Source organism: Mycobacterium sp. 852014-50255_SCH5639931 (assembly GCF_001665605.1).
In the GTDB taxonomy this organism is placed as follows: domain Bacteria; phylum Actinomycetota; class Actinomycetes; order Mycobacteriales; family Mycobacteriaceae; genus Mycobacterium; species Mycobacterium paraffinicum.
The window spans coordinates 1-57,061 of sequence record NZ_LZSV01000046.1; the positions used below are offsets into that span (position 1 = coordinate 1).

A 57,061-nucleotide genomic window follows, 5' to 3' on the forward strand; every position below is an offset into this window, starting at 1 on the left:
TGTCCCAGCCGGCGGCGGCCCTGGTGATGTCGAAGTTCGCGTCGTAGAGCTGATATGGCGTGGTGCTTTGGCCCAGCGGTAACACGGCCCCGGGCCGCAACGTCTGGGTTCCCCGCGGCTCGATCTCGAGCACCTTCTTACCCAGGATGTTGTCGGTCTTGATGGCGAGCCGGCTCTCGGTGCCGATCCTTTTGCCGCCGATGGAAAACTTGATCAGGACGTGGTCGCCGTCGATGTTGAGCGCCTGCACCGTGCCGACATTCACGCCGGAGATGCGCACCTTGTCGTTCTTTTTCAGTTGACCGGTGTCGGTGAACTGCCCGTAGTAGCTCGGGCTGGCGAAGATCATCGGGACGCTGGTGAAGCTTTGGCCGACGGCGACCACGAGCGCCACCACGGTGATGCCCATCAGCCCGACCCGGCCGCGGTTGAATTCCGTCAGTGTTCTCATTGCGGCGTGCACCTACCGGTGGGCTGCTGCCAGATCCGAACCGTGCGTACCGGACCGCCGGGTTGCAGTCCGTTCCACTTGATGGTGAGGTCGCAGACGTAGTAGTTGCCCCAGTCCCCGTACAAGCCGATGCTGCGTCCGATCAGGTTGAGCGCGCTCGGCATCTTGTGGATCAGATCGCCGAGCTGATCGCGTTGGTCCACGAGCGGCTGCTGAAGTGCCTGCAGGTAGTTGATCTCCTTGTGCAGCAAAGCGCGGTTGTCCGCGAGTAGGTCGGCCACTGTCCCGGCGGCGTTGCTGATGTTCGCGGTGGCGGCGGCCAGTGGGTCGGCGTGGTTCTTCAGGCCGGTGATCAATCTCTCGAAGTTGTCGACGGCCTGGTCGAATTCCTTGCGATGCCGAACGGTGGTGTCCAGCACGGTGTTCAGGTTGTTGACCACCTCGCCGATGGCCTGGTCGCGTTCGGCGATGTGCGCGGTCAGCTGCGCGGTCTGGTCGAGGATGTCGTTGATGGTGCCGCCCTGACCCTGAAACACGGTGATGATGGCTGACGCGATGGTGTTGGCCTTCTCCGGATCGAGCGCCCGAAACAGCGGCTTGAAACCACCGATCAGGGCGTCGAGATCCAGCGCCGGTGAGGTTCGCGATAGCGGGATGAAGCCGCCCGCCGGCAGGATGCGGTCAGTGCCCTCACCGTCGCCGTGCTTGAGCTCCAGGTAGCGATTACCGATGAGGTCGAGATAGCGGATCTGCGCGGTCGTCGACTGGTAGAGCGGTATCGAGCGGTCCACATCGAAGTCCACCTGCACCCGCATGCTGTCGTCGAGCAGCCGCACTTTTTTGACCTTGCCGATCTCCACTCCCGCGGCACGAACGAACTGGCCGTCGCGCAGGCCGCTGGCGTTGTTGAACTCCGCGGTGTAACTGTTGGTGCTGTTGAAGCGCATCTGACCGAACACCACCACGATCGCCACGGTGATCAGCAGCAGCGCCAACGAGACGATGCCGAGCTTGATAGCGGTGCCGGTGATTTTCATGGGTTGATCGTGTTGTCCCCGACTTGGCGGCCCCACACGTACTCGATTGCGTACGGTGAGCCGGTGTCTAAGTGGTTGTAGGGCGCGAGGCTGGCACCGGTGTCCACCACTAGTTCCGGCGCGGGCCACAGATCGTGTGTGATGGGCTGCCAGCAACCCGGCGCACCCCCGGGGCCGCCGCGGGCGTTCACCCGCGGCAAATTATCCGGATACACATAGGGATTCGGCGCCCCGCCGACCAGTCCGGCCAGCCCGAGGAGCCCCATGGTGGCCGCGGTGCCGGTCAACCCTGGGGGAGTCAGTAGGCCTCCCAAGCCTGACGTCAGCTCGGTCATGGTTTTCATCGCGTAGCCGTTGCCGCCGCCCGTCGCCGCGTAGGCCCTGGGTTCCTCGTCGTAGTAGTTGCGGATGGTGCAGAAGATCTCGGGGCTGTAGGTGTCGAGCAGCTGGGCGGTGGGCACCAGGTCGGCCATCCCTCGCTGCAGGTACGGCCCGCCCCGCCGGAAAATGTCGGCACCGGCGTTGCCCAAGCCGGTGGCGGCCAACAGCGCGGCATCCAGGTCGGCTTCCTGGCGGTGCAGCGTGCGCGCTGTGATGACCGCGTTGTTGAGGGAGTCGAGCAGATCCGGTGCGGCGTTGGCGAAGGTGCCGCCCAGGTCAGCCAGCCCTTGAATGTCATGCCGGGTCTGCGGCATTTGCGGATTGATGTCGTCGAGGATGGCGTTGGCGTTGACGATCGACTGCCCGAGCTTGTCGCCCAAGCCAGTCAACGCCTGCGCGGCTGCGGCCAGCGTCAGGTTCACCTTGACCGGATCCACCTTCTCCGCGATCGCGGTGAGCGTCTCGAACAACGTGTTGAGCTCCGTTGTAACGGACCCGGCATAAATCACTTGCTGTGGGCTGATGGTTTGCGGCACAGGGTTTTTCGGTGAGGTCAACGACACATACTTGTTTCCGAAGACGGTGGTCGCGTCGATATTGGCGTCCACGTTGGCCGGGATCAGCTCGATGTACTTCGGATTCACGTCCAAGACGAACTTGGCCGCCGGTAGGCCGTTACGCTGGATTTCCGAAATGCTGGCCACCCGGCCGATTTCCACCCCGTTGTAGGTGACCTTCGACCCCGAGTCCATCACCAAACCGGCCCGGGGAGCCAACATCGTCAAGCGTGTCGTCGGCGTGAACTGGCCCCGAAACTGCAACCATACGAACGCAAGCACCATCGCAGCGACAGCCGCGAACACCAGAGCCGTTGTCTTGTACGGCGGGATACGTGGCGGGTTCTCCTGCACCGGGCTCGTCATGGCGGCTACACGGTGAGGTTGAAGTTCGGGTTTTTGCCGTAGACCGCCATCGCGGTGAGCACGACGACGACAACGATTGTCACCAACGACAGCCGCATCGATCGGCCGACCGCTTCACCGACGCCGACCGGCCCGCCGGTGGCGGTATAGCCGTAGTAGCAGTGGGTGGTCATCACGATCACCGCAGCCGGGAGCACCTGTGCGAACGACCAGCCCACGTCGTTGAGGCGCAGGAATGTATGGAAGTAGTGGTTGTAGGTGCCGGGGGACTGCCCGTAGAACAACACGGTGGTGACCTGTGCGGAGAGGAAGGCCAGGGTCATCGCCAGCCCGTAGAGCGGGATGATGACGACGAGACCCGCCACCACCCGGGTGGAGGCCAGATAGGCAACCGACCGGATGCTCATCACCTCCAGGGCGTCGATCTCCTCGCTGATGCGCATGGCGCCCAGTTCGGCGGTGGCGCCGGCGCCGACCGTGGCGGCCAGCGCCTGACCGGCGGCGACCGGCGCCACAAACCGCACATTGACCATTGCGGCCAAAAAGCCGGTGAATGCGTCGGCACCGACGTTGCCCAGCGTCGCGTAGCCCTGGATGGCGACCAGTGAGCCCGCGGCTAGAGTGATGAAGCCGATGATGGCGGCGGTGCCGCCGACCACGGCCATCGCGCCAGTGCCCAACCCCATCTGGGCAATCATGCGCAGCAGCTCTCTGCGGTAGCGGTGTAGCGCGAAGGGGATCTGCCCGACTGCACTCAGCGCGAACCAGACCATCTGCCCGACCTCGACCAGTAGCCGGGGCGCGGCGTCACCGTAATCACGGAGGGCAGCGGCTGCCCGCGGGAAGCGGGTACGCGGCGCGACAACCGCGGTAGCCGCTGCCATGTCAGCGGCCCGGTCCGAACCGGACACCGATCGTGGTCAGTGCCGCGTTGATCGCGAAAAGCGCGATGAAGCACAGCACCACCGTCTCGTTGACGGCAGTGCCCAGACCTCTGGATCCGCCGCGTACGATCAGCCCTCGATAACAGCCGACCAGGCCGGCGACCAGCCCGAACGTCGCGGCCTTGATAATCGCGATCACCACCTCGGGCAGGCCGGTAAGTGCCGTCAGCGTGGACACGTAGCCACCGCTCGAGACGTTCTGCAGGTACACGCTGAACAGGTAGCCGCCCGCCAGTCCGACGCCGACCACCAGGCCGTTGAGCAACACCGCGACGATTGTGGAGGCGACGACGCGGGGCACCACCAGCCGATGGATCGGGTCGATACCGAGCACCTCGAGCGCATCGATCTCCTCGCGGATGGTGCGCGCGCCGAGGTCGGCGCAGATAGCAGTGCCCCCGGCGCCGCCGACCACCATCACCGTCACGATCGGGCCGAGCTGGGTGACCGCGGCGATCCCAGCACCAGCACCAGAGGTGTCCGCGGCGCCGAACTCGCCTAGTAGGACGTTGAACGTGAATATGAGCAGCACGGTTTCCGGGATGGACAGCGCGATAGCGGGCAGGAACGATACCCGCATGAGGAACCAGCCAGCCACGATGAACTCACGCCACTGGAACGGCCGTGTCAGGGCTTTGCCGGTCAGTGCGCACATTCGGAAGAACCCGCCGGTCACTTCCGCCCCTGCCCAGAGGTGGTTTCCAAATTTGGCGGCGACCGCATTCAAGGCAGTCATCGGTGCGGCTCCCGACGTGGCGCATGCGCTTGCGCCGTCGATCGCTTGAGGGCACGGATCCGGGTCGGCGTGTGGTGACCGACCGGACTGCCGAATCGCGTCGTCTGCATAAGCGGGTCATGCATTGTCGTGAGCGCGAGATAGCGTTGGCGGTCGCGATCCCGATTCGCAAGCATGTCGGCAGAGTGACGGTGCACCGAAAAGCTATTCGCTAGCGGGCATTTCGAGTCTTCGGCGAACGACGAAGGTCTCCGACGGCATCGCCTCAACTTCCGGCACAACGGTGCTTGGTCTGACTCGCCGCGTAACGCATCACCGGGCTCCAGACACCGGTCGATCACTTGCGCCCCTTGACCGACGTCCTCCGGCCCGCTCCGAATCCCCTCGGTTGTGCCACGCAGCAACTATGGCACTCGACGCTTAGATAGAAGCGTCGACACGCGCGTACGGTCAGTCAATAATTGAATACCCGAGATATGAATGGCGGATCACTGCGCCGGAATCTTTTGGGCTGCTCCATGATCGCGACGCTTCGGCGACTTGGGCCTATACACTGCCCTTGGCGTGCCATCGGATGCACGTCCACCGGCCTTCGTCAGCGAACAAATCGACGGTACGTACAGCGACTAGTTGCACTACGACAATGGCAATACAAGCTCGTTCAGTGCTACAAGTGAGAATGGACTACGGGCCAACTACCCGCTCCCGCAAAGCATTCTGTCGCCGCGCTGTTCAATCTGTTGCACCCGGTACCGCGGCAAGGGGTCGTGCGCGACAGACGACTTCCGTGGAGGGTTCGCTCGCTTGCACAGCGCCACGCGGTCGAACTGCAGCCCGCTGAGGAAGACATCGACGAAGACGCCCCGCTGGCTTGCTACCGTCGCGTTGCGGGCGAGCACCTGTAGCCGTGCGGACGCGTACATGATTGCGGCTATGCGTTAGTACGCCGCGGACTTTGGTTCCGAAGTGATGAACGATGGTGCCCTTGGACATGCCAAGATCGTCGGTGATATCGCCGAGATTCGTTCTCTCGTAGCCACGTTCGGCGACATAGCGCACAAACGCTTCCAGAATCTCATTACGTCTACCGGGCAATCTGGGCATCGTCAACCTTCGGCATGAAACTAACCGTCGACCGGTCTATTAGACCCGCCACGCGCGCATCCCCTACCGGTTATGTTGCCGAGCCGGTCACCTGGTCGGCGCGGGCAGCGGCGGCGCTGCCCGCCTCTGACGGTGAGGGCCCGGATGCTGAAGAATGCTCGCTCGCGGTGTTCAACCAGCCGTTCGGCGACGGCATTAGGTGCCGTAGCTCCAATACGAACGCTAAGCAGTTGCCGTGGCGGTCGGCGATCACGAGCTTGTGCACGCCTGACTCTCTTAATAGTTCAGCATCCCGTACGCGCTGCCGGGGGACGCCGTTGGTGTGGACCGTTGGGCTGTCTAACATTTGTGAACTCCCTTGGCGGGGTTCTCTCCTCCGATCCGAACGCTCAAATACTCCAGACCAAATCCAATGTCTCTCCGAATGCCGCCGCCGAACAGGGCATTTCGACCCATCCCCAAGGGCTCGTAAGTCGCCTGACAATGGGACCGAAATTCGGAGGCCTGAAGGATTCACCAACGGTTCGCATCCACGTGCACCTTTGGCAACTGCTGTCTGGTCGACTCACGGCCGCGGTGGCAGCAAATGGCCTCACGGGCGCGTTGGCATGGAGGCCGGTACGAGTTAACCAGGCTTGGCCTCGCCGCAACCACCCCGCTCTGCAACCTCCCAACCCCTTGGTTGACAATCGATCCAAGACCCACTTCGTCTGAAGTCAACACGTCACGTCAAAGGAGACACAACCATGGCTGAAGCCGTCATCGTCGAGGCCGTCCGCTCACCGCTCGGGAAACGCAACGGAGGCCTGTCGGGGGTGCACCCGGCCGACCTGTCCGCGCAGGTCCTCAACGGGCTGGTCGACAAGGCCGGTATCGACCCGGGAATCGTCGACGACGTCATCTGGGGCTGCGTCATGCAGGCCGGTGAGCAGGCCCTCGACATCGGCCGCACCGCGCTGCTGGCCGCCGGTTGGCCCGAGACCGTGCCGGGCGTGACCGTCGACCGCCAATGCGGGTCGAGCCAGCAGTCCATCCACTTCGCCGCGGCGGGCGTGGTCGCCGGACACTACGACGTCGTCGTCGCCGGGGGTGTCGAGTCGATGTCGCGCACCCCCATGGGTTCGTCGCTGGCCGGTGGCGGCAACCCCTACCCGCAGGCCTTCAAGGACCGCTACCACAAGACGCCCAACCAGGGCCTCGGTGCCGAAATGATCGCCGAGCAGTGGGGCTTCGACCGCACCGCGCTCGACGAATTCTCGCTGGGATCACACGAAAAGGCCGCTGCAGCACAGGATTCCGGCGCGTTCGACGACCAGATCGTCGGCATCAAGGATCAGGATGGCAACGTCGTACTCAAGGACGAGGGTATCCGCCGCGGCACCCCGATGGAGAAGATGGCGTCGCTGAAGCCGGCGTTCAAGGAAGACGGGGTGATCCATGCCGGCAACTCCTCGCAAATCACCGACGGTTCGGCCGCACTCCTGTTCATGTCGGCAGAGAAGGCCAAGGAACTGGGCCTCACACCGATCGCCAAGGTGCACACCGCGGTACTGGCCGGCGCCGACCCGGTGATCATGCTGACCGCGCCCATCCCGGCGACGCAGAAGGCGCTCAAGAAGTCCGGCCTCTCGATCGGCGACATCGGGGCCTACGAGGTCAACGAGGCGTTCGCGCCCGTCCCGCTGGCGTGGCTGAAAGACATTGGGGCCGATGAGAAGAAGCTTAACCCCAACGGCGGCGCCATCGCGCTGGGCCACCCGCTCGGCGGCTCGGGTGCGCGGTTGATGACCACGCTGCTCTACCACATGCGCGACAAGGGAATTCGCTACGGCCTGCAGACGATGTGCGAAGGTGGTGGCCAGGCCAACGCCACCATCGTGGAGCTGTTGTGACGGACGCTGCCAGCGACCAGCCGGCGGTGCTGGCCGAACGACGCGGCAACGTCATGGTGATCACCATCAACCGGCCCGAGGCCCGCAACGCGGTCAACGGTGCCGTCAGCATCGGCGTGGGGGACGCGCTCGACGCGGCGCAGCACGACCCTGAGGTGCGGGCCGTGGTGATCACCGGCGCCGGCGACAAGTCGTTCTGCGCCGGTGCCGATCTCAAGGCGATCTCGCGCCGGGAGAACCTGTATCACCCCGAGCACGGCGAGTGGGGGTTCGCAGGTTACGTGCACCACTTCATCGACAAGCCCACCATCGCGGCGGTCAACGGCACCGCCCTGGGTGGGGGCACCGAGCTGGCCCTGGCCAGTGACCTGGTGGTGGCAGACGAGCGGGCAAAGTTCGGCCTGCCGGAGGTGAAACGCGGGCTGATTGCGGCCGCGGGCGGCGTGTTCAGGATCGTGCAGCAGCTGCCGCGCAAGGTGGGAATGGAGCTGCTGCTGACCGGCGAGCCGATCACCGCCTCCGACGCCTTCGAATGGGGGCTGATCAACCAGGTGGTCGAGGAGGGCACGGTGCTGGAAGCCGCGTTGGCCCTGGCCGCCAGGGTGACCGTCAACGCGCCGCTGTCCGTGCAGGCCAGCAAGCGCATCGCCTACGGCGTCGACGACGGGGTCGTCACCGACGAGGAAGCGGGATGGCAGCGCACCATGAAAGAAATGGGCGTCCTGCTGCGGTCCGAAGACGCCAAGGAGGGGCCGCTCGCTTTCGCCGAGAAGCGCGAGCCGGTCTGGAAGGCGCGCTAGCTCAGGTCGCGAGGACGTTCACTCCGCGCCGGAACGTGCCGGGCAGCAGCGTGCACGCCGGCACGATGGCACGGCGCGTGAGCGGTGGGGTGCTGGCCAACACCAGGCCGCGGGTAAGTAACCGGTAGCTTCGGGTAATCCGTTGCCACGCAAGCTCATACGATGACGGTTTCTCGTCGACGATGGCGGCGACCGCCGCGGCCGCTTGCTTGACCGCCAGGCTGATACCCTCGCCGGTCAGCGCGTCCTCGTACCCCGCCGCGTCACCGACCAGGAGCACCCGTCCCGCGACGCGGCGGGAGACCACCTGCCGCAACGGCCCGCACCCACGCGCCTCGCCGCGGCCGGCGCCCTGTAACTGCCCGGCCAGCCGGGAGAACCAGGCGAGGTCGGGCCGGCCCCGCGACAGGATCGCCACGCCAACCAGGTCCGGTTCCACCGGGGTCACGTATGCCTCGCCCCAGCGCGACCAGTGCACTTCGACGAATTCCGACCACGCCGGCACCCGGTAATGCCAACGGACGCCGTAGCGCCGCGGCGTCCCCGCCGTCGCCGTGATTCCGACGGACCGCCTGACCTGAGAATGCAGTCCGTCGGCCGCCACCAACCATTTCGCGCGCACACCGGCGGCCGTCACCCCGTGGGCGTCCTGCTGCACGGTGGTCACCCGCGTCCGAATCCATTCGGCGTCTTGCTCTTTGGCGCGCGCGGCCAGTGCCGCGTGCAACGTCGTGCGCCGCACCCCCCGGCCCGGCCCATTGCGAAACCGCGCCTGCGCCCGGCGGTGTTCGCTGACGTACGCGATGCCATGGAAGGGCATGCCGACCGGGTCGACCCCGAGGGACGTCAGCTCGGCCAGCCCGCTGGGCATCAGGCCCTCGCCGCACGCCTTGTCGATGGGACCCTCGCGCGGGTCGGCGACGATCACCGAAAGTCCTTGGCGGCGTGCGTGTAACGCCGTGGCCAGGCCGCCCGGGCCGCCGCCGACAATCAACAGGTCGGTGTCGTAGTCGGTCACGTGTAGCCCAGCGCGGAGTTCTCGACCTGCAGCCGCACCCTCAGCAGCGCCGCGTTCGCCAGGGTGAAAATGGCCGCCGTAAGCCACGCCGTGTGCACCAACGGCAGCGCCAACCCCTCAGCCACCACTGCAACATAGTTCGGATGGTGCAGCCACCGGTAGGGACCCTGGCGCACCAGCGGAGCCTGTGGCAGCACGATCACCCGGGTGTTCCACCGCCGCCCCAGCGTGGCGATGCACCACCAGCGCAGGCCCTGGCTGAGCGCCACCACCGCCAGCATCGGCCAACCCAGCCACGCGATGAACGGCCGGTGCAGCGCCCACGGCTCGAGAACGCAGCCGACCAGCAGCCCGGTGTGGATGAGCACCATCACCGGATAATGCGACCGACCAAATTCCTTGGCGCCCTGGGCAAACGACCACTGCGCGTTGCGCTTGGACAGCACCAGCTCGACGACGCGCTCGATGCCGACCGCCAGGACCAACAGGTAATACATGTCTCCACTATCTATTGACGACTACCGGGTCTACGGTGCCGCCGCCGCGCGGGTTCAACCTTGCGAGCGTAATGCCAGTGCAAAATTCCGGGCCGAAAGCCACCGTGCCGTGACGCCCGCCACCCCCGGGCGGTCTCCGCCCGCTAGTGTCGACGGTATGCGGATCCTGGTCACCGGTGCCACGGGCTACGTCGGATCTCGGCTGGTCACGGCGCTGCTGGCGGACGGGCACCAGGTCCTGGCGGCCACCCGAGAACCTGAGCGCCTCAGGCGGTTCGGATGGCACGGTGAAGTCACACCGGTGACCCTCGACGCCGCGGATCCCGCGTCGACCCGAGCCGCGTTCGCCGACGCCGGACCCGTTGACGTGGTGTATTACCTGGTGCACGCCATCGGGCAGCCCGGCTTCCGCGACGCCGACAAGGCCGCGGCCGCCAACCTGGCCGCGGCGGCTCGGGACGCCGATGTGCGCCGGATCGTCTACCTGGGCGGATTCGTGCCCGCCGGCGAGGTGTTGTCCGAGCACCTGACGAGCCGGGCCGAAGTGGCCGACGCCCTGACCGTCCCGGGCGGCCCGGAGCTGGTGTGGCTGGGCGCGGCGATGATCATCGGTGCCGGTTCGACCTCGTTCGAGATGATGCGCTACGTCGGCGACCGTTTTCCGCTCATTCCCATGCCGAGCTGGATGGACAACCCGATCGACCCGATCTCGATCCGTGACGTCCTGCATTACCTCGTCGCCGCCGCCGACCCCGACCTGGTGCCGGCCGGGGCGTATGACATCTGCGGCCCGGACACCACGTCCTACCGCGAGTTGCTCAAGACGTATACGCGCATCTCCGGCAGGTGGCACGCCGGGTTGCCGGTCGGCAGGGTCGACACGGGGCTGGCGTCGCTGATCACCGGCGTCGCCCTGCCGGTGCCGCCCGGGTTGGCCGGTGATCTGGTCGAATCGCTGGAGCACCCGATGGTGGCGTCGAAGGGCGACGTACGCGGTCGGGTGCCGGACCCGCCCGGTGGCCTGCTCGGCGTCGACGACGCCATTGCCCTAGCCTTGGCCGATCAGTCGAATCGTCCGTCCCCGGTCAACGCCCTGGCCGATCCCCATCACCTCGCCGACACCGATCCCGCGTGGGCCGGTGGTGACGTGCGGCGCATCCGCCACGTCGCCCGGCGGGTCACCCCGCCCATCGTGCGGCCGGCTCTGGGGCTGGTGAGCATGGTCCCCGGTCCGGTCGCCGGGGCGCTTCGCACCGGCCTTGATCTCCTGATCGCCCTGACCCCGAAGGTGCATCCCGCATGAGTCAGTCAACCGCCCCGTCCACCACAGGCACGCTGTCCGAGTGGTGGCGCGCCCTCACCAACGTCGCTGTGCCCCATCACGAATCGCCGGCCGTCGTGCGACGCCGGCGCGTCATCGTCGCCATCACGGTGGTTGTCGGCGCCGGGGTACTCGGGTTTTCACTACGGCGCCATCCGGGGGATTCGAGCTTCTACTGGCTGACCCTGGCGCTGGCGGGGGTGTGGCTCGCCGGCGGGTTCATCTCCGGCCCGCTGCACCTGGGCGGCATCTGCTGGCGCGGCCGCAATCAAAGGCCGGTCATCACCGGGACGACCATCGGTCTCCTGCTGGGGGGCGTGTTCGTCGTCGGCGGACTGATCGCTCGCGAGATCACGCCGGTGGCGGAGTTGATAACCCGGGTACTGGAATACGCCCACCACGGGTGGTATCCGGTGATCGTGGCGATCACGCTTGTCAACGGCGTCGCCGAGGAAGTGTTCTTCCGCGGCGCGCTCTACACCGCACTGGGTCGCTACCACCCCATCGTGATTTCGACCGTCCTCTACACGGCCGCGACGCTGGCCAGCGGCAACCCCATGCTCGGTTTCGCCGCGGTCATCTTGGGCACGGTGTGCGCGTTCGAGCGCCGGGCGACCGGGGGTGTCCTGGCGCCGATGCTCACCCACTTGGTGTGGGGGCTGATCATGGTGCTCGTGCTGCCCCCGATGTTCGGCGTCTGACGCCGTTATCGGACCGAACCGACCACTTCGCGGGCCAGCGCGCGCATGGCGGCGGCGTGCGCCGGCCGCACGAAGAACCAGTACACCCGGCCAGGGATGCCCCTCGGCAGGAAAATGGACCGCTGGGTGTAGCGACTGCCGTGGCCCTCTGGCCGGGTGACCGTGATCTCGAGCCATTCCCGTCCCGGCGCTCGCTTGGTTGAGCGCAGCCGCAACAGCGTGCCCGCCGCGCGCTCCTCGACCTTCCATCCGGCCGCCCGCGCGTTCACGGCATCCTCCGCCGCCGCCCAGACGTCGGCGGGTTCAGCGGCGGTTTCCTCGGTGCGCGCGTCGGTGTAGACGATCTCGCCCGCCCAATCGGGATCCGTGGGCAGCGCCTCGGCCGGTTCGGTCCGCAACGACGACCACGAGGGTTCCGGGACGCCGCGCGCGGCACGGCTCAGCGCCAACTCGACGGCCCGGTGGTAGGCGGTCAGGCCGCCCGGCGGGAGCCCGATGACACTGTCGATGTCGTGGTTGCGCATCACCGCGTCGCACTCCAGCGACTCGATCAGGGGGCGCGCCAGACCGGGCGGGATCGGCGTCACCGTCCCGACCCAGAGGCTGGCGATCGTGGGCGTCAAGAACGGCAGCACAATCAGATACCGCTTGCCCAGGCCCGCGACCTCGGCGTAGACCCGCATCATGTCGCCGTACTCCAACACGTCGGGCCCGCCGATGTCCCAGGTACGCGACGAGGGCACCGCCGCCGTAGCCGCGGCGACCAGGTAATACAGCACGTCGCGCACCGCGATTGGCTGGATCTTGTTGTGCACCCACTTCGGAGTGGTCATCACCGGCAGCCGGTCGGTGAGGTGCCGGATCATTTCGAACGAGGCCGATCCCGAGCCGACGACGACACCCGCCTGCAGCACGATGGTTTCGATGCCCGAGGCGATGAGCGCGTCGCCCACGGCCGTCCGCGACTCGAGGTGTGGCGAGAGCTTGCGGCCCTCGGGATGCAGCCCGCTCAGATACACGATCCGCCGCACGCCGGTTTGCCGGGCAGCGGTCACGACATTGCGGACCGCCCGCGTCTCCTCGTCGGTGAAATCCTTCGCCGTTCCCATCGAATGAACGAGGTAGTAGACGACGTCGATCCCGTCGAACGCCGCGACCAGCGAATCGACGTCGCCCAGGTCGCCGCGCGCGACCTCAGCCTGCTGCCGCCACGGCACGTCCGCCAACTTGGCAGGGTTGCGCGCCAAGGCGCGCACCTGGTGGCCCTCGTCGAGCAGTCGCGGCACCAGCCGGGCGCCGATGTAGCCGGTCGCCCCGGTCACCAGGCAGCTCACCTGTCCAGCCATGGGTTCTCCGTTCGTCGTCTTCGAATTATTCGGACCCGACGCGGGGGAGGATTACCGGCTTGGGCCACCGGTAAGCACCACAGGCTCAGCGGTCGGTGAAGTCCGGCGTGCGGCGCTGCTGGAAAGCGGTTGCGCCCTCGACGAAGTCGTGCGATCGCAGCAGCACCGCCTGCCCCTCGTACTCACGCTGCAAAGCCGGATCCAACTGGGGGAGCGTGGCCGCGTTGATGGCGAGCTTGGTCTTGCCGAACGCCGCGACCGGTCCCGCCAACAGCCGGGCGATCACCTTGTCCACCTCGGCCTCGAATTGGTCGGCGGGGTAGACGGCGCTGACCAGCCCCCAGGACAGCGCCTCGGCGGCAGGCAGCCGTTCGGGCAGCAGCGCCATCTTGATCGCCCGGATGCGGCCGACGGCCGCGGCGATCAGCGCGGAAGCACCGCCGTCGGGCATCAGGCCGATCTTGGTGAAGGCGAGCATGAAAAAGGCGCTCTCCGAAGCCAATACGATGTCGCACGCCAGCGCCAGCGAAACCCCGACACCGGCCGCCGGTCCCTGGACCACGGCGACCACCGGGTGCGGCACCGCGGCGATCGCCCGGATCAGCCGGTTGATCTCCAGGACGATCTCGTCGGGCGAGAGCCCGGTGTCGGACACGTCGTCGGCGCTGATCCCAGCTCCGGAGCAGAAGCCGCGGCCCGCGCCGCCGAGGCGCACTACCTTCACCTCCGGGTCGCTCGCCGCGCGTTCCATCGCGTCGGCGATGCCGGTAATCACCGGCACGGTCAGCGAATTGAGGCTGTCCGGCCGGTCGATGGTCACCGCCAACACGCCGTCGGACAGCGTGACGGAAAGGCCTGCGACGGGGGTCAGGGTGTCGATCGCGGATTGCGCCATGGGCTCACCCTAAGTGACCGGGCTGCGCGCCCGCCGCGGGCGGCTGCGAAGATGCCAACAACAACGGGCGTCAGAGCAGACGAAAGGTCGGTGGGTCGTGGCTGGACCGCTGAAGGGACTTCGGGTCGTCGAGTTGGCCGGCATCGGGCCGGGTCCGCACGCGGCGATGATCTTGGGGGATCTGGGCGCCGACGTGGTGCGCATCGATCGGCCATCGACCGGTCCCGGCGGTGTCGCCAAGGACGCCATGCTGCGCAACCGGCGCGTGGTGACCGTCGACCTCAAGTCCGACGAGGGACGTGCCGTCGTGTTCAAGCTCGTCGCCAAAGCCGACGTGTTGATCGAGGGCTTCCGCCCCGGCGTCACCGAGCGGCTCGGCCTCGGGCCCGAGCAGTGCGCCGAGGTGAACGAGCGGCTGATCTACGCCCGCATGACGGGCTGGGGACAGTCCGGCCCGCGCAGTCAGCAAGCGGGCCACGACATCAACTACATCTCCCTCAACGGGATCCTGCACGCCATCGGGCGGGCGGACGAGCGGCCGGTGCCGCCGCTGAACCTGGTCGGCGACTTCGGCGGCGGCTCGATGTTCTTGTTGGTCGGCATCCTGTCCGCGCTGTGGGAGCGGCAGAACTCCGGCAAGGGTCAGGTGATCGACGCCGCGATGGTCGACGGCTCCAGCGTGCTGATCCAGATGATGTGGGCGATGCGGGGGCTGGGCATGTGGTCGGACGTGCGCGGCACCAACATGCTCGACGGCGGCGCGCCCTATTACGACACCTATGAGTGCGCCGACGGGCGCTACGTCGCCGTGGGCGCCATCGAGCCGCAGTTCTACGCGGCCATGCTCGCCGGCCTGGGCCTGGACGCCGCCAGCCTGCCGGCGCAGAACGACGTGAGCCGCTGGCCCGAGCTGCGCGCGGCGCTGACGGCGGCCTTCGCCGCTCACGACCGTGACCACTGGGCGAAGGTGTTCGCCGATTCCGACGCGTGCGTGACACCGGTGCTGGCGTTCGGAGAGGTGCACACCGAGCCGCACATCACCGAGCGGAACACGTTTTACGAAGTTGAGGGTGGTTTGCAGCCGTTGCCTGCCCCGCGGTTCTCCCGCACCACGCCCGACGTGCCCCGCCCTCCGGCCGCCCCGCTGGCCGACGTCGAAGCCGTGCTTAACGACTGGGTATAGTCGCCAACCAACTGGTTGGCTGGACTCAAGGAAGGACTCGAATGGAAATCAAGGACGCCGTAGCCGTCGTCACCGGGGGCGCCTCGGGCCTGGGCTTGGCCACCACCAAGCGGCTGCTCGACGCCGGGGCGCAGGTGGTGGTGATCGATCTGCGGGGCGAAGAGGCGGTCCAAGAGCTCGGCGAGCGCGCCCGCTTCGTGCAGGCCGACGTCACCGACGAGGCCGCTGTCGGCAAGGCGCTGGACACCGCCGAGTCGCTGGGCCCGGTGCGCATCAACGTCAACTGCGCCGGCATCGGCAACGCGATCAAGACGCTGTCCAAGGACGGCCCGTTTCCGCTGGACGCGTTCAAGAAGGTGGTCGGGGTCAACCTGATCGGGACGTTCAACGTGCTACGGCTGGCCGCCGAGCGCATCGCTAAAACGGAACCGGTCGGGGAAGAGCGTGGCGTGATCATCAACACCGCCTCGGTCGCCGCGTTCGAGGGCCAGATCGGCCAGGCCGCCTACTCGGCGTCCAAGGGCGGCGTGGTCGGCATGACGCTGCCGATCGCGCGCGACCTGTCGCGCGAGCTCATCCGCGTGGTGACCATCGCGCCGGGGTTGTTCAAGACCCCGTTGCTGGGTTCGCTGCCCGAGGAGGCGCAGAAGTCGCTGGGCAAGCAGGTTCCGCACCCGGCCCGGCTGGGCGATCCCGACGAGTACGGCGCGCTCGCGGTGCACATCATCGAAAACCCGATGCTCAACGGCGAGGTCATCCGCCTGGACGGCGCCATCCGCATGGCGCCTCGCTGAGGTCTCCAAAGACGAAAGCCCCCCGCGACTAGCGGGGGGCTTTCGTAACGGAGCAAGAACTTATCGACGGAACCATCGACTGACGGCGGGTTCGGCCATTAACAGGCGTGCGAGCATGCTCATGGTCGGACCTCAGCTCGCCGCTTGCAGTTCGTCGAACTGCTCCGAGGTCTCGCCTTCCACCAGGACGTCGCCGTGGTAGAGGGCTTCGAAGTCAACCTTGATGACGTCGGCACTTGTGTCGTCGATCCACATGACACTGAGCGTATGGGCCACCATTAAGGAATCTTTGAGTCACGATTCGGAAAACCGTGGCAATTTACCGCTCGGTAGGTTGTAAGCGGCCGACCGCGGCGTTTAGGCCCGTGACCTGCTTAGTTGGCACACATTTTTCTGGCCGGACTCTTACTGTCGCGGCGGTTTAAAACGCCCGCATTGAACCGCGCGGCAGCCGCCGTCGTCCGTGCTTGTAAAGGAATCTGTTTGACGCGTGGAAACTAGCGTTTGTTAGGTTGTCGCGGGTACGCCAGCGGCCAGCGCGATCAGCACCGGCGGCGGAAGGGCTCGACATGCTGCAGGGGATCGCCCGATTGGCCATCGCGGCGCCGCGCCGCATCATTGCAATAGGTGTCCTGGTCTTCATCGCCGCCGCGATCTTCGGCATCCCCGTCGCCAAGAGCCTGTCGCCCGGGGGCTTCCAGGATCCGCACTCGGAGTCCGCCCATGCGATCCAGGTGTTGAGCGACAAGTTCGGGCAGAGCGGTCAGCAGATGCTGATCCTGGTGACAGCGCCCGGGGGCACCAACAGCGAACAGGCCCGCACCGTGGGGACCGACCTGGCCAACCAGCTGCAGAAGTCACCGTTGGTCTACAACGTGTCGTCGCCGTGGACGGTCCCGCCTGAGGCGGCCGGCGACCTGATCAGCCGCGACGGCAAGTCGGGCCTGCTCGTGGTCAACCTCAAGGGCGGCGAGAACTACGCGCAGACCAACGCCCAGACCATCGCGGACCAGTTCATCCACGACCGTGACGGCGTGACCGTCAGCGCCGGCGGCGCGGCGATGCAGTACGCCCAGATCAACACGCAGAACCAGGCCGATCTGCTGGTGATGGAGATGATCGCGCTCCCGCTGAGCTTCCTGATCCTTATCTGGGTGTTCGGCGGGCTGCTGGCGGCGGCGTTGCCGATGGCGCTGGGCGCGCTGGCCGTCGTCGGTTCGATGACGGTATTGCGGCTGATCACGTTCAGCACCGAAGTGTCGATCTTCGCGCTCAACCTGAGCACCGCGTTGGGCCTGGCGCTGGCCATCGACTACACACTGCTGATCGTCAGCCGCTATCGCGACGAGCTGGCCGAGGGCAGCGACCGGGAAGAGGCGCTGATCCGGACCATGGCGACCTCCGGGCGCACGGTGCTGTTCTCCGCGGTCACCGTGGCGTTGTCCATGTCGGCGACGGTGGCGTTCCCGATGTACTTCCTCAAGTCGTTCGCCTACGCCGGCGTGGCCACCGTGGCCTTCGTCGCGACCGCCTCGATCGTGCTAACGCCGGCCGCCATCGTCCTGCTCGGTCCCCGGCTGGACGCGCTGGACGTCCGCCGGCTGTTGCGCCGGGTGTTCCGGCGCCCCGAGCCGGTGCACAAGCCCGTCGAGCAGCTGTTCTGGTACCGGTCGAGCAAGCTGGTGATGCGCCGGTGGGCGCCGATCGGCCTGACCGTCGTTGCGTTGCTGCTCCTGCTCGGGCTGCCGTTCCTCGGCGTGAAATGGGGCTTCCCGGACGACCGCGTGCTGCCGCGTTCGACGTCGTCGCACCAGGTCGGTGACCGACTGCGCAACGATTTCGCGGACGACTCCGCCACGACCGTGCCGGTCGTCGTTCCCGACGCGCGTGGCCTGAATCCGGCGGACCTTGACCGGTACGCCGCCGACTTGTCGCGGGTTCCCGACGTGTCGGACGTGTCGGCTCCGGGCGGGACCTTTGTCGGCGGGAACCGGACGGGACCGCCCGCGGGGGCCACCGGTCTGGCCGACGGCAGCGCCTTCCTAACCGTCAGCAGCGCGGCGCCGCTGTTCTCGCCGGCCAACGACGCGCAGCTCAAGCGGTTGCATGAGGTGCCCGGGCCGGCCGGCCGAGCCGTCGCGATGGGCGGTGTCGCCCAGGTCAACCGCGACAGCGTGGATGCGGTCACCGATCGGCTTCCGCTGGTGCTCGGGTTGATGGCCGCCGTGACGTTCGTCCTGCTGTTCCTGCTCACCGGCAGCGTGGTGCTGCCCGCGAAGGCGCTGGCCTGCAACATCCTCTCGCTGACCGCGGCCTTCGGTGCGCTGGTGTGGATCTTCCAGGACGGGCATCTCGGGGCGCTCGGAACCACGCCGAGCGGGACGCTGGTCGCCAACATGCCGGTGCTGCTGTTCTGCATCGCCTTCGGGCTGTCGATGGACTACGAGGTGTTCCTGCTCTCGCGGATCCGCGAGTACTGGCTCGCGTCCGGGGCCGCTCGACCCGGACGGCCGACCCCGAAGGAGGCGCACGCCGCCAACGACGAGAGCGTCGCGCTCGGCGTCGCCCGTACCGGCCGGGTGATCACCGCGGCCGCCTTGGTGATGTCGATGTCGTTCGCGGCGCTGATCGCCGCCCACGTTTCGTTCATGCGGATGTTCGGCCTGGGACTGACGCTCGCGGTGTTCGCCGACGCCACCCTGGTGCGAATGGTCGTGGTGCCAGCGTTCATGCATGTGATGGGCCGGTGGAATTGGTGGGCGCCCAGGCCGCTGGCCTGGCTGCATGATCGGTTCGGCATCAGCGAGGGAGGGGCCCACGGATACGTCGAGCCGGTGCCGCTGGACGCCGGCCGGCTGGTGGAACCCGTGTCCAACATCGGCTGACGCGCCGATCGGTTCGTCGGCAAGACCCTATTGTGAGGCTCATCCGAGTCGGAAGGTTGACGTGTATGACAACGGCGGTGGACAACCCGTTCTTCGCGCGAATCTGGCCCGTCGTCGCCACCCATGAAACCGAGGTGATCCGGGCCCTTCGCCGGGAGAACCTTTCGGGGTTGTCGGGGCGGGTGCTGGAGGTCGGTGCGGGTATCGGGACGAACTTTCCGCACTACCCGGAGTCGGTCCACGAGGTGGTCGCGGTCGAGCCCGAGCCGCGGCTGGCCGCCCAGGCACGGGCGGCGGCGGACGTGGTGCCCGCCCGCGTCGTCGTGGCGGGCGAGACGGCCGAGGGATTCAGCGGCGGCGAGCCCTTCGACGCCGTGGTTTGCTCGCTGGTGTTGTGCTCCGTGCAGGATCCCGGCGGCGTGTTGCGACGCCTGTATTCGCTGCTGCGCCCGGGCGGAGAGCTGCGCTACCTCGAGCACGTGGCGAGCGCCGGAGCGCGGGGCCGTTTCCAGCGGATCGCCGACGCGACGCTGTGGCCCCGGTTGTTCGGCAACTGCCACACCCACCGCGACACCGAGCGCTCGATCATCGACGCCGGATTCGAGGTCGACGTCTCCCGGCGCGAGTTCACATTGCCCGCATGGGCGCCTATGCCGGTGTCGGAAATCCTGCTGGGCCGCGCCCGCAGGCCGTAATTCCCGCGCGGCTACTTCAACAGCGCGGGCAGCCGCTGCAGCAGCCCCGGCAACGCCTGGCCGGCCGTCTCGCGGATGCTGATCGTCGCGTGCCTGGACAGCGGCGTGACCTCGGGATTGACCTCGATGACGGCGGTGCCGCGGGAGAGCGCCAGCTCGGCCAGCCCGGCCGCCGGATAGACGATCGCCGAGGTTCCGACGACCACCATCACGTCGGCGGCCTCGGTCGCCTCGACGGCGGACTGCCACGGCGCGTCGGGCAACGGCTCACCGAACCACACGATGTCGGGCCGGATCAGGCCGCCGCAATGACACACCGGCGGCTCCACTTCCAGCATCGGTTCGGGCATCGCGGGCAGCTCGCCCGTGAAAGGCATACCGCAACGGTCACAACGGAATTCGAACAGGCTGCCGTGCAGGTGATGAACCGGCATGCTGCCGGCCCGCTCGTGCAGGTCGTCGACGTTCTGGGTGATGACGCTGACCTCGGCGCCGTCTTGCCACGCGGCGATCGCGCGGTGCCCGGCGTTGGGCTGGACGTCGGCCACCAGATAGTGACGCCACAAGTACCAGCCCCACACCCGCTCGGGATTGTCGCGCCACCCCTGTGTGCTGGACAGCTCGTAGGGATCGAAGCGGGCCCACAACCCGTTCTTGTCGTCGCGGAAGGTCGGCACCCCGCTCTCCGCGGAAATCCCCGCGCCGCTCAGCACCGCTACTCGCATCCCACAAAGATAGCGGTGCTTGGGACATACTGAAGAGGTGGAGCTGCGGGATTTGCTGAAGGTCGACATGAAGGCGGGCAGGCCGCTGTTCGACCAGCTCAGGACCCAAGTCATCGACGGCGTTCGGGGCGGTGCGCTGCCGCCCGGAACCCGGCTCCCGACGGTGCGCGACCTCGCCGGCCAGCTGGGCGTCGCGGCCAACACCGTGGCCCGCGCCTATCGGGAACTCGAGTCGGCGGCGATTGTCGAAACCCGTGGGCGCTTCGGCACTTTCATCTCCCGCTTCGACCCGACCGACGCCGCGATGGCGGCCGCCGCCAAGGAGTACGTCGAGGTGGCCCGGGCGCTGGGGCTGACGAAGTCCGACGCGATGCGCTACCTGACCAACGTGCCGGACGACTGAGCGCGCTGTCCTAACGCAACACCTTCGCCAGCGTGCGCAGGTTGCGCGTCGTCGTCGACGACTTGTAGCGCGGCTTGCCCATCGTCTTGCCGATCGTGCTGTCCAGGGTGGCGCCCTTGGGTACCTGCCAATAGATGACGCCCGCGCCGCGGCCGATCCGCTCGTCCGGTCCGGTGGCCTCGCCGAGTGCGGCGAGTTCGTCGAGCGCCGCTTTGTCGGCGACGAACGTGACGTAGGACTGGTAGCCGTCGACCTCGGGTTCGAACGGGTAGGCGTCGACGATGGCGCGCACCGTCTTGAGGTCGTAGACCAGCACCCAGGCGTCGTAGCCGAATTTCTCGCGCAGCGCGGCTTCGGCCTTCTTGCGCACCGCCGCTCCACCGGCGGACGACTCCAGCAGGACGTTGCCGCTGGCCAGGATGGTGCGCACGTCAGTGCATCCGGCGTCGGTCAAAGCGCGCGCCACCTCGGCCATTTTGAGGTTGACGCCGCCGACGTTGACGCCCCGCAGGAACGCCGCGTACTTGGTCATCATCCGATTTCACCAGGGCGGCCCGTGCTGACGCGATCCGGGACCGGTTGCTGGACGCGCAACGTAGGCTTTGCGGCATGGGACGCCAAGTCTTCGACGACAAGCTGCTGGCCGTGATCAGTGGAAACTCTCTCGGAGTGCTGGCCACCATCAAACGCGACGGGCGCCCGCAGTTGTCGAACGTGAGTTACCACTTCGACCCGCGCGACTTGGCCGTGCGGGTGTCGATCACCGAGCCGCGGGCCAAAACGCGCAACCTGCGCCGCGATCCGCGGGCGTCCATCCTGGTCGACGCGGACGACGGGTGGTCGTACGCGGTGGCCGAGGGCACGGCGATGCTGACGCCGCCCGCGGCCGCCCCCGGCGACGACACCGTCGAGGCGTTGATTGCCTTGTACCGCAACATCGCCGGCGAACACCCGGATTGGGACGAGTTCCGCGAGGCGATGGTCACCGATCGGCGGGTGCTGCTGACCCTGCCGATCTCGCACGTGTACGGCATGCCGCCCGGAGTGCGGTAGCCCGCCCGAATGCGGCAATCCCGGCTAGGCTGCCGGTATGGCTGAATCGAAGTCATCCGAGGCGCCCGAATCGGACGACGACAACAAGCGCAAGTTCCGTGAAGCCCTCGACCGCAAGATGGCCAAGTCGTCGGGCGGGTCCGACCACAAGAGTGGCGGCGGTAAGCAGACTCGCACGCACGGCCCGGTGGAGAACCGCCGCGAATTCCGCCGCAAGAGCGGCTGATCGTCGCCCGTTGCGCGGCAGGCACTTTGGCGGGTCAGCCTTCGGGCGGTGTGAAATGGCTGACCGAAGGGTCGGCCTGACCGGGCTCGCCGCGCAGGCTGCCCCGGGTGCTGGGGTGTCCGAAGTTCACTTGGGACGGGTCGTTTTGGTAGGCCCAGTCCGCCACGATGGTGCGTTCACGGAACTTCCAGCGGCCGTCGTCTTTGATGTAGGTGTCCAGGTACCGGCCGCCGATGATGACGTCTAAGTCGTGGTCGGGCCCGGCGAAGGTGTGAAACACCAGGCAATAGATCTCACCGCGGGCCGTGTTGCCGTCGATCACGAAGTTCGTTGTGGTGATGTTGTGTTGGGAGACACGCACGTACGGTTCCGCGGCCTGTAGCTGGGCGATGAACTGTTCGACGCCGCCCGCGGAGAACGAGCCGTGCGAGTCGATCGCCTCCGGGTGGTACAGGCCGCGAAGCGCGTCATAGTCGGCGCGGTCGACGGCCCGGCAGTAGGCAGTGACGAGTTGATGCAGTTCGTCGCGGTCCAGCATCAGTGCCAAGCGGGCCTCATCCACCACCACGTCACCCAACTCCCTGGTTATTCGCTGGTCGTAAGCGCCTTTCTGATAGGTAGTCTCTCAACACATAGGTCATCGGTTTTAGGGTGTTCAGCGGAAAGGTTGGTCGTTGACGGTGAAACTTTGGCTCGCTCAAGATCCTGAGGCCGACGCGCTGCTGGACGACAACCCGTTGGCCCTGCTCATCGGGATGGTTCTTGATCAGCAGGTGCCTTTCGAGACGGCCTTCTCGGGGCCGAAGAAGATCGCGGACCGGATGGGCAGCTTTGGTGCTCATGAGATCGCCGAGTACGACCCCGACAAGTTCGCGGCGCTGTGTTCGGAAAAGCCTGCGATACATCGCTTTCCGGGGTCGATGGCCAAACGCATCCAGACCCTGGCCCAGATCATCGTGGACCGTTATGACGGCGATGCCACCGGCTTGTGGACCGCCGGGGACCCCGACGGCGAGGAGCTGCTGCGGCGAATCAAGGGGCTACCCGGCTTCGGCGAGGTCAAGGCGCAGATTTTCCTGGCTTTATTGGGCAAGCAGTACGGCGTCACGGTCAAGGGCTGGCGCGCGGCGGCCGGGCAGTTCGGCAAGGCCGGCACGCACATCTCCGTCGCCGATATCGTCGACGCCCAATCGATGGGCAAAGTGCGTTCCTATAAGAAGCAGATGAAGGCGGCAGCCAAGGCGGCCAAGTAGTAGGTCACCAGAAGGGAAGGGCGGCAACGTGAAGACACACATAACGTGTCCGTGCGGGGAAGCCATCGTCGGCAAGGATGAGGACGAGCTGGTCGAGCTGACCCAGGCTCATCTCGCCAGCGATCATCCGGGTCTCGAATACGATCGCGACGCGATCCTGTTCATGGCGTACTAACTGTCTGGCTAAACGCCGAGCGCGCGTGCCCCCGGTGGGGACACGCGCGCTCAGGGCAGGGAACAGTGCTGGCCCTACGGCACCACCGTGGAGCCGATCGTGGGCATGAACTGGCACTGTTTTTCCTTGGTGGTGACCTGCCCGAAAATGGTCGACATGATGCTGCCCGACCCGGTGTCGGCGATCGCGGTCAGCGTCGTCGGCCCGTCGCCGTTGATGTCGGTGCGCGGCTTGAGCGCGACCGTTCCAGATTTGCCCGTGGTCAGGTTCACCCACGTGACGTTCAGCGGCAGCTTCTGCACCTCGGCCGGCCCGGGGGTGCCGACGGCGGTGAACACATAGGCGGTCTGCCCGGGGCCCGGCCCGGGAGTCGGGATCTTCGCCGGGCCCGCCACCGACAGCGCGGTGGCGATCGCGCTGGTGCCGTCCGCCAGGCAATTGGTGCCGATCGAGGGATACATGAAGTCCTGCGTGGGCGGAGCGTCCGGGCCGAAGCCCGGAGCCGCGGCCGGCGCGGCGGCGGGTGCGGGAACGGCGGCCGGTGCAGCTTCGGCCGGCGCGGGAGGCGCCGGCACGGGTGCCGCGACGGGTGCGACGGTGCCCGGCGCCGGCGCGGAAGCCGGCGGCGCGGCGACCGGCGGAGCCGCCACCGGTCCCGGACCGGCGGCGTGTACCGGGTCGATTCCGGCCGGCAGGTGTGACTGAGCGCCCGGTTCGGCGCCCGCGGCCGGCGGGGCCGCGGCCGGTCCCGGACCGGCGGCGTGTGCCGGGTCGATTCCGGCCGGCAGGTGTGACTGGGCGCCCGGTTCGACACCCGCCGCGGGTACGTGCGGCACCGGCGCGCCGTCCGGGAGGGCCGTGCCGGGTTCGGGCGCGGGCGCGCCCGGGAACGGCTGGGCCAGGAATTGATTCACCGACTGGGCCACGTTCCGGGACTCGGTGGGTGCGCCCTGGTTGTGGCTGAAGGCCTGCGCTGCGGCCATGAGCAGCTGCGTCGCCTGCCCGGGGTTGGTGGCCGCCTGCTGAATGATCGGGCTCAGCTGCGATAGCGCCGGCAGGCCCGGGAGTTCTTGAGTCGAGTTAGGTTGCGGTGTCGCCGGTTCGGCTGCCGCGCTCGGGCAGAACCCGAACGCGGCAGCCGATGCCGTCACGACAGCGGCCAATCCTTTGGACAGATTCCAAGTGGTTGCCACGGTGTGTCCTCCGGTCAGTAGGGGGTGGCTTTGCTGTCGGGCTGACTAATCAGGGCAGGGCGGCGAGCAGCGGCGCTACCGGGTTGGCCCCGGTTGCCGGTGCGGCCGGTGCGGCGGGCGCGGCCGGCGCCGCCGGAGCCCCGGCCAGTGCCGACAGGTCCTGCGGCAGGGTCATCTGCGCGGGCATGTTGACCGGCAGATTGGGCAGGAACGCCGGCATGTCGACCTTCGCCTGCGGAATCTGCGGGGTCGGCGGGGTGGCGGGGGCGGTCGGCGTCGACAGCCCCGGGATGGCCGGCAGTCCGGGGATGGACGACGTGGCCGGTGCGGCGGGCGCCGCCGGGGCCGTCTGCCCCAGACCCGGGATCAACCCCTGCAGGCCCTGCGTGGCCGCCGGGGCAGACGGCGCGGAGGGCGTCGCCGCCTGCGTCAACCCGGGAATCGAGGGGATGCTTGACGCGGGATTCGCCGGTGACGTTGCGGCGGCCGACGGAACTCCCGGGAAGGTGATGCCCGGAGCAGCCGGCGCCGCCGGCGGGGTCGCGCCCAGGGCGGTAGCGAGGTTCTGCAGGATTTGGGGCGCGTTCGCCGCCGAACTGATCAGCTGCTGCGGAATGTTCGGAATCGGCGGAGCCGGCACGGGGTCGGCGTGGGCGATACCGCCCGTGAGTAGGGCTGCGGACGAACCGACGACGACGGCCGCTGCACGCATGTAAGTCCAGATGGTTGGCATGACTCTCCCTGGTTGTGGAAAACGGGTCCGCCGCCGAAGTTACGTTGATACTGATGGGACTCAAGTGACACGTGTGGCATTTATTTGATCGTTATTGATACGAGTGACGGCGGTGACCGAACGCCGGGCGACCAGGACCGCTGGCGGTGATGAGGTCCACCGGTGCCGCTCAGGCCACCTCGATCGCTAAAGTCGGGCGCATAGACACCACTTCGGCCACCCCGGCAGCACCCCCGCGCCGGCGGTTCGCGAGTCTGCTTCGGGCGGCGGCACCCGCGCTGCTAGTCGCCAGTGTCGCCGCGCGACTCGGCTGGACATATTTATCGCCCCACGGTGCGAATTTCGTCGACCTGCACGTTTACCTCGGCGGCGCCGCCGCGATCGACCATCCCGGCACGCTCTACAGCTACGTCTACGCCGATCAGACGCCGGACTTCCCGCTGCCGTTCACCTATCCGCCCTTCGCGGCGGTGGTGTTCTACCCCCTGACCCTGCTGCCCTTCGGCCTGGTCGCCTTCGCGTGGCAGATCGCGACGATGGCCGCGCTGTACGGCGCGATACGGATCAGCCAGCGGTTGATCGGCGTGGCGCCCGGCGTCGACGGCCGCCGCCTGGCCATGGCGTGGACGGCGGTCACGATCTGGATCGAGCCGCTGCGCAGCACGTTCGACTACGGGCAGGTCAATGTGTTGCTGATGGTGGGGGTGCTGTGGGCCGTGTTGACGACGCGGTGGTGGCTGTCGGGCCTGCTGGTCGGCGCCGCGGCCGGAATCAAGCTGACGCCCGCGATCTCCGGTGTCTACCTGCTCGGCGTCCGGCGATGGGCCGCGGCGGCCTTCTCCTTCGTGGTCTTCGCCGCCACCATCGGCGTGTCGGCACTGGTGGTCGGGGACCAGACCCGCTACTACTTCACAAAACTGCTGGGCGACGCGCACCGCGTGGGCCCCATCGCCACGTCGATCAATCAATCCTGGCGCGGCGGCATCTCCCGGATCCTTGGCCACGACGCCGGCTTCGGCCCGCCGGTCCTGGCCGCCATCGCCGTCACCGCGGTGCTGGCCGTCCTGGCCTGGCGGGCGCTGGACCCGTCCGACCGGCTGGGCAAGTTGCTGGTGGTCGAGTTGTTCGGGCTGCTGCTGTCGCCGATTTCCTGGTCTCACCACTGGGTGTGGCTGGTGCCGCTGATGATCTGGGCGATTCACGGGCCGCTGCGCGAGCGGCGCGGCGCCCGGATCGTGGGCTGGGGCTGGCTGGCGCTGACCATCGTCGGCGTGCCGTGGCTGCTGCTCTTCGCTCAGCCGACCATCTGGCAGATCAGCCGGCCGTGGTACCTGGCCTGGGCCGGCCTGATCTACATCGTGGCGGCCGTGGCGACGTTGGCCTGGATCACCGCCGGCAAGGGCGCCGAGCGTCACGCTGGCGTGACGGTCGAAGACCGGGCCGCGTCGGAGGACTAGCTCCCGACGATCCCGTCGATGTCGTGCGCCATGGCCACGTCCTTCTCGGTTATGCCCCCCTCGGAGTGCGTGACCAGAGCGAAAGTAACTGTCCGCCAACGGATATCGATATCCGGGTGATGGTCCTTACTCTCCGCGTGCTCGCCGACCCGGCGCACCGCGTCGATGCCGGCGAGGAAACTCGGGAACTTGATCGACCGGCGCAGGGCGCCGTCGACACGCTCCCATCCGTCGAGATCGGGCAGTGCGGCGTCGACCTGCTCATCCGTTAACACAGCCATGTCTCGACCGTATACCGTCTGGCCATGCCGACCCAGATCGTCGTCGCGGGAGCGGTCATCCGCGGCGCCAGTGTCTTGGTGGCGCAGCGCGTCCGGCCGCCCGAGTTGGCCGGCCGCTGGGAGCTGCCCGGCGGCAAGGTCGCGCCGGGTGAGACGGAGCCCGACGCGCTGGCCCGGGAGCTGGCCGAGGAGCTGGGGCTGACCGTCGGCGACGTCGCGGTGGGCGCCCGCCTGGGCGACGACATCGCGCTGGACGGCATGACGCTGCGGGCCTACCGCGTGCACCTGCTCGGCGGCGAGCCGCACGCCCGTGACCACCGGGCGGTGCGCTGGGTGACGGCGGCCGAGCTGACCGATGTCGACTGGGTGCCCGCCGACCGCGCCTGGGTCGCTGACCTGGTACGGACGCTCGCCGGCGGGGCCTCATAACAAGTCCACAGCCTTTCGGCAGCTGACATTCAGCGCCGCAGAAGGTCACGAAGGTGAACTTGGAGATATAACCCAACGTGAACTTGTAGTAAACGACTTGACCTAGAGGTGGGTGCCGACGGCGATCCTTCGCCCGCGCCGGACGCCTCTGGTCCGCAGAACCCATGCTGAGCAGACGGATTTTCGTTAACAGGCCGCGTACGGCGGAGGTGATAGACCCTTTCCCCGCACCCGATGTGGGTGCGCGGTCCGGGCCGCCGACATCGATCGCGCCGCCGATGCGGCATGGGCCGACGCTCAACACAACGCACCTGGGGTCGAGGCGACGGCCCGGCTACGACGCAGCGATACGGAGTAGAAGGGGTACCTGTTGACTCTCACACCACACGTTGGTGGGGCGCTCGAGGAGTTGCTGGAACGCAGCGGACGGTTCTTCACGCCCGGCGAGTTCTCGGCCGACCTGCGCACGGTGACACGGCGGGGCGGCCGCGAGGCCGACGTGTTCTACCGCGACAGGTGGAGTCACGACAAGGTGGTGCGCTCCACCCACGGGGTCAACTGCACCGGTTCGTGCTCCTGGAAGATCTACGTCAAGGACGGGATCATCACCTGGGAAACCCAGCAAACCGACTACCCATCGGTGGGCCCGGACCGGCCGGAATACGAGCCGCGCGGATGCCCACGCGGGGCGTCGTTCTCCTGGTACAGCTACTCGCCCACCCGGGTGCGTTACCCGTACGCCCGGGGCGTGCTGGTCGAGATGTACCGGGAAGCCAAGGCGCGCCTCGGCGATCCCGTGCTCGCCTGGGCCGACATCCAGGCGGACCCCGAACGTCGACGGCGCTATCAGCGCGCCCGCGGCAAGGGTGGGCTGATCCGGATCACCTGGGCCGAGGCCACCGAGCTGATCGCGGCCGCCCACGTGCACACCATCAAGACCTATGGTCCCGACCGGGTCGCCGGCTTCTCGCCCATCCCGGCGATGTCCATGGTGTCCTACGCCGCGGGGTCGCGGTTCTTCGAGCTGATCGGCGCCCCGATGACGTCGTTCTACGACTGGTACGCCGACCTGCCGGTGGCCTCGCCGCAGGTGTTCGGCGATCAGACCGACGTCCCGGAATCCGGAGACTGGTGGGACGCGGCCTATTTGATGATGTGGGGCTCCAACGTGCCGATCACCCGGACCCCCGACGCGCACTGGATGGCCGAGGCGCGCTACCGCGGCACCAAGGTGGTGACCGTCAGCCCCGACTACGCCGACAACACCAAGTTCGCCGACGAATGGATGCCGTGCGCGGCCGGCACCGATGGGGCGCTCGCGATGGCGATGGGGCACGTCATTCTCTCGGAATGCTATGTGCAGAAGGAGGTTCCGTTCTTCGCCGACTTCGCGTGCCGCTACACCGACCTGCCGTTCCTGATCAAGCTGGAAGAGCGCGGCGACATGCTGGTGCCGGGGAAGAACCTCACGGCGGCGGACCTGGGCAGAGGCTTCGAGGCCGAAGAGAACTCAGCGCTCAAACCGGCGGTGTGGGACGAGGCCACCGACTCGGTGGTGGTGCCGCACGGCTCACTGGGATTCCGCTACGGAGAGGACGGCGTCGGCAAGTGGAACCTCGACCTCGGCTCCCTGGTGCCGGCGCTCAGCGTGCGAAATACGCACGCCGCCAACGGCGATGGCGAAACCGCGCTGGTGCACCTGGCCAGCTTCGACACGATCAACGGGGAAGGCGCCACCGTAAAGCGCGGTGTCCCGGTGCGCCGCGTCGGCAAGCACCTGGTGTGCACCGTTTTCGATTTGATGCTCGCCCAGTACGGCGTGGCCCGCCCGGGATTGCCCGGCGAATGGCCCACCGGCTACGACGACCCGACCCAGCAGAACACCCCCGCGTGGCAGGAGGCGATCACCGGCGTGTCGGCCGCGCAGGCCATCCGCGTCGCAAAGGAATTCGCCCGCAACGCAGAGGAATCCGGTGGCCGGTCCATGATCATCATGGGCAGCGGGATCTGTCAGTGGTTCCACGGCGACGCCATCTACCGGGCGGTGCTCGCGCTGCTGATGCTGACCGGGTCGATGGGGCGCAACGGCGGCGGCTGGGCCCATTACGTCGGCCAGGAAAAGGTGCGTCCACTCACGGGATTTCAGACGATGTCGATGGCCACGGACTGGGTGCGCCCGCCGCGGCAGGTGCCGGGTGCGTCCTACTGGTACGCGCACACCGACCAGTGGCGCTACGACGGCTACGCGGCCGACAAGCTGGCCAGCCCGCTGGGCCGCGGCCGATTCGCGGGCAAGCACACGATGGATCTATTGGCCTCCGCTACCGCGATGGGCTGGAGCCCGTTCTACCCCCAGTTCGACCGGTCCAGCCTGGACGTCGCCGACGAGGCGCGCGACGCCGGCCGCGAAGTCGCCGACTATGTCGCCGAGCAGCTTCGCGACCGCAGGCTCAAGCTCTCGGTCACCGATCCCGACAATCCGGTCAACTGGCCACGGGTGCTTACGGTTTGGCGGGCCAACCTGATCGGATCGTCGGGCAAGGGCGGCGAGTACTTCCTGCGCCACCTGCTGGGCACCGACTCCAATGTGCAGGCCGAGCCGCCGGCCGACGGGATACCGCCCGCCGACGTGGTGTGCGAGGGGGACATCCCCGAGGGCAAGCTCGACCTGATGATGTCGATCGACTTCCGGATGACCTCGACGACGTTGGTCTCGGACATCGTGCTGCCCGCGGCGACCTGGTACGAGAAGGCCGACATCTCCAGCACCGACATGCACCCGTACGTGCACGCGTTCAGTGCCGCGACGGATCCACCCTGGGAAACCCGTTCGGATTTCGAGGCTTTCGGCGCCATCGCCCGGGCCTTCAGCGCGCTGGCCAAGCGTCACCTGGGCACCCGCCGCGACGTGGTCCTCACGGCGCTGCAGCACGACACCCCCGACGCGATGGCCTATCCCGATGGCACCGAAGAAGACTGGCTGCACACCGGTGCGACACCGGTGCCCGGGCGCAGCATGGCCAGGCTCACGGTGGTGGAACGCGACTACGGCGCCGTCTATGACAAGTGGCAGACCCTGGGCCCGCTCGTCGAGACGTTCGGCCTGACCACCAAGGGCATCACGGTGCATCCGTTCCGGGAGGTCGAGGAACTGGCGGCCAAGTTCGGTGTGATGAATTCCGGTGCGGCAGCGGGGCGTCCGGCCATCACCACCGCCGCGCGGATGGCCGACGTGCTGCTGCTGCTGTCCGGGACGACCAACGGCCGGCTCGCTGTCGAGGGTTTCCGCGAATTGGAGAAGCGGACGGGTCAACGGCTGGCGCACCTGGCTGAGGGCAGCGAGGAGCGGCGCATCAGCTATGCCGACACCCAGGCGCGTCCGGTCCCGGTGATCACCAGCCCGGAATGGTCGGGCAGCGAAACCGGTGGGCGCCGCTACGCGCCGTTCACCATCAACATCGAAAACCTGAAGCCGTTCCACACGCTGACCGGCCGGATGCATTTCTACCTGGCCCACGACTGGGTCGAGGAACTCGGTGAGCACCTGCCGGTGTTCCGTCCGCCGCTTGACATGACGCGGCTGTTCGGCCAGCCCGAGCTGGGTCCGACTGATGATGGGATCGGCCTCACCGTAAGGTATTTGACGCCGCACTCGAAGTGGTCGTTCCACTCCACTTACCAGGACAACCTTTACATGCTGTCGTTGTCCCGGGGCGGGCCGACGATGTGGATGAGCCCCAGCGACGCGGCCAAACTCAAAGTCCGAGACAACGATTGGGTCGAGGCCGTCAACGCCAACGGCATCTACGTGTGCCGTGCGATCGTCTCGCACCGCATGCCCGACGGTGTGGTGTTCGTCTACCACGTGCAGGAACGCACGGTGGACACACCCCGCACCGAAACCAACAACAAGCGCGGCGGCAACCACAACGCGCTGACCCGCGTCCGCATCAAGCCCAGCCACCTCGCCGGGGGCTACGGCCAGCATGCCTTCGCCTTCAACTACATGGGACCGACCGGCAACCAGCGCGACGAGGTCACCGTTGTGCGCCGCCGCAACCAGGAAGTGACGTACTGACGATGAAGGTCATGGCCCAGCTGGCGATGGTGATGAACCTCGACAAGTGCATCGGCTGCCACACGTGCTCGGTCACCTGCAAGCAGGCCTGGACCAACCGTCCCGGCACCGAGTACGTGTGGTTCAACAACGTGGAAACCCGACCGGGCCAAGGCTATCCGCGCACCTACGAGGATCAGGAGCGGTGGCGCGGCGGCTGGATACGCGACAAGAAGGGCCGGCTGCGGTTGCGCGACGGCGGGCGTATCCAGAAGTTGCTGCGCATCTTCGCCAACCCGCGGCTGCCGATCATCGACGACTACTACGAGCCTTGGACCTACGACTACGAGAACCTGACCACGGCGCCCGCGGGTGACACGTTTCCCACCGCGGCACCGAAGAGCCTGATCAGCGGCGAACCGATGAAGATCTCCTGGGGGCCGAACTGGGACGACAACCTGGCCGGGTCACCGGAGATCCTGGCGGGGGACCCGATTTTGAAGAAGGTCAGCGAGGACGTCAAACTCGCGCTCGAAGAGACCTTCATGTTCTACCTGCCCCGGATCTGCGAGCACTGCCTCAACCCGTCCTGCGTGGCGTCGTGCCCGTCGGGCGCGATGTACAAGCGCAGCGAGGACGGCATCGTGCTGGTCGACCAGGACCGCTGCCGAGGGTGGCGGATGTGTGTCTCCGGATGTCCTTACAAGAAGGTCTATTTCAACCACAAGACGGGCAAGGCCGAGAAGTGCACGCTGTGCTATCCGCGGATGGAGGTCGGGTTGCCGACCATCTGCTCGGAGACCTGCGTGGGTCGGCTGCGGTATCTGGGGCTGGTCCTCTACGACGTGGATCGGGTGCTGGAGGCGGCGTCGGTGGAGAACGAAACCGACCTCTACGAGGCGCAGCGCCGAATCCTGTTGGACCCCAACGATCCCGAGGTGATCACCGCCGCACGCGCGGAGGGCATCTCCGACGAGTGGATCGAGGCGGCCCAACGCTCGCCGGTGTACGCGCTGATCAACAACTTTCAGGTCGCGCTGCCCCTGCACCCGGAATACCGCACCATGCCGATGGTCTGGTACATCCCGCCCCTGTCGCCGGTGGTCGACGCGGTCAGTCGCGACGGTCACGACGGGGAGGACATCGGCAACCTGTTCGGCGCGCTGGACGCGCTGCGCATCCCCATGCAGTACCTGGCCGAGCTGTTCACGGCCGGCGACACCGCCGTGGTCGAAGGCGTGTTGCGGCGGCTGGCGGCGATGCGCTCCTACATGCGCGACATCAATCTCGGGCGCGAAACCCAGCCGCACATACCGCATTCCGTCGGGATGAACGAAGAGCAGATCTACGAGATGTACCGGCTGCTGGCCATCGCCAAATACGAAGAGCGGTACGTCATTCCGACCGCGTTCAGCCCGCAGGCCCGCGACCTCGAGGAGATGGGCTGCTCGTTGACGGGTGATGGCGGCCCGGGCATGTACGAGTCGGGTGAACCGGTGCCGGTCTCCGTGGAGACGTTCCACGCGCTCAAGCGGCCCGGCGGCGAGGCGGCCGCCAACGGCCAGCGGTCCGCGCGGGTGAACCTGCTGAATTGGGACGGGCGCCAGGTGCCCGCCGGGATGTTTCCCGAAGAGCAGAAGCAATGAGGCTGCTGGCCGGGCGCCGGGGACGCACCAACGCCCTGCAGGACCGACTGGTATGGCAGGCGGCATCGCTGCTGCTGGCCTACCCGGACGACGAGCTGGCCGCGCGGCTGGACACCGTCGACGAGCTGCTCAGCCACATCGGCGGGCCCGAGGCGACGCTGCTCGGACAGACGGTGGCCGCGCTGCGCGCCCGCGAGCCGATGGCCGCCGCGATGGACTACGTTGCGACGTTCGACATGCGGCGCCACTGCACGATGTACCTGACGTACTGGACCGCCGGGGACACCCGCAACCGCGGCCGGGAGATGGTCGAGTTCGCCGCCGCCTACCGGGAATCGGGCGTGCGGCCGCCGCGCGCCGAGGCGCCCGATCACCTGCCCGTCGTGCTCGAGTTCGCCGCCACCGTCGATCCCGAGGTGGGGCGGCGGCTGCTGGCCGAGCACCGTGTTCCCATCGATGTGTTGCGGGGCGCCCTCGCCGACGCGAAGTCGCCCTATGAGCCCACCGTGGCGGCGGTGTGCGCGACGCTGCCCGCCGCGACGGACCAGGACGTGCGCCGTGCCGAGCGCCTGGCGCAAGCCGGCCCGCCCGCGGAAGCCGTTGGGCTGCAACCTTTTAACTTGACCGTGCCACCCCGACGCGAAGGAGCGCCAGGTGTTTAGCAACGTATTGTTCTGGGACATCGCGCCGTACGTCACGCTGACGGTCTTGATCGTCGGCACCTGGTGGCGGTACCGCTACGACAAGTTCGGCTGGACCTCACGTTCCTCGCAGATCTACGAGTCGCGGCTGTTGCAGGTGGCCAGCCCGATGTTCCACTTCGGCATCCTGGCGGTTTTCGCCGGACACGTGATGGGCTTGTTCATCCCGCCGCGGGTGACGCAGATGCTGAAGATGAGCGACCACGTCTACCATCTGCAGGCGGTCATCGCCGGGTCGGCCGCCGGCCTCGCGACCCTGGCCGGGATCGGATTGCTGATCTACCGGCGGTTCACCCGCCCGGCGGTGTCCATGGCCACCACCCGCAGCGACAAGCTGATGTATGTGGTGCTGGTGCTGGCCATCGTGGTGGGCCTGTACTGCGACCTGATCGGCACCGGGCCGCACGGCGGCGAGTTCCACTACCGGTACACGGTCGGGCTGTGGTTCCGCCGGATTTGGATCTTCCAGCCGCACGGCGAGGTGATGATCAACGCGCCGCTGGACTACCAACTGCACGCCTTGATCGGCATGGTGCTGTTCACGCTGTTGCCGTTCACCCGGCTGGTGCACATCTTCAGCGCGCCGATCGCCTACCTGTTCCGGCCGTACATCGTCTACCGCAGCCGCGAATCCAAGGGCGAATTGGTCGGTACGGCGCCGCGCCGCAGGGGATGGTAGGGGGCGCTCGGCGGCCCGTTGAGTGTGCGTCCTGGGCTTTCGGTGTGCGGCCATGGTGTCGACACGCCGGGGCGGGCCGCCCTGGACGCACACCGGACAGCGCGCGGGCCGCACCTGCCAGTTCGCCTTCGAGTTCGCTTTGGAAGGCCCCCCGCTGCCACAATCACCGACGTGCCATTTCGTAACGTCGCCATCGTCGCCCACGTCGACCACGGCAAGACCACCCTCGTGGACGCGATGCTGCGGCAATCCGGGGCGCTGCACCACCGCGGTGACGACACCCAGGAACGCATCATGGACAGCGGTGACCTCGAGAAGGAAAAAGGCATCACCATCCTGGCCAAGAACACCGCCGTGCACCGCCTTAACGCCGACGGCACGGTGACCGTCATCAATGTGATCGACACGCCCGGGCACGCCGACTTCGGCGGGGAGGTGGAGCGCGGGCTGTCCATGGTGGACGGCGTGCTGCTGCTGGTCGACGCGTCCGAAGGGCCGCTGCCGCAGACGCGGTTTGTGCTGCGCAAGGCGCTGGCCGCACACCTTCCGGTGATCCTCGTCGTCAACAAGACCGACCGGCCCGACGCGCGCATCGCCGAGGTGGTGGAGTCCAGCCACGACCTGCTGCTGGACGTCGCCTCCGACCTCGACGACGAGGCCGCCAAGGCGGCCGAGCACGCGCTGGGCCTGCCGACGCTGTACGCGTCCGGCCGGGCCGGCGTCGCCAGCACCACCCAGCCGGCCGACGGCGAGGTGCCCGCCGGCGACAACCTGGACCCGCTGTTCGACGTGCTGATGGAGCACATCCCGCCGCCGTCGGGGGACCCCGAGGCGCCGCTGCAGGCGTTGGTGACCAACCTCGACGCGTCGGCCTTCCTCGGCCGGCTCGCGCTGATCCGCATCTACAACGGCAAGCTGCGCAAGGGCCAGCAGGTCGCCTGGATGCGTGAGGTCGACGGCCTGCCCGTCATCACCAGCGCCAAGATCACCGAGTTGCTCGCGACCGAGGGCGTCGAGCGCAGTGCCACCGACGAGGCGATCGCCGGCGACATCGTGGCGGTCGCCGGGCTGCCCGAGATCATGATCGGCGACACGCTGGCCGATCCCGATCACGCCCACGCGCTGCCCCGGATCACCGTCGACGAGCCGGCGATCTCGGTGACCATCGGTACCAACACCTCTCCGCTGGCGGGCAAGGTGTCGGGCCACAAGCTGACCGCGCGCATGGTCCGCAACCGCCTGGACCAGGAGCTGGTGGGCAACGTGTCGATCCGGGTCGTGGACATCGGCCGGCCCGACGCCTGGGAGGTGCAGGGCCGCGGCGAGCTCGCCCTGGCGGTCCTGGTCGAACAGATGCGCCGCGAGGGTTTCGAGCTCACCGTCGGCAAGCCGCAGGTGGTGACCCGCACGATCGACGGCAAGCTGCACGAGCCGTTCGAGGCGATGACCATCGACTGCCCCGAAGAGTTCGTCGGCGCGATCACCCAGCTGATGGCCGCCCGCAAGGGCCGCATGGAGGAGATGACCAACCACGCCGCCGGCTGGGTCCGGATGGACTTCATCGTGCCCAGCCGCGGACTGATCGGGTTCCGCACCGATTTCCTGACCATCACGCGCGGCACCGGGATCGCCAACGCCGTGTTCGACGGCTACCGGCCGTGGGCGGGGGAGATCCGGGCCCGCCACACCGGGTCGCTGGTCTCCGACCGCAACGGCACCATCACGCCGTTCGCGCTGATTCAGCTCGCCGATCGGGGACAGTTCTTCGTCGAACCCGGCCAGGACACCTACGAGGGCATGGTCGTCGGAATCAATCCGCGCGCAGAGGATCTCGACATCAACGTCACCCGGGAGAAGAAGCTCACCAACATGCGGTCGTCGACGGCGGACGTCATCGAGACCCTGGCCAAGCCGCTCGAGCTCGACCTGGAACAGGCCATGGAGTTCTGTGCGCAAGACGAATGCGTCGAGGTGACCCCGGAGATCGTCCGCGTCCGCAAGGTGGAGCTGGATGCCACGACCCGGGGCCGCAGCCGGGCGCGGGCCAAGGCCCGGGGTTAATCGCGCGTGCTTGGGCGGGCTGCTGGGCAGCTGCTCGATACCCTGATCGGCATGCCGAGACGAGTCCGCCGTTTCTTCGTGACGGTGGGCGTGGTTGTCTCGCTGGCCGGATTGGCGCTCGCGGCGTGCACGGTCAACCCCCCGCCGGCGCCGCAGAGCACCGACACGCCGCACAACTCGCCACCGCCGCCGCCGCGGCCGACCCAGATCATCATGGGCATCGACTCGATCGGGGCCGGCTTCAACCCGCACCTGCTGTCCGACCTGTCCCCGGTGAACGCGGCGATCAGCGCGCTGGTGCTGCCCAGCGCGTTCCGGCCGGTGCCCGACCCGGGCACGCCGACGGGTTCACGCTGGGAGATGGACCCGACCCTGCTGGAGTCGGCCGAGGTCACCAGCCAGAGCCCGTTCACGGTGACCTACAAGATCCGGCCGGAGGCGCAGTGGACCGACAACGCCCCGATCGCCGCCGACGACTTCTGGTACCTGTGGCGGCAGATGGTCAGCCAGCCCGGCGTCGTCGACCCCGCCGGCTACGACCTCATCACCGGCGTGCAGTCGCTCGAGGGCGGCAAGCAGGCGGTGGTCACCTTCGCCCAGCCCTACCCGTCGTGGAAAGAGCTGTTCAGCAACATCCTTCCGGCGCACATCGTCAAGGACGTGCCGGGCGGGTTCGCGGCCGGGCTGGCCCGGGCGCTCCCGGTGACCGGCGGCCAGTTCCGGGTGGAGAGCATCGATCCGCAGCGCGACGAGATCCTGGTGGCCCGCAACGATCGCTACTGGGGATCACCGGCCAAGCCCGCGCTCATCCTCTTCCGGCGTGCCGGGGCGCCGGCCGCGCTGGCCGATTCCGTGCGCAATGGTGACACCCAGGTCGCCCAGGTGCACGGCGGATCGGCGGCCTTCGCGCAGCTGTCCGCCATCCCCGACGTGCGCACCGCCCGGATCGTGACGCCCCGGGTCATGCAGCTGACCCTGCGCGCCAACGAGCCCAAGCTGTCCGACGCGCAGGTGCGCAAGGCGATCCTCGGGTTGCTCGACGTCGACCTGCTGGCGGCGGTGGGCGCGGGCAGCGACAACACCGTCACGCTGGACCAGGCCCAGATCCGGGCCCCCAGCGATCCCGGCTACGAGCCGACAGCGCCCCCCGCGATGACGACGCCGGCGGCGCTGGCGTTGCTGGAGGGATCCGGCTACAAGGTCGAGGGCAACTCGTCGGGGTCCCCGGCGCCGACACCGGCGAACACCGCGCCCCCCGAAGTCATCCGCGGCCGGATCAGCAAGGACGGTCAACAGCTGGCGCTGGTCATCGGCGTGGCGGTCAACGACCCGACGTCCGTCGCGGTCGCCAACACCGCGGCCGACCAGTTGCGCAACGTCGGCATCGCCGCCAGCGTGCTGGCGCTGGACCCGGTGACGCTGTATCGCGACGCGCTGAACAACCACCAGGTGGACGCGATCGTCGGCTGGCACCAGGCGGGCGGGAATCTGGCGACGCGCTTGGCGTCGCGGTACGGCTGCCCGGCCCTGGAATCGACGCAGGTGCCGGCGTCCACGGGGCCGACGACCAGTCCTCCTGGCCCGGGCTCGCCATCGACCACCGGACCGGGCACCTCCGCCACCACGCCGACGTCGACGCCGCCGCCCAGCCGCCCGGCCGACCCCAACGCCTTGGTGCAGGCGCCGTCGAACCTCACCGGGATCTGCGATCGCAGCGTTCAGTCGAACATCGATGCCGCGCTGAACGGCACCAAGAGCATCAACGACGTGATCACGGCGGTCGAGCCGCGACTGTGGAACATGTCCACCGTGTTGCCGATCCTGCAGGACACCACGATCGTCGGCGCCGGCCCGAGCGTGCAGAACGTCAGCCTGTCGGGCGCGGTGCCGGTCGGCATCGTCGGCGACGCCGGCCAATGGATCAAGACCGGGCCGTAGTCCGCGTCGTCAGTCGGCCGGCCGCCCCGGTCGCGGCGGGATCACGGTGTCGACGATCAGCGCCAGCTCCCGGCGGTTCGGCGGCGATCCGGTCAGCAGGAAGTGCTGGTTGATCAAAGCCGGGCCGATGCGGGCGGTCAGCGGGGTGATCAGCGCCGGATCGAGCTCGCCCTCCGCAACGGCGGCCTGCAGGATCGATTCGACGATCCGCAGGCGGGGGGCCACCACGGCGTCGGCGAAGATGGCGCGCATCTCGGGTTCGTGCAAGAGCTGGTTGACGGTGGCCATGCCGGGGAAGGCGGTCTTCCCGGCGCAGACGTCGCGGTGGGCGCTGAACACCGTCAGCAGGTTCTCCCGGGCCGACCGGCCGGGTCGCGCCTCGGGCAACGGCGGCAAGGTATGGACCAGTGCGGCGTGCACGAGCTCGCACTTGGTCGCCCACCGCCGGTACAGGGCCGCCTTGCCGGTGTGGGCGCGCGCCGCGATCCCCTCCATCGTCAGCCCGCCGTAGCCGACCTCGGCCAATTCGGCCAGGGTGGCCTCGTAGAGCGCCCGCTCGAGGACCTCGCCCCGTCGGCGGCTCCGGGCACCGGTCGGGGCGGTCTGGGTGAGCTGCGGCATCCCTCGATAGTAGCCGTATGCGTTCCTATCGGTGGCGACGAGACCGCCAACGGGCCTGCGCTGCGGGTAGGGTGCGTCCATGTCCGAGACGCCACGGCTACTCTTCGTCCACGCGCATCCCGACGACGAGAGCCTCAGCAACGGCGCCACCATCGCCCACTACACCGCCCGGGGGGCCGACGTGCGCGTCGTCACCTGCACGCTCGGCGAAGAGGGTGAGGTCATCGGTGACCGCTGGGCCGGCCTGGCCGTCGATCACGCGGATCAGTTGGGGGGCTACCGCATCGGCGAGCTCACCGCGGCGCTGCGTGCGCTCGGCGTCGGCGCCACCCACTACCTGGGCGGCGCCGGACGATGGCGCGACTCGGGCATGCAGGGAACGCCGGGGCGGGGGCGGCAGCGGTTCATCGACGCCGACGAGCGTGAGGCCGTCGGCGAGTTGGTCGCCGTCATTCGCGAGCACCGCCCGCACGTCGTGGTGACCTACGACCCCGGCGGCGGCTACGGCCACCCCGACCACGTCCACACCCACACCGTCACAGCGGCCGCCGTGGCCGCCGCAGGCTCCGGCGACTTCCCCGGCGAGCCGTGGACCGCGCCGAAGTTCTACTGGTCGGTGTTCGCCACCCGCGCCTTCCTGGCGGGCATGCGTGCCCTCAATGGCGAGGACCTGCGGCCCGAGTGGGCGATTCCCTCGGAGGAAGAGTTCGGCTTCGGGTACGCGGACTCCGACATCGACGCCGTCGTCGAGCCCGGCCCGCAGGCCTGGGCGGCAAAGCGGGCGGCGCTCGCCGCGCACGCCACCCAGGTGGTCGTGGGACCGACCGGCCGGGCCTGCGCCCTGTCGAACAACATGGCCCTGCCGATCCTCGCCGAGGAACACTACGTGCTGGCGGCCGGCACGGCGGGGGAGCGCGACGAGCGCGGTTGGGAAACAGATCTGCTTGCGGGGCTTGATTTCACGGCGGCCGGCACGGGGTAGGCTTGCCAATCAGGCAGCCACGGAAGGATTTCGCATGGACCCCGACCTGGACCCTAATCAGCAGCATTGGCAGGACCGGCTCGACAGCCTGCAGTGGGTTATCGGCTCGATACTCTCCAACATCGACAGCGTCCCGACCTGACCGAAACCAAGCCGCGCGCCGCATCTCTCGAAGACATCGGCGCGACAGACCCCGCGATACGTTTCGTTGTCCTGGCGCTGTTGGCCGTCGACGGGGTCCTTTCCGCACTGGCCGGGGCCCTGCTGCTGCCTTCCTATATCGGGGCGGTCCCGTTTCCCATCAGCGGCTTGATTTCTGGATTGGTCAACGCCGCGCTGGTGTGGGCCGCCGGGCGGTGGACCACATCGTCGCGGCTGGCCGCGCTGCCGTTGTGGACGTGGCTGCTCACTGTGGCGGTGATCAGCATGGGCGGCCCGGCCGACGACGTGATCCTGGGGGGTCGCGGCCCGATGGCCTACGGGGCGTTGCTGCTGATCGTGCTGGGTGTGGTGCCGCCGTTCTGGGTGCTGTGGCGGCGCGGGCGCCGGGCCTGACGTTCGTGCGGTCACGCGGGCCGGGATGTCCCCGCTTGCGGGTGTGGCAGTGCCGCTACTGTTGACTGTTGCGCAGACGGGGCCCGCACGGGTCGGAAGATAATTTCACATGTTGGGACACGCGGATGAAATTCGATCGTGGGGAAGTTACACGAAGGTGCCGCTGACTCCGGGCGAGGAGCCTACCGCTCTTCCTAATCCTGTGGTTTTGCCAAAGACCAGCGCCTCGGCGTTGCGACGGGTGTTGCGCCGCGCGCGAGACGGCGTTGCGCTCAACGTCGATGAGGCCGCCGTCGCGCTGACCGCGCGGGGTGAGGACCTCGCGGATCTGTGCGCCAGCGCGGCGCGGGTGCGCGACGCGGGCCTGGCATCGGCCGGCCGGCGCGGCCCCGGCGGCGGGTTGCCCGTCACCTATTCGCGCAAGGTGTTCATCCCGGTGACCCATCTGTGCCGCGACACCTGCCATTACTGCACCTTCGTCACCGTGCCGGGCAAGCTGCGCGCGCAGGGCGCGGGCATGTATCTCGAGCCCGACGAGATCTTCGATATCGCTGGCCGTGGAGCCGAATTGGGTTGCAAAGAAGCCCTTTTCACCCTTGGTGACCGGCCCGAGGATCGATGGCCGGAGGCGGGGCAGTGGCTTAGCGAACGCGGCTATGACTCGACGCTGTCCTACGTGCGGGCCATGGCGATCCGGGTGCTCGAGGAGACCGGCCTGCTGCCGCACCTGAACCCCGGTGTGATGAGTTGGTCGGAGATGGCCCGGCTGAAGCCGGTGGCGCCGTCGATGGGCATGATGCTCGAGACCACGTCGCGGCGGCTGTTCGAGACGAAAGGGCTTGCCCACTATGGCAGCCCGGACAAAGACCCCGCGGTGCGGCTGCGCACCCTCACCGATGCGGGCCGGCTGTCCATCCCGTTCACCACCGGCCTGCTGGTCGGCATCGGTGAGACGCTGACCGAACGTGCCGAAACCTTGCACGCGATTCGTAAGTCGCACAAGGAGTTCGGGCATGTGCAAGAAGTGATCGTGCAGAACTTCCGGGCCAAGGAACACACCGCGATGGCCGCCGTCCCCGACGCGGGGATCGACGACTACCTCGCAACAGTGGCGGTCGCCCGGCTGGTGCTCGGCCCCGGCATGCGCATCCAGGCGCCGCCCAACCTGGTGTCCCGCGACGAGTGCCTGGCGCTGGTCGGCGCCGGGGTCGACGACTGGGGCGGCGTATCACCGCTGACGCCCGATCACGTCAACCCCGAGCGGCCGTGGCCCGCTCTCGACGAGCTGGCCGACATCACCGCCGACTCCGGATACGAACTGGTTCAGCGACTTACCGCCCAGCCCAAGTACGTCCAAGCCGGGGCGGCGTGGATCGACCCGCGGGTGCGCGGACACGTGATGGCGCTGGCCGACCCTGCGACCGGCCTGGCCCGCGACGTCAATCCGGTGGGGCGGCCCTGGCAGGAGCCCGACGACGTCGCGTCCGCCGGGCGGGTGGACCTCAACGCGGCGATCGACACCGAGGGCCGCGCCACCGAAGCGCGCAGCGATCTGGACAGCGCCTTCGGCGACTGGGAATCGATCCGCGCGCAGGTGCACGAGCTGGCCGCGCGGGCCCCCGAGCGCATCGACACGGACGTGCTCGCCGCGCTGCGGGCCGCGGAGCGCGACCCCGCAGGCTGCACCGACAGCGAGTACCTGGCGCTGGCGACCGCCGACGGACCCGCGCTGGAAGCGGTTGCCGCCCTGGCTAATTCGCTACGGCGCGACACGGTGGGCGACGACGTGACATTCGTGGTGAACCGCAACATCAACTTCACCAACATCTGCTACACCGGTTGCCGGTTCTGCGCCTTCGCGCAGCGCAAGGGCGATGCCGACGCGTATTCGTTGTCCACCGAAGAGGTGGCCGACCGCGCGTGGGAGGCGCACGTCGAAGGCGCCACCGAGGTGTGCATGCAGGGCGGGATCGACCCGGAGTTGCCGGTCACCGGCTACGCCGACCTGGTCCGCGCCGTCAAGGCGCGGGTGCCGTCGATGCACGTGCATGCCTTCTCGCCCATGGAGATCGCCAACGGCGTGACCAAGAGCGGGCTGAGCGTCCGCGAGTGGCTGATCAGCCTGCGCGAGGCCGGGCTGGACACGATCCCGGGCACGGCAGCCGAGATCCTGGACGACGAAGTGCGCTGGGTGCTGACCAAGGGCAAGCTGCCGACCTCGGAATGGATCGACATCGTGACCACCGCACACGAGGTGGGCCTGCGGTCGTCGTCGACGATGATGTACGGGCACGTCGACAGCCCGCGGCACTGGGTGGGTCATCTCAACGTGCTGCGCGGCATCCAGGACCGCACCGGCGGGTTCACCGAGTTCGTCCCGTTGCCGTTCGTACACCAGAGCTCGCCGTTGTACCTCGCGGGCGCGGCCCGGCCCGGGCCCACCCACCGCGACAACCGTGCCGTGCACGCGTTGGGACGAATCATGTTGCACGGCCGCATATCCCAGATTCAGACCAGCTGGGTCAAGCTCGGGGTCGAGCGCACACAGGTGATGCTCAACGGCGGTGCCAACGATCTGGGCGGCACGCTGATGGAGGAGACCATCTCGCGGATGGCCGGTTCGGAGCACGGGTCGGCCAAGAGCGTCGAAGAGCTGACCGCGATCGCCGAGGGGATTGGACGCCCCGCCCGCCAACGCACCACGACCTACGCCCCGCGGGCCGCTTAGCAGCCCGCGGCGGCGGGTATACCCGACGCCGTGAACCGACAGATCGACGATGACCGGTTCCCCGAGTGGCGGCCGTTCGTAGACGCGGTGCAGCGGCGCCGGCCCGACGCCGGCACCTGGTGCGAGGCCTGGACGGTGCGCGACATCGTCGTCCATCAGGCCGGAAACGCCGAGGAGATCGCCCGAGTGCTGGCCGCGCACCTGGACGGCGAGCCCGTCGGCACGCGCGGCTTCGAGGAACGTGAGGGACCACTGCGCGCGCTGAACGACGCGGACCTGTGGGACGCGCTGTTCGACCGGATGGCCACCCTCAACCGGATCGCGGAAGCGGCCGACGACGTGCCCCAGGACACCGACGTCGCGTGGACGGGCCGCACCATGAAGGTGCCCTGGTTCGCCGAACACATGCGCGAAGAGCTCGTGCTGCACGGTTGGGACATCACCGGGGACGCCGACATTCCGGCGGCCCTAGAGATCGGGCTGGCCGAGCCCTGGATGACCACTCACAGCGTCGTCGCGGTCGGAAAACCGCTGCTGGCCAAGGGGGCCAAGCAATTGCGGCCCGGCGAGCGCGTCGAGGCCAGGCTGCGCGCCGCCGGCACCGATGACGTTGTGATCAGCGCTGAGGCCGACCGCACCGCCATCGGACTCACCGAACCCGAAGGCCCCGCCACCCTGGAAACCGACCCTGCCGCGCGCGTGCTGCTGCTCTGGGGGCGTAAGCCCGCAGACCCATCGCGAATCTGCAGCCGCGTCGGACCTGAGACCCTGGGCCGCGTGCGCGGCCTGCTCAGCGGTTACTGAGCGGCGTCCGCTCGGCTCAGAAGTTGTTGCAGGTCGACATGACCGCGTTGACGGTGCCGAAGTACTTCGCGGCACCCGGCATCGCTTGGGCCTGGTCGGCCATCTGCTGGCGCTTGGGCGGCGGGGAGGCGAGGAAGCTACGCAGGAAGTTCTGCGCCATCGGCGACTGGTCGAACTTCGCGGCGGCCGCCGGATCGTTCGCGTTGAGCGCCGCCATCACCTGGCCATAGTTACAGGTCGTGTTGATGGCCGGACCCCAATCGGGGTCTGCGGACGCGATTCCGGCCCCGGCGGTCAACGCCACTGCCGCGCTGCCAACCGCAACGGTCAATTTGGTCAACGACAGCCTCATGTGTGGACACCCTTCCCCAGTTAATGCACCGCTTCACGGCCACGACATCTGCCCCGCGGTTGCCGTCCGCTCGAGGTTACCAGGCGCCGCGATTGTGCTTCCAGCGCAATGCATATCGCGGAGCGCCGCGGAAGTGCGACTTTTCGCAGGTCAGCAGGCTGGGCAGCCTGTTCGCCCTCGGCGAAACCGACCCCGGTCGCGGCGTCCGAGACTGGCAGTCTTAAATCGTCAACTTAACGGGCGCGCCAAGTGGTTGACGTGTATGTGCAACGTCTAGTATCAGTAACCGAAAGCTTTGTCCTTGAGCGGCCGGAAGCACCGGGCGCGAGCCGAAGAGCAGCCCACACCGAAGTAGTACATGGAGGAGACGTCTGTGACCTACACGATCGCCGAGCCCTGTGTCGACATCAAAGACAAGGCATGTATCGAGGAGTGCCCGGTCGACTGCATTTACGAGGGCGCGCGGATGCTTTACATCCACCCCGACGAGTGCGTCGACTGCGGGGCGTGCGAGCCCGTCTGCCCCGTCGAAGCGATCTACTACGAAGACGACGTGCCCGAGCAGTGGAGCCAGTACACGCAGATCAACGCCGACTTCTTCACTGAGCTGGGATCGCCGGGCGGCGCCGCCAAGGTCGGCATGACCGAGAACGACCCGCAGGTCGTCAAGGACCTGCCGCCCCAGGGCGAGGGCGACTGAGCGGGCCGGTGCTGGATAGGCCCGGGGTGAGGCCGCGCGCCCCACGCGGGCGAGTGTCGGCGTCCCTGCCGGAATTCCCCTGGGACACGCTGGCCGACGCGAAAGCGCTGGCCGGTTCCCATCCCGGCGGAATCGTCGACCTGTCCGTCGGCACCCCGGTGGACCCGGTCGCCCCGATCATCCAGGAGGCGCTGGCCGCCGCCGGTTCCGCGTCCGGATATCCCGCCACCGCCGGCACCCCGCGCCTGCGGGACTCAGCGGTCGCCGCGCTGGCCCGCCGCTTCGGCATCACCGGCCTCACCGAGGCAGCCGTGCTACCGGTGATCGGCAGCAAGGAGCTCATCGCCTGGCTGCCCACCCTGCTGGGGCTGGGGTCCGCGGACGTGATCGTGGTGCCCGAGCTGGCGTATCCGACCTATGACGTCGGGGCGCGGCTGGCCGGAGCGACGGTGCTGCGGGCGGATTCGTTGACCCAGTTGGGCCCGCAATCGCCGGCGCTGGTCTACCTCAACTCCCCGAGCAACCCGACCGGGCGCGTGCTGGGCGTCGACCACCTGCGCAAAGTGGTCGGCTGGGCGCGCGAGCGGGGCAGCGTGGTGGCTTCCGACGAGTGTTACCTGGGCCTGGGCTGGGAGGCGCAGCCGCTGTCGATCCTGCATCCGTCGGTCTGCGACGGCGACCACAGTGGACTGCTCGCCATCCACTCGCTGTCGAAGAGCTCGTCGCTGGCCGGTTACCGGGCCGGATTCGTCGCCGGGGATGCCGATCTGGTGGCCGAGCTGCTGGCGGTGCGCAAGCACGCTGGGATGATGGTGCCGACGCCGGTGCAGGCTGCCATGGTCGCCGCCCTGGACGACGACGCCCACGAGCGAGCGCAGCGCGAACGGTACGAGCGGCGGCGGGAGGCGTTGCTGCCGGCGCTGCGCTCGGCCGGATTCGCCGTGGACCACTCCGAGGCCGGCCTGTATCTGTGGGCGACCCGCGGCGAGCCGTGCGCGGACACCGTCACGTGGTTGGCCGAGCGCGGCATCCTGGTGGCGCCCGGCCACTTCTACGGCCCGCGGGGCGCGCAGCACGTGCGCGTCGCGCTGACGGCGACCGACGAGCGGATCTCCGCCGCCGTGCGGCGGCTGGCCTAGCCGAAACTGATCCGAATCCGAATCCGACCAGCTGCCACCATGGCGGCCGCCAGCGTGCACAATGCATCGAAGGTGTTTCGCCCGCTCAACCTCGGGTAAGGACGGTGGTCGTGACAACTTCGGCCGACAAGCTGCGCATCCCCCTTTCGGTCGGGGACATCGTCAAGCGGGTGTTCCTGGGAAAGCCCCTGATCACTGAGGACATCGCCTCCGAGAAGCTGTCGAATCCGGTTGCCCTGGGCGCGCTTTCGCCGGACGCCGTTTCGTCCGTCGCCTACGGTCCCGAGCAGATCCTGATCGAACTGCTGCCGCATGCCGGGCTGGCCGCCTTCCTGCTGTTGCTTCCCATCACCGGCGTCATCCTGCTCATCCTGGTGCTGGTGGCCGCCTCGTACCGGCAGGTGGTGATGGCTTACACCCGCGCGGGCGGCTCCTACATCGTCGCGCGGGACAACTTCGGGCCCCGGGTGGCGCAAATCGCCGCCGCGGCGCTGCTGATCGACTACGTCGTCACCGTTGCGGTGCAATCGGCGGCCGGGACGGTCGCGGTGGTGTCGGCGCTTCCCGCGCTGGGCCCGTACAGCCTCGAACTCACCGTCGCTGTGGTGCTTGCCATCTGCTACGCGAATCTGCGTGGGCTGAAGGAGGCGGGACTGCCGTTCGCGGTGGCGACCTATTCCTTCATCGTCATGGTCGGCCTGACGATCGTGGTCGGCGTGATTCGCGCATTCGCCGGGAACCTACCGGTTTACGATCCCGCGCACATGGCCGGAACCGTGCCGGTACACCAGGGCAACGGGTTGGTGCTGGGCGCCACGATTTTGGTGTTGCTGCGTGCGTTCGCCAACGGGGGCTCGTCGCTGACGGGGGTCGAGGCCATCTCCAACACGGTCGACTACTTCCGAAAGCCGCAGGGCCGCAACGCGCGCCGCGTGCTCACCGCCATGGCCACCGTCCTCGGCCTCCTGCTGGCCGGCGTCGCCTACCTGGCCCACGTCACCCACGCCACGCCCTATCTCACGGAATACCCGTCGGTGCTGTCCCAGATCGGCCGTGCCGTCTTCGGCAACGGCGTGATCGGCGACGTCTTCTACATCCTGGTCCAGGCCGCGACCGCGGCCATCTTGTTCACCGGTGCCAATACCAGTTTCAACGGATTCCCTGCGCTGGCCAGTTTCGTCGCCGAGGACCGCTTCCTGCCGCGCCAACTCACCAAACGCGGCCACCGGCTGGTCTTTTCGAACGGCATCATCACCCTGACGGCGCTGTCGGTGCTGTTGCTGGTGGTGACCGGAGGGTCGGTCAACGCGCTGGTCCCGTTCTATGCGATCGGTGTGTTCACCGGGTTCTCGATGGCCGGCTACGGGATGACCAAACACCATCTGACACACCGGGAACCGGGGTGGCGACGCCGCCTGGCGATCAACCTGTCCGCGGCGATCCTGTCGACGATCGTTGTGGGCATCTTCGCGGTGGCCAAATTCACCGAGGGCGCGTGGCTGGTGGTCGTCGTCTTCCCGCTGCTGGTGTTCATGCTGATGCGGCTCAACCGCGAATACCGGGCCGAGGCAGCCATTCTCGAGATGTTCCGCACCGACCGTCCGGAGTTGGTGAAGTACGCGCGACACCGGGTGTTCGTGTTCGTCGACTCGGTCGACCTGGCGGTGATCGAAGCGTTGCGCTACGGCAGGGGATTACGGGCCGACGAGCTGACCGCGGTGCACTTCATGGTCGACCCGGCCCACGCCACGCAACTGCGAAAGCGCTGGGATCACTTCGGTCTCGACACCCCGCTGCGTGTGGTGGACTGCCCGGACCGCCGGATCATCCGGTCCGCGCAGCTGCTGGTTGCCAAGGCGCGCGAGGAACAACCCCACACCAATGTGACGGTGCTGCTGCCGCGCCGGACGTTCGGGCGGCTGCTGGGCCGGCTGCTGCACGACCGCACAGCGGACAAGATCTCCAGCGCGGTGAGCCTGATCCCCGATGCGGCGGCGACGATCGTGCCCTACGACGTGGAATCGCGCATCAAGGAGGCCTACCCCGACACCTTCGAGCAGCGGATCGCCCAGGAGATCGACAAGCTCGAGGCGTGGGTGTCCAAGGGTGAGGACGAGAAGGTGGACGCCTACGAGCACCCCGAGCGGCCGGCTTCGGTCATCCTGGTGGCCGGGCTGATCTCGGGGCAGCGGGCCACCGTCGAAGGGCGGGTCAACCAGGTCGAGGACGTCACCGACCGCGGGCGCACCTTCCGACAGGTGGTCGTCGGGGACAACAGCGGGGAAATGACGGTCACGTTCCGTCCCGGTCATGGGGGCGCCGACATTCAGCCCGGCCAGCTATTGCGGATCACCGGGAAGGCGCGCCAGACCGGCAACCGGCCCATCTCGATGATCGATCCGACGTATTGCGTGATCGAGGACCCCGCGAAGGCCGTCGACGCCGGCGAATCCGGCGAATCCGGCGAAACGTAACGTCCCGCGGCGGGGGCAAAAGTGGCCGGATCTCTCTGCGAATCGCGATCGCCCCGGCCGCGGATTGCGAGACCTTGGCGACCGCGAGCAACCCGCAGCGCCGGCAATCGCTGCGGGACATGGGGATTGAGCATGTCTACGTCTCGCGCCGCACCAAGTTCGCCGACGACGTAGCTGTTGCAAGCGCGACATCTCGCGACACCCACCTCGGGCTGATTCCTTTCTGAGGCGACCTGTCCCTGTTCGCGGTCGACGTGGCGTTGCTGACGTTCAGCCACCCCGAGACCGTTCGCCGCCTGTTGACCACCGTGAACCAACGCAAGGCCGACGGCGGGCTGCCGCTGCCGCGGACCACGCACTACCCGATCCACGACGCGCCGCCACGGTCCGGCTGGTGGGTGCCGGCGCCGGCCCTGCCCCGGATCGCCGAGTGCCGCCACGCGACCCCGAAAACCACCCTAAACTGACCATCTTAACTTGTAGACTTGCCGAAGTCCGGTTTTACTCGTAGGCGATGCCGCGCACGGTCGTTGCCAGGAATGAGCGCGGCGGGGCGCCGGTTGAGAGGACCACGGGCCACGTACCGATGAGGCGTGAAAAGCCGACGAGGAGCTGAGGATGTCCAACAACATCACCTGGCACGACCACCAGATCTCTCGCGAGGCGCGCGAACGGCTCAACGGCCACAAGGGCTGCGTTATCTGGTTCACCGGGCTGAGCGCCAGCGGTAAGAGCACGGTCGCGAACATCGTCGAGCAGAAGCTGTACGAGCGCGGCGTGCGGAGCTACCTGCTGGACGGCGACAACGTCCGCCACGGGCTCAACGCGGGCCCGACTCTCCTCGAAGAGCGCCACGGAGTCGAGTTCGCGAAGCGGTTCGGTCTGGGGTTTTCCGCCGAGGACCGCGAGGAGAACATCCGGCGCCTCGGCGCGGTCGCGAAGTTGTTCTGCGACGCCGGGGTCATCACCTTGACGGCCTTCATCAGCCCGTACCGGCACGATCGCGACGCGGTTCGCGCCACCCTCGCCGAGGGCGATTTCCTGGAGATCTTCATCGATACGCCGATCGAGATTTGCGAGCAGCGTGATCCGAAAGGCTTGTACAAGAAGGCTCGCGCCGGTGAGATTCGGGGTTTCACCGGAATAGACGATCCGTACGAAGCGCCGCTGAGCCCGGAGCTGCGGCTCGAGGGTGGCACGAAGGAGGCGGACACGCTGGCCGAGGAAGTGGTCTCGCATCTCGAGAAGGAGGGCGTCATTCCCGCCCGCGCCGCTGCCGCCCGAGAGTTCGACCCACACCGCGAAGCGAGGTCATGAGATGAACTATCACGGTCACAACGGGAAACCGATCGTGGAAAGAGTGTCCACGGACAGCGCCGCCGGACAGATCAAAGGCCTGCCGCGCGTGCCGATTTCCAAGGCGACCGCGCACGAGGTGATCAGCCTGTCCTACGGGTTCTTCACCCCACTGTCGGGGTTCATGGGGCGGCAAGAGGTCGATGGAACCCTGGACAAATTGCGGCTCCCGGACGGAACGCTGTGGAGCATCCCGATCGTGTTCGACCTGTCGTCCGACGACGTCGAGAAGCTGGGGGTCAACGAGGGCGGCAGCGTCGTGCTGGAGTACCTCGGCGCACCGATCGCGATCCTCGACGTCACCGAGATCTACGAGTACGACCTGCAGCGCTTCGCCGAGAAGACGTACGGTACAACCGATCCCAGGCACCCGGGTGTGAAGAAGGCGCTCGCATACGCGAACCGGTTCATCGCCGGTGACGTCACGCTCATCAACGAGCCGGTGTTCAACGAGCCCTTCAAGAGCTTCTGGCTCACGCCCAGGCAGCACCGCGATGCGCTCGCAGAGAAGGACTGGAAGCACGTCGTCGCCCACCAGACCCGCAACGTCCCCCACACCGGACACGAGGCGCTGATGAAGCAGGCGTGGCTGGCCGCGAACGAAGACATGCCCGTCGACAACCTCAACACCGGCGTGCTCGTCAACGCCATCATCGGGCAGAAGCGGGTGGGGGACTACATCGACGAGGCCATCCTGCTGGCGCAGGACGAGCTGAGGAAGAGCGGGTACTTCCGCGAGGACGTCCACAAGGTGACCTTCACGCTGTGGGACATGCGGTACGCGGGGCCCCGCGAGGCGATCTTCCACGCGATCCTGCGGACGAATCTCGGCTGCACGCACCACATGTTCGGCCGCGACCACGCCGGCGTCGGCGACTTCTACGACCCGTATGACTCGCAGAACCTGCTGCAGCAACACCGGTCGGAGCTGGGCATCAAACCGGTGTTCCTGCGGGAGAACTGGTACTGCCCGGAATGCCGGGAGGTGACCAACTCCGCGTTGTGCGGTCACGACTCCCAGGCGCAAAGCTTCAGCGGCAGCCTGATCCGTAGCATCCTCACCGACGAGGTGAAGCCCACCCAGCAGGTCATGCGCCACGAGGTGTTCGAGGTGGTCTTGGACTCCGCCGCCAAATACGGCCAGGGCTCGCCGTTCGTGACCGAGGATTACCTGAAGGACAGGCTGCCGGTGTTCACGCTGAACCGGTTGGAGGAAGCTACCTCATGAGCGGCGCCGAGAAGCAGATCAAGGTCAACGTGTGGATCAACGAGGAACGGCTCGAGGCGCTGGCGCGCGCCGGAATGGCCGACTCGGCCAAGGATGCCTTCGCCGGTATGAAGCTGTTGGAGATCTACACCACCGAAGCGCAGAAGGACATTGTGCTGCAACGCTTCCCGGGGGCCAAATACGACTCCGCCACCACTAAGTCCATCGAATTGCTGCCCAAAAAGGTAAAGGACAGGCTGTTGGAGTTGTCCATCGCGCTGCACTCCACCGGTCCCGACGTGGTGGACCGCTTCCTTACCGAAGCGCAACCCTAGCCGGAACTAACGCCGTTCAGGCGTCCAGCCGGGTGAACTGCTGCCGGCGGTATTGCTCTACGCAGGCGGCCCGCCGGATCTTGCCGCTCGTCGTGGTGGGAATCGACCCCGGTGACACCAAGACGAGGTCGGCGACGTTGAGGCCGTGCGCGCTCGAAATCGCCGCGGTGACATCGTTTTTGACGACGGCAAGCCGGTGTAGCGCCTCCTCGTCGGAATCATCGCGCTGCTTCAATTCGATGATGGTCACCAGCTTTTCGGTCTCGTCCACCGGGACGGAGATCGCCGCAACCCGGCCCCCGGTGATCCCCTGGACCGTCGACTCGATGTCCTCGGGATAGTGGTTGCGCCCGTAGACGATCAGCAAGTCCTTGATTCGGCCGACGATGAACATCTCTCCTTCGGAGACGAAGCCGAGATCGCCGGTGCGCAGCCACGGCCCCTCGGGTGTGCCCGGCGACGTGTCGGCCAGCTTTCCAGCGAAGGTGTCCTGCGTCTCGTCCGGCTTGCGCCAATAGCCCTCGGCGACGTTATCGCCGTGCACCCAGATTTCCCCGACCGTTCCGGCGGGAAGTTCGATGCTCGTGTCGGGGTCCACGATCCGCACCGTCGGCGACTTCGGCATGCCGTAACTGAGCAGCGGTACGCCGGTCCCAGCTGAGCAACGTTCCGCGCTGCCCTCCGACAGCTTCTCGGGTTCGAAGTGAACGACTGCTGGTGCGCCTCTCACACTGCGGGTGGCGACATAGACGGTCGCCTCCGCCAGACCGTAGGACGGGCGCATCATGTGATCGCGAAAGTTGTACGGGGCGAATCGATTGCAGAACCGGTCCAGGGTGGCGGGGTGGATTCGCTCGGCACCGCTGACGATGCCCAGCACGTTGCCGAGATCAAGTCCGGCCATGTCGGCGTCGGTTGTCTTCCGGAGGGCCAGTTCCAAGGCGAAGTTCGGTCCCGCCGAGAAGCGGGGGCTGGGTTTGGCCAGCGCTTGGATCCACCTCGCCGGACGCTGCAGGAAAGCGATCGGACTGGTGAACTCGCAGGGGTAACCGCTCAGGATCGGGATGATGACACCTTGCATCAAGCCCATGTCGTGATAGAAGGGCAACCACGACACGATGGTGGTCTCGGGTGGCGCCATGCCATTCGAGTCCGGGAACAAGTCGAGCATCAGCTGCTGGAAGTTCACCTGAAGATTTCGGTGCGAGATCATCACCCCGGCGGGAAGCCGGGTCGAGCCCGACGTGTACTGCAGGTACGCCGTTTCGGGAGCGCCGCTGATCCGGACGCTCGGCGCGCTGGCGTCGTCCAGATCCAGGGCGTCGACCTCGACGATGGCCGGGGCCGATCCCGGCTGGTGAAGGTACTCGGTGACGGCTTCGACGGCCGTGGACGTGGTGAGGATGACGGTGGGCGTGGTGTCGGCCAGGACGGCGCTCACCCGTTCGTCGTGCGAGCCCGCCGCCGGCACGGACAGCGGCACCGCGATCAGCCCGGCCTGCATCGCCCCCAGGAACGCCACGATGTAGGCCAGGCCCTGGGGAGCGAGGATCACGGCCCGGTCCCCGACGGCGCCGTGCCGCTTGAGCTCGTGCGCGACGTTCAGGGCGCGCTGGTACAGCTGCGCCCACGTCAACGTCTCGGTAACGCCGGCCCAATCCTGTTCGTAGTCGGTATACCGGAAGGCGACGTCGTCGGGCTGCAGACCCGCGCGTTCACGCAGCAGTGACACCACGGACGCGCTCGACATGGACGTTAGGTTACCGCCTCCCGCCACGGTGCACCCGGGAGTCGCAATCCCAGCGAAAACAGCAGCCGCACCTCGGGATCGACCAGCGAAGTCGACATCAACTTCTCGATGCGCCGCACGCGGTAGCGGACCGTGTTGGGATGCACGTGCAGCGACTGCGCGGCGGCGGCGATGTCGCCGAAGCTGTCCAAATACACCCGCAGGGTCTCGGCCAGTACCGGCTCTCGCGCGCGCAGTTCGACGATCCGCGGATCGACCAATCGTTCTTCGCGGCCGACCAGGGTGAGGACCTCGTCGAGCAAGACGGTGGTGCGCGCCTCGGCCAGCGATGTCACCTGCGGAATCGAAATAGGATGGCGCGCAGCGCTGTCCAGTACGCGGTCCAGCTCGGTGCGCGCGGCCGCGACCCCGGCGAGGCCGGCGACGGGGGCGGCGATGGCGGCCCGCAGCTGCACCCCCAGCTCGGAGCGCATCGCCGCGATGGTGCCGCGGACCCACGAGGTGACCGAGCGGGTCTGCGTCTGGGGCAGCAGCACATAGATTCGTGATCCACGCGAGGCGATCTGGGCATCCCGCCGAAAAGCACTGGCGCTCAGCGCCATTACGTCGGCCAAGCGTGCCTGACGGGGCGCGCTGTCCGCTGGGGTGTCCGCTGCGTCCCAGCCGATCAGCGCGGCGTCGCCGTCGGCGGCGAGGCCGAGTTCGCGTGCGACGGCGGCCGCGTCGGGCTCGCCGTCGATCAGGCCCAACAGCTGTTGCACCCGCCGCACGTGCGTGGAGGGGCGGGCCGCCAACCGCGCCATGATGCGCGAGGCCAGTACCGCCGCGCCGCGCAGCATCGCCTCGGCGTCGTCGGCCAGCGGTTGCGCGCCCTGCTGCACCCAGATCGTGCCGGCGAACGATGGGGGCCGCCGCGCATCCACCGCGGGCTGGTAGATCCCGACGGCCAGCCGCGGCCGCAGCCCCAACTCCGGACGCTCGGCCACGCGCACCACCTGATCGCTCGCCCGCAGCGCATCGAAAATGCCCCACTGGCCGATCCATTCGAGATGCTCGGGCGGCCCCGCCCGCCCCAGGATGGAAAGGCGGCGCAGCTCGTCGGCTTCGTCGTTGGATGCCGAATAGGCCAGCACGTGCGATTGGGCGTTTTCGATGCTGACCATGCCGTGGATGCGGTCGGCCAGCGACTGCGCCAAACCGAACAGGTCGGTGCCCGAGTCCTCCGCCGCGTCGGCGCGGTCCCCGTGATGCTCCAGCACGTGGTTGACCAACTGGTAGAGCCGCTCCCAGCGGGCCCGCGGCTCGACGGCGACCACCGCCGACCCCGTGCCGACCGCCGCGCTCACCAACGCGGCGGACGGCTCCTTGGCAAAGATCGCCACCGGAACGCGCTCGCGGGCCTGCTTGTCCATCCATCGCAGCGCCTCGTCGTCGGCCACGCCCAGCAGGAAGAACACGTCGGCCGAGCTCGCGGCCGCCGCCAGCCCAAGCCGCACGTCGTCACTGTCGATCAACGCCGCCGAGCCCACCGGAAGGTCCAGGCCCCGCGGCGCGTCCACCAGGCGGACCAGGGTCGCGTCCAGCGCGAGCAACAGCTGACCCAGCCCCACACCCGCCATTGTCCGATCGTACTACCATACAGCCGTAGTCTTGTCCGATCGGCTAACTCCGCGGGTAGCCGCGGCGAGGATCCTGGCAGCATGGACGCGATAACCCAGGTGCCGCTGCCGGCCAACGAGCCGGTCCACGACTATGCGCCGCACTCCCCGGAACGCGCCCGGCTGCGCGCCGAATTGGCCGCCCTCGCCGATCACCCCATCGACCTCCCGCACGTCATCGGCGGTACGCACCGGATGGGCGACGGTGAACGCATCGACGTCGTCCAGCCGCACCGGCATGCCGCCAAGCTGGGCACCCTGACGAACGCCGTCCACGCCGACGCGGCGGCGGCGATCGACGCCGCAATGGCCGCGAAAGCTGCCTGGGCGGCGATGCCGTTCGACGAGCGCGCGGCCGTCTTCTTGCGCGCCGCCGACCTGCTGGCCGTGCCGTGGCGGGAGAAGATCGCCGCCGCGACGATGCTGGGCCAATCCAAATCCGTCTACCAGGCCGAGATCGACTCGCCCTGCGAACAGATCGACTTCTGGCGGTTCAACGTGGCGTTCGCGCGTCAGATCCTGGCGCAGCAGCCGATCAGCGGACCGGGGGAGTGGAATCGCAGCGACTACCGCCCGTTGGACGGATTCGTCTACGCGATCACGCCGTTCAACTTCACCTCGATCGCCGGCAACCTGCCGACCGCGCCCGCGCTGATGGGCAACGCCGTCGTGTGGAAGCCGTCGATCACCCAGACGCTGTCGGCCTATCTGACCATGCAGCTGCTCGAGGCCGCGGGGCTGCCGCCCGGTGTGATCAACCTCGTCACCGGCGACGGCTTCGCGGTTTCCGACGTGGCCCTGGCCGACCCGCGGCTCGCCGGCATCCACTTCACCGGGTCGACGGCCACCTTCCAGCACCTCTGGCAGCAGGCCGGCGCCAATATCGGCCGTTACCAAAGCTATCCGCGGCTGATCGGCGAGACCGGTGGCAAAGACTTCGTGGTGGCACACCCCTCGGCGCGGCCGGATGTACTGCGCACCGCGCTCATTCGCGGCGCGTTCGACTACCAGGGGCAGAAGTGCTCGGCGGCGTCGCGGGCGTTCGTCCCACATTCGGTGTGGCGTCGGATGGGCGACGACTTCCTGGGCCAGACCGCTGCGCTGCGCTACGGCGACGTCACCGACCTGACCAACTACGGCGGCGCGCTGATCGACCGGCGTGCGTTCATCAAGAACGTCGACGCCCTCGAGCGAGCCAAGAGCGCGGCCCATGTCACCATCGCCGTCGGCGGCGAATACGACGACAGCGTTGGCTATTTCGTCCGCCCCACGGTGTTGCTCTCCGATGACCCGACCGACGAAGCGTTTGCCACCGAGTATTTCGGTCCGCTGCTGTCGGTGCACGTCTATCCCGACGACGACTACGAGCGGATCTTGGACGTGATCGACACCGGGTCGCGGTACGCGCTGACCGGCGCGGTCATCGCCGACGACCGCGACGCCGTGCTGGCCGCCCAGGACCGCCTGCGCTTCGCCGCGGGGAACTTCTACGTCAACGACAAGCCGACCGGCGCGGTCGTCGGACGTCAGCCGTTCGGGGGATCGCGCGGCTCGGGGACGAACGACAAGGCCGGGTCGGTGCTGAACTTGTTGCGCTGGACGTCGGCCCGCACCATCAAGGAGACGTTCGTCCCGGCGACCCACCACACCTACCCGCACATGGCGGCCGACTGATGGGCGGCGTGTTCGCCAGCACCATTCGGCCCGCGATCATGGCCGCCAGCCGGCGACCGGGGTTGCGCCGGGCCGCCGAAGGGCTGCCGGTTACCCGTCGCGTGGTGCACCGC

54 protein-coding genes and 1 pseudogene (1 of these 55 cut by a window edge) are annotated in these 57,061 nt (G+C 67.9%); 34 read left to right on the forward strand and 21 right to left on the reverse strand.

Translation table 11 applies throughout. From position 1 onward, the window contains the following. The 6 genes from A5758_RS24540 to A5758_RS26615 form a co-directional block, all read right to left on the reverse strand. Window positions 1–451: MlaD family protein (locus A5758_RS24540; RefSeq protein ID WP_156622782.1), on the reverse strand; the 451-nt coding region annotated here is incomplete at its 3' end. Then, entirely contained in the window at window positions 448–1,488 is a 1,041-nt protein-coding gene (locus A5758_RS24545) for a virulence factor Mce family protein (protein WP_067745590.1), read from the reverse strand. The genes A5758_RS24545 and A5758_RS24540, both read right to left, overlap by 4 nt. Next, window positions 1,485–2,792 carry an MCE family protein gene (locus A5758_RS24550; protein ID WP_067745593.1) on the reverse strand — a complete coding sequence of 436 codons (1,308 nt, stop codon included), beginning with the start codon at window positions 2,790–2,792 and terminating at the stop codon, window positions 1,485–1,487. Before A5758_RS24550 ends, A5758_RS24545 begins: the two co-directional genes overlap by 4 nt. Window positions 2,793–2,797: 5 nt before the next feature. Next, complete coding sequence (locus tag A5758_RS24555) at window positions 2,798–3,676, reverse strand: ABC transporter permease (RefSeq protein WP_067745729.1); 879 nt, start codon at window positions 3,674–3,676, stop codon at window positions 2,798–2,800. A 1-nt stretch (window position 3,677) separates the two neighbouring features. Continuing rightward, window positions 3,678–4,391: an MlaE family ABC transporter permease gene (locus tag A5758_RS24560; protein WP_369816488.1), complete on the reverse strand. Its 714-nt coding sequence runs from the start codon at window positions 4,389–4,391 to the stop codon at window positions 3,678–3,680. Window positions 4,392–5,204: 813 nt separating this feature from the next. After that, window positions 5,205–5,576 (reverse strand): TetR/AcrR family transcriptional regulator, encoded by a 372-nt coding sequence (locus A5758_RS26615; RefSeq protein WP_197504060.1) that lies wholly within the window; start codon window positions 5,574–5,576, stop codon window positions 5,205–5,207. A gap of 746 nt (window positions 5,577–6,322) precedes the next feature. Here A5758_RS26615 and A5758_RS24570 point away from each other — a divergent pair. Together A5758_RS24570 and A5758_RS24575 are read left to right on the forward strand one after the other, a co-directional pair. After that, entirely contained in the window at window positions 6,323–7,468 is a 1,146-nt protein-coding gene (locus A5758_RS24570) for a thiolase family protein (protein WP_067202812.1), read from the forward strand. Further along, window positions 7,465–8,268 (forward strand): crotonase/enoyl-CoA hydratase family protein, encoded by an 804-nt coding sequence (locus tag A5758_RS24575; protein WP_082939834.1) that lies wholly within the window; start codon window positions 7,465–7,467, stop codon window positions 8,266–8,268. Before A5758_RS24570 ends, A5758_RS24575 begins: the two co-directional genes overlap by 4 nt. A gap of 1 nt (window position 8,269) precedes the next feature. Here A5758_RS24575 and A5758_RS24580 read toward each other — a convergent pair whose 3' ends face one another. After that, a complete protein-coding gene (locus A5758_RS24580) occupies window positions 8,270–9,286 on the reverse strand; it encodes an NAD(P)/FAD-dependent oxidoreductase (protein ID WP_067745602.1) in 1,017 nt (338 codons plus the stop codon). Then, window positions 9,283–9,783: an isoprenylcysteine carboxyl methyltransferase family protein gene (locus A5758_RS24585; protein WP_067745605.1), complete on the reverse strand. Its 501-nt coding sequence runs from the start codon at window positions 9,781–9,783 to the stop codon at window positions 9,283–9,285. The genes A5758_RS24580 and A5758_RS24585 overlap by 4 nt, the downstream gene beginning before the upstream one ends. A 157-nt stretch (window positions 9,784–9,940) precedes the next feature. Between A5758_RS24585 and A5758_RS24590 the strand changes: the two genes are divergently transcribed. After that, window positions 9,941–11,086, forward strand: a complete 1,146-nt coding sequence (locus tag A5758_RS24590; RefSeq protein WP_067745608.1) for an NAD(P)H-binding protein — start codon at window positions 9,941–9,943, stop codon at window positions 11,084–11,086. Beyond that, window positions 11,083–11,805: a CPBP family intramembrane glutamic endopeptidase gene (locus A5758_RS24595; protein WP_067745612.1), complete on the forward strand. Its 723-nt coding sequence runs from the start codon at window positions 11,083–11,085 to the stop codon at window positions 11,803–11,805. The genes A5758_RS24590 and A5758_RS24595 overlap by 4 nt, the downstream gene beginning before the upstream one ends. Window positions 11,806–11,810: 5 nt before the next feature. Here the strand turns inward: A5758_RS24595 and A5758_RS24600 are convergent, their stop codons facing one another. Then, window positions 11,811–13,151, reverse strand: coding sequence for a DUF2867 domain-containing protein (locus tag A5758_RS24600; RefSeq protein WP_067745624.1), 1,341 nt, complete (start codon window positions 13,149–13,151; stop codon window positions 11,811–11,813). Window positions 13,152–13,236: 85 nt separating this feature from the next. Further along, window positions 13,237–14,046, reverse strand: a complete 810-nt coding sequence (locus A5758_RS24605; protein WP_067745627.1) for an enoyl-CoA hydratase — start codon at window positions 14,044–14,046, stop codon at window positions 13,237–13,239. A 97-nt stretch (window positions 14,047–14,143) separates the two neighbouring features. Here A5758_RS24605 and A5758_RS24610 point away from each other — a divergent pair, with 97 nt between their 5' ends. Both A5758_RS24610 and A5758_RS24615 read left to right on the forward strand, forming a co-directional pair. Then, a complete protein-coding gene (locus A5758_RS24610; RefSeq protein WP_067202836.1) occupies window positions 14,144–15,229 on the forward strand; it encodes a CaiB/BaiF CoA-transferase family protein in 1,086 nt (361 codons plus the stop codon). A 41-nt stretch (window positions 15,230–15,270) separates the two neighbouring features. Then, window positions 15,271–16,023, forward strand: a complete 753-nt coding sequence (locus A5758_RS24615) for a 3-hydroxyacyl-CoA dehydrogenase (RefSeq protein WP_067745629.1) — start codon at window positions 15,271–15,273, stop codon at window positions 16,021–16,023. 132 nt (window positions 16,024–16,155) lie between these two features. On the opposite strand, the gene A5758_RS26405 is transcribed toward A5758_RS24615, so the two are convergent. Further along, window positions 16,156–16,278, reverse strand: a complete 123-nt coding sequence (locus A5758_RS26405) for a hypothetical protein (protein ID WP_003878506.1) — start codon at window positions 16,276–16,278, stop codon at window positions 16,156–16,158. Between the two features lie 314 nt (window positions 16,279–16,592). On the opposite strand from A5758_RS26405, the gene A5758_RS24620 reads away from it, so the two are divergent. Together A5758_RS24620 and A5758_RS24625 are read left to right on the forward strand one after the other, a co-directional pair. Further along, a complete protein-coding gene (locus tag A5758_RS24620; RefSeq protein WP_067745632.1) occupies window positions 16,593–18,908 on the forward strand; it encodes an MMPL family transporter in 2,316 nt (771 codons plus the stop codon). Between the two features lie 65 nt (window positions 18,909–18,973). Next, window positions 18,974–19,603, forward strand: a complete 630-nt coding sequence (locus tag A5758_RS24625) for a class I SAM-dependent methyltransferase (protein WP_067745635.1) — start codon at window positions 18,974–18,976, stop codon at window positions 19,601–19,603. A gap of 11 nt (window positions 19,604–19,614) precedes the next feature. Here A5758_RS24625 and A5758_RS24630 read toward each other — a convergent pair whose 3' ends face one another. After that, window positions 19,615–20,328, reverse strand: a complete 714-nt coding sequence (locus A5758_RS24630) for an NAD-dependent deacylase (protein WP_067745638.1) — start codon at window positions 20,326–20,328, stop codon at window positions 19,615–19,617. 37 nt (window positions 20,329–20,365) lie between these two features. Here A5758_RS24630 and A5758_RS24635 point away from each other — a divergent pair, with 37 nt between their 5' ends. Further along, window positions 20,366–20,731 carry a GntR family transcriptional regulator gene (locus tag A5758_RS24635; protein ID WP_067202851.1) on the forward strand — a complete coding sequence of 122 codons (366 nt, stop codon included), beginning with the start codon at window positions 20,366–20,368 and terminating at the stop codon, window positions 20,729–20,731. A gap of 10 nt (window positions 20,732–20,741) precedes the next feature. Here A5758_RS24635 and A5758_RS24640 read toward each other — a convergent pair whose 3' ends face one another. Continuing rightward, entirely contained in the window at window positions 20,742–21,263 is a 522-nt protein-coding gene (locus tag A5758_RS24640; protein WP_067745735.1) for a DUF1697 domain-containing protein, read from the reverse strand. A 77-nt stretch (window positions 21,264–21,340) separates the two neighbouring features. On the opposite strand from A5758_RS24640, the gene A5758_RS24645 reads away from it, so the two are divergent. Both A5758_RS24645 and A5758_RS24650 read left to right on the forward strand, forming a co-directional pair. Next, entirely contained in the window at window positions 21,341–21,784 is a 444-nt protein-coding gene (locus A5758_RS24645) for a PPOX class F420-dependent oxidoreductase (RefSeq protein WP_067202854.1), read from the forward strand. A 37-nt stretch (window positions 21,785–21,821) separates the two neighbouring features. After that, a complete protein-coding gene (locus A5758_RS24650; protein ID WP_067202857.1) occupies window positions 21,822–22,010 on the forward strand; it encodes a DUF5302 domain-containing protein in 189 nt (62 codons plus the stop codon). 34 nt (window positions 22,011–22,044) lie between these two features. Here A5758_RS24650 and A5758_RS24655 read toward each other — a convergent pair whose 3' ends face one another. Then, on the reverse strand, window positions 22,045–22,578 hold the full coding sequence (locus tag A5758_RS24655; protein ID WP_067745739.1) for a nuclear transport factor 2 family protein: 534 nt from the start codon (window positions 22,576–22,578) through the stop codon (window positions 22,045–22,047). A gap of 112 nt (window positions 22,579–22,690) precedes the next feature. Here A5758_RS24655 and A5758_RS24660 point away from each other — a divergent pair, with 112 nt between their 5' ends. Beyond that, window positions 22,691–23,263 (forward strand): HhH-GPD-type base excision DNA repair protein, encoded by a 573-nt coding sequence (locus tag A5758_RS24660; protein ID WP_067202863.1) that lies wholly within the window; start codon window positions 22,691–22,693, stop codon window positions 23,261–23,263. A 28-nt stretch (window positions 23,264–23,291) separates the two neighbouring features. Further along, window positions 23,292–23,438, forward strand: coding sequence for a DUF1059 domain-containing protein (locus A5758_RS24665; RefSeq protein WP_066951537.1), 147 nt, complete (start codon window positions 23,292–23,294; stop codon window positions 23,436–23,438). A 74-nt stretch (window positions 23,439–23,512) separates the two neighbouring features. Here the strand turns inward: A5758_RS24665 and A5758_RS24670 are convergent, their stop codons facing one another. After that, window positions 23,513–24,649 carry a hypothetical protein gene (locus A5758_RS24670; RefSeq protein ID WP_197504061.1) on the reverse strand — a complete coding sequence of 379 codons (1,137 nt, stop codon included), beginning with the start codon at window positions 24,647–24,649 and terminating at the stop codon, window positions 23,513–23,515. Between the two features lie 31 nt (window positions 24,650–24,680). After that, entirely contained in the window at window positions 24,681–25,364 is a 684-nt protein-coding gene (locus tag A5758_RS24675; protein WP_067745643.1) for a hypothetical protein, read from the reverse strand. A gap of 149 nt (window positions 25,365–25,513) precedes the next feature. Between A5758_RS24675 and A5758_RS24680 the strand changes: the two genes are divergently transcribed. Next, complete coding sequence (locus A5758_RS24680) at window positions 25,514–26,821, forward strand: mannosyltransferase (protein ID WP_067745646.1); 1,308 nt, start codon at window positions 25,514–25,516, stop codon at window positions 26,819–26,821. Here the strand turns inward: A5758_RS24680 and A5758_RS24685 are convergent. Next, a complete protein-coding gene (locus A5758_RS24685) occupies window positions 26,818–27,102 on the reverse strand; it encodes a 4a-hydroxytetrahydrobiopterin dehydratase (RefSeq protein ID WP_067745649.1) in 285 nt (94 codons plus the stop codon). The two genes, A5758_RS24680 and A5758_RS24685, sit on opposite strands and share 4 nt — an antisense overlap. A gap of 24 nt (window positions 27,103–27,126) precedes the next feature. On the opposite strand from A5758_RS24685, the gene A5758_RS24690 reads away from it, so the two are divergent. From A5758_RS24690 to A5758_RS24720, 7 genes are all read left to right on the forward strand, one after another. Next, on the forward strand, window positions 27,127–27,531 hold the full coding sequence (locus tag A5758_RS24690; protein WP_067745651.1) for a (deoxy)nucleoside triphosphate pyrophosphohydrolase: 405 nt from the start codon (window positions 27,127–27,129) through the stop codon (window positions 27,529–27,531). Between the two features lie 370 nt (window positions 27,532–27,901). Beyond that, window positions 27,902–31,609, forward strand: a complete 3,708-nt coding sequence (locus A5758_RS24695; RefSeq protein WP_067745654.1) for a nitrate reductase subunit alpha — start codon at window positions 27,902–27,904, stop codon at window positions 31,607–31,609. Between the two features lie 2 nt (window positions 31,610–31,611). Beyond that, window positions 31,612–33,234: a nitrate reductase subunit beta gene (gene narH, locus A5758_RS24700; RefSeq protein WP_067745657.1), complete on the forward strand. Its 1,623-nt coding sequence runs from the start codon at window positions 31,612–31,614 to the stop codon at window positions 33,232–33,234. Beyond that, the gene (gene narJ / locus A5758_RS24705; RefSeq protein ID WP_067745660.1) at window positions 33,231–33,896 is read left to right on the forward strand and encodes a nitrate reductase molybdenum cofactor assembly chaperone; all 666 of its coding nucleotides are present in this window, start codon (window positions 33,231–33,233) and stop codon (window positions 33,894–33,896) included. Before narH ends, narJ begins: the two co-directional genes overlap by 4 nt. Next, window positions 33,889–34,614, forward strand: coding sequence for a respiratory nitrate reductase subunit gamma (gene narI / locus A5758_RS24710; RefSeq protein ID WP_067203843.1), 726 nt, complete (start codon window positions 33,889–33,891; stop codon window positions 34,612–34,614). The genes narJ and narI overlap by 8 nt, the downstream gene beginning before the upstream one ends. Window positions 34,615–34,785: 171 nt before the next feature. Continuing rightward, window positions 34,786–36,675 carry a translational GTPase TypA gene (gene typA, locus A5758_RS24715; protein WP_067203842.1) on the forward strand — a complete coding sequence of 630 codons (1,890 nt, stop codon included), beginning with the start codon at window positions 34,786–34,788 and terminating at the stop codon, window positions 36,673–36,675. A 45-nt stretch (window positions 36,676–36,720) separates the two neighbouring features. Next, complete coding sequence (locus tag A5758_RS24720) at window positions 36,721–38,613, forward strand: ABC transporter family substrate-binding protein (RefSeq protein WP_197504062.1); 1,893 nt, start codon at window positions 36,721–36,723, stop codon at window positions 38,611–38,613. 9 nt (window positions 38,614–38,622) lie between these two features. Here A5758_RS24720 and A5758_RS24725 read toward each other — a convergent pair whose 3' ends face one another. After that, window positions 38,623–39,234, reverse strand: coding sequence for a TetR/AcrR family transcriptional regulator (locus A5758_RS24725; protein ID WP_067745666.1), 612 nt, complete (start codon window positions 39,232–39,234; stop codon window positions 38,623–38,625). Between the two features lie 79 nt (window positions 39,235–39,313). On the opposite strand from A5758_RS24725, the gene mshB reads away from it, so the two are divergent. The 4 genes from mshB to A5758_RS24745 all read left to right on the forward strand — a co-directional run bounded on the left by mshB (window position 39,314) and on the right by A5758_RS24745 (window position 44,303). Then, complete coding sequence (gene mshB / locus A5758_RS24730) at window positions 39,314–40,216, forward strand: N-acetyl-1-D-myo-inositol-2-amino-2-deoxy-alpha-D-glucopyranoside deacetylase (RefSeq protein ID WP_067745669.1); 903 nt, start codon at window positions 39,314–39,316, stop codon at window positions 40,214–40,216. 93 nt (window positions 40,217–40,309) lie between these two features. Next, a complete protein-coding gene (locus A5758_RS24735) occupies window positions 40,310–40,771 on the forward strand; it encodes a hypothetical protein (protein WP_067745672.1) in 462 nt (153 codons plus the stop codon). Window positions 40,772–40,880: 109 nt separating this feature from the next. Beyond that, window positions 40,881–43,499 carry a bifunctional FO biosynthesis protein CofGH gene (locus A5758_RS24740; RefSeq protein WP_082939835.1) on the forward strand — a complete coding sequence of 873 codons (2,619 nt, stop codon included), beginning with the start codon at window positions 40,881–40,883 and terminating at the stop codon, window positions 43,497–43,499. 30 nt (window positions 43,500–43,529) lie between these two features. Beyond that, window positions 43,530–44,303, forward strand: a complete 774-nt coding sequence (locus tag A5758_RS24745; RefSeq protein ID WP_067745678.1) for a maleylpyruvate isomerase N-terminal domain-containing protein — start codon at window positions 43,530–43,532, stop codon at window positions 44,301–44,303. A 16-nt stretch (window positions 44,304–44,319) separates the two neighbouring features. Here the strand turns inward: A5758_RS24745 and A5758_RS24750 are convergent, their stop codons facing one another. Further along, a complete protein-coding gene (locus A5758_RS24750) occupies window positions 44,320–44,655 on the reverse strand; it encodes a hemophore-related protein (RefSeq protein WP_067203835.1) in 336 nt (111 codons plus the stop codon). Window positions 44,656–45,028: 373 nt separating this feature from the next. Here A5758_RS24750 and fdxA point away from each other — a divergent pair, with 373 nt between their 5' ends. The 7 genes and pseudogenes from fdxA (at window position 45,029) to A5758_RS24785 (ending at window position 51,866) form a co-directional block, all read left to right on the forward strand. Beyond that, window positions 45,029–45,355 (forward strand): ferredoxin, encoded by a 327-nt coding sequence (gene fdxA, locus A5758_RS24755; RefSeq protein ID WP_055398945.1) that lies wholly within the window; start codon window positions 45,029–45,031, stop codon window positions 45,353–45,355. A gap of 53 nt (window positions 45,356–45,408) precedes the next feature. Beyond that, entirely contained in the window at window positions 45,409–46,494 is a 1,086-nt protein-coding gene (dapC, locus tag A5758_RS24760; protein ID WP_067745681.1) for a succinyldiaminopimelate transaminase, read from the forward strand. 110 nt (window positions 46,495–46,604) lie between these two features. Next, window positions 46,605–48,968 (forward strand): APC family permease, encoded by a 2,364-nt coding sequence (locus tag A5758_RS24765; RefSeq protein WP_067745742.1) that lies wholly within the window; start codon window positions 46,605–46,607, stop codon window positions 48,966–48,968. A gap of 38 nt (window positions 48,969–49,006) precedes the next feature. Beyond that, window positions 49,007–49,380 (forward strand): annotated as a pseudogene (locus A5758_RS26370) (hypothetical protein); the annotation flags it as partial. 206 nt (window positions 49,381–49,586) lie between these two features. Beyond that, the gene (cysC, locus tag A5758_RS24775; protein WP_067745686.1) at window positions 49,587–50,285 is read left to right on the forward strand and encodes an adenylyl-sulfate kinase; all 699 of its coding nucleotides are present in this window, start codon (window positions 49,587–49,589) and stop codon (window positions 50,283–50,285) included. Between the two features lies 1 nt (window position 50,286). Next, window positions 50,287–51,552, forward strand: a complete 1,266-nt coding sequence (gene sat, locus A5758_RS24780) for a sulfate adenylyltransferase (RefSeq protein WP_067745689.1) — start codon at window positions 50,287–50,289, stop codon at window positions 51,550–51,552. Next, entirely contained in the window at window positions 51,549–51,866 is a 318-nt protein-coding gene (locus A5758_RS24785; RefSeq protein ID WP_067745691.1) for a hypothetical protein, read from the forward strand. Before sat ends, A5758_RS24785 begins: the two co-directional genes overlap by 4 nt. Before the next feature lie 16 nt (window positions 51,867–51,882). Here A5758_RS24785 and fadD21 read toward each other — a convergent pair whose 3' ends face one another. Next, on the reverse strand, window positions 51,883–53,616 hold the full coding sequence (fadD21, locus tag A5758_RS24790; protein ID WP_067745693.1) for a fatty-acid--AMP ligase FAAL21/FadD21: 1,734 nt from the start codon (window positions 53,614–53,616) through the stop codon (window positions 51,883–51,885). Window positions 53,617–53,621: 5 nt separating this feature from the next. Continuing rightward, window positions 53,622–55,235, reverse strand: coding sequence for a CdaR family transcriptional regulator (locus tag A5758_RS24795; protein ID WP_067203828.1), 1,614 nt, complete (start codon window positions 55,233–55,235; stop codon window positions 53,622–53,624). 81 nt (window positions 55,236–55,316) lie between these two features. Here A5758_RS24795 and pruA point away from each other — a divergent pair, with 81 nt between their 5' ends. Beyond that, window positions 55,317–56,948: an L-glutamate gamma-semialdehyde dehydrogenase gene (gene pruA, locus A5758_RS24800; protein ID WP_067745696.1), complete on the forward strand. Its 1,632-nt coding sequence runs from the start codon at window positions 55,317–55,319 to the stop codon at window positions 56,946–56,948. Further along, on the forward strand, window positions 56,948–57,061 hold the start of the coding sequence (locus A5758_RS24805) for a proline dehydrogenase family protein (protein ID WP_067745699.1). It continues 849 nt past the right edge of the window; the window shows 114 of its 963 coding nt (coding positions 1–114); the start codon lies at window positions 56,948–56,950; the stop codon falls past the right edge of the window. The genes pruA and A5758_RS24805 overlap by 1 nt, the downstream gene beginning before the upstream one ends.

What these genes read in the sequence shown, in the direction of transcription:
- A5758_RS24550 (WP_067745593.1), bottom strand. Translation starts at nt 2,792, where the DNA reads ATGACGAGCCCGGTGCAGGAGAACCCGCCACGTATCCCGCCGTACAAG.
- fadD21 (WP_067745693.1), bottom strand. Translation starts at nt 53,616, where the DNA reads ATGTCGAGCGCGTCCGTGGTGTCACTGCTGCGTGAACGCGCGGGTCTG.
- A5758_RS24795 (WP_067203828.1), bottom strand. Translation starts at nt 55,235, where the DNA reads ATGGCGGGTGTGGGGCTGGGTCAGCTGTTGCTCGCGCTGGACGCGACC.
- narJ (WP_067745660.1), top strand. Translation starts at nt 33,231, where the DNA reads ATGAGGCTGCTGGCCGGGCGCCGGGGACGCACCAACGCCCTGCAGGAC.
- A5758_RS24545 (WP_067745590.1), bottom strand. Translation starts at nt 1,488, where the DNA reads ATGAAAATCACCGGCACCGCTATCAAGCTCGGCATCGTCTCGTTGGCG.
- A5758_RS24750 (WP_067203835.1), bottom strand. Translation starts at nt 44,655, where the DNA reads ATGAGGCTGTCGTTGACCAAATTGACCGTTGCGGTTGGCAGCGCGGCA.
- A5758_RS24585 (WP_067745605.1), bottom strand. Translation starts at nt 9,783, where the DNA reads ATGTATTACCTGTTGGTCCTGGCGGTCGGCATCGAGCGCGTCGTCGAG.
- A5758_RS24555 (WP_067745729.1), bottom strand. Translation starts at nt 3,676, where the DNA reads ATGGCAGCGGCTACCGCGGTTGTCGCGCCGCGTACCCGCTTCCCGCGG.
- A5758_RS24620 (WP_067745632.1), top strand. Translation starts at nt 16,593, where the DNA reads ATGCTGCAGGGGATCGCCCGATTGGCCATCGCGGCGCCGCGCCGCATC.
- sat (WP_067745689.1), top strand. Translation starts at nt 50,287, where the DNA reads ATGAACTATCACGGTCACAACGGGAAACCGATCGTGGAAAGAGTGTCC.
- A5758_RS24625 (WP_067745635.1), top strand. Translation starts at nt 18,974, where the DNA reads ATGACAACGGCGGTGGACAACCCGTTCTTCGCGCGAATCTGGCCCGTC.
- A5758_RS24615 (WP_067745629.1), top strand. Translation starts at nt 15,271, where the DNA reads ATGGAAATCAAGGACGCCGTAGCCGTCGTCACCGGGGGCGCCTCGGGC.
- A5758_RS26615 (WP_197504060.1), bottom strand. Translation starts at nt 5,576, where the DNA reads ATGCCCAGATTGCCCGGTAGACGTAATGAGATTCTGGAAGCGTTTGTG.
- A5758_RS24600 (WP_067745624.1), bottom strand. Translation starts at nt 13,151, where the DNA reads ATGGCTGGACAGGTGAGCTGCCTGGTGACCGGGGCGACCGGCTACATC.
- A5758_RS24690 (WP_067745651.1), top strand. Translation starts at nt 27,127, where the DNA reads ATGCCGACCCAGATCGTCGTCGCGGGAGCGGTCATCCGCGGCGCCAGT.
- A5758_RS24725 (WP_067745666.1), bottom strand. Translation starts at nt 39,234, where the DNA reads ATGCCGCAGCTCACCCAGACCGCCCCGACCGGTGCCCGGAGCCGCCGA.
- A5758_RS24740 (WP_082939835.1), top strand. Translation starts at nt 40,881, where the DNA reads ATGTTGGGACACGCGGATGAAATTCGATCGTGGGGAAGTTACACGAAG.
- A5758_RS24680 (WP_067745646.1), top strand. Translation starts at nt 25,514, where the DNA reads ATGAGGTCCACCGGTGCCGCTCAGGCCACCTCGATCGCTAAAGTCGGG.
- narH (WP_067745657.1), top strand. Translation starts at nt 31,612, where the DNA reads ATGAAGGTCATGGCCCAGCTGGCGATGGTGATGAACCTCGACAAGTGC.
- A5758_RS24675 (WP_067745643.1), bottom strand. Translation starts at nt 25,364, where the DNA reads ATGCCAACCATCTGGACTTACATGCGTGCAGCGGCCGTCGTCGTCGGT.
- A5758_RS24590 (WP_067745608.1), top strand. Translation starts at nt 9,941, where the DNA reads ATGCGGATCCTGGTCACCGGTGCCACGGGCTACGTCGGATCTCGGCTG.
- A5758_RS24605 (WP_067745627.1), bottom strand. Translation starts at nt 14,046, where the DNA reads ATGGCGCAATCCGCGATCGACACCCTGACCCCCGTCGCAGGCCTTTCC.
- A5758_RS24640 (WP_067745735.1), bottom strand. Translation starts at nt 21,263, where the DNA reads ATGACCAAGTACGCGGCGTTCCTGCGGGGCGTCAACGTCGGCGGCGTC.
- A5758_RS24650 (WP_067202857.1), top strand. Translation starts at nt 21,822, where the DNA reads ATGGCTGAATCGAAGTCATCCGAGGCGCCCGAATCGGACGACGACAAC.
- A5758_RS24785 (WP_067745691.1), top strand. Translation starts at nt 51,549, where the DNA reads ATGAGCGGCGCCGAGAAGCAGATCAAGGTCAACGTGTGGATCAACGAG.
- mshB (WP_067745669.1), top strand. Translation starts at nt 39,314, where the DNA reads ATGTCCGAGACGCCACGGCTACTCTTCGTCCACGCGCATCCCGACGAC.
- A5758_RS24595 (WP_067745612.1), top strand. Translation starts at nt 11,083, where the DNA reads ATGAGTCAGTCAACCGCCCCGTCCACCACAGGCACGCTGTCCGAGTGG.
- A5758_RS24685 (WP_067745649.1), bottom strand. Translation starts at nt 27,102, where the DNA reads ATGGCTGTGTTAACGGATGAGCAGGTCGACGCCGCACTGCCCGATCTC.
- A5758_RS26405 (WP_003878506.1), bottom strand. Translation starts at nt 16,278, where the DNA reads ATGTGGATCGACGACACAAGTGCCGACGTCATCAAGGTTGACTTCGAA.
- A5758_RS24570 (WP_067202812.1), top strand. Translation starts at nt 6,323, where the DNA reads ATGGCTGAAGCCGTCATCGTCGAGGCCGTCCGCTCACCGCTCGGGAAA.
- pruA (WP_067745696.1), top strand. Translation starts at nt 55,317, where the DNA reads ATGGACGCGATAACCCAGGTGCCGCTGCCGGCCAACGAGCCGGTCCAC.
- A5758_RS24645 (WP_067202854.1), top strand. Translation starts at nt 21,341, where the DNA reads ATGGGACGCCAAGTCTTCGACGACAAGCTGCTGGCCGTGATCAGTGGA.
- A5758_RS24560 (WP_369816488.1), bottom strand. Translation starts at nt 4,391, where the DNA reads ATGTGCGCACTGACCGGCAAAGCCCTGACACGGCCGTTCCAGTGGCGT.
- cysC (WP_067745686.1), top strand. Translation starts at nt 49,587, where the DNA reads ATGTCCAACAACATCACCTGGCACGACCACCAGATCTCTCGCGAGGCG.
- A5758_RS24630 (WP_067745638.1), bottom strand. Translation starts at nt 20,328, where the DNA reads ATGCGAGTAGCGGTGCTGAGCGGCGCGGGGATTTCCGCGGAGAGCGGG.